The 56,226-nt window shown below is 71.7% G+C and carries 52 protein-coding genes (1 of these 52 only partly in view); 25 read left to right on the forward strand and 27 right to left on the reverse strand.

Annotated elements, in window-relative coordinates; genetic code table 11:
* Together FDA94_RS21975 and FDA94_RS21980 are read right to left on the reverse strand one after the other, a co-directional pair.
* Positions 1-1,173 (reverse strand): AAA family ATPase (locus tag FDA94_RS21975; RefSeq protein ID WP_170991076.1); only part of this gene is annotated, 1,173 nt, incomplete at its 3' end.
* Positions 1,174-1,247: 74 nt separating this feature from the next.
* Positions 1,248-3,947, reverse strand: a complete 2,700-nt coding sequence (locus FDA94_RS21980) for an ATP-binding protein (protein WP_137248970.1) — start codon at positions 3,945-3,947, stop codon at positions 1,248-1,250.
* A 95-nt stretch (positions 3,948-4,042) separates the two neighbouring features.
* Between FDA94_RS21980 and FDA94_RS21985 the strand changes: the two genes are divergently transcribed.
* Both FDA94_RS21985 and FDA94_RS21990 read left to right on the forward strand, forming a co-directional pair.
* Positions 4,043-4,960 (forward strand): alpha/beta hydrolase, encoded by a 918-nt coding sequence (locus FDA94_RS21985; RefSeq protein ID WP_137248971.1) that lies wholly within the window; start codon positions 4,043-4,045, stop codon positions 4,958-4,960.
* A gap of 2 nt (positions 4,961-4,962) precedes the next feature.
* Positions 4,963-6,273: an MFS transporter gene (locus tag FDA94_RS21990; protein WP_137248972.1), complete on the forward strand. Its 1,311-nt coding sequence runs from the start codon at positions 4,963-4,965 to the stop codon at positions 6,271-6,273.
* A gap of 16 nt (positions 6,274-6,289) precedes the next feature.
* On the opposite strand, the gene FDA94_RS21995 is transcribed toward FDA94_RS21990, so the two are convergent.
* From FDA94_RS21995 to FDA94_RS22010, 4 genes are all read right to left on the reverse strand, one after another.
* Positions 6,290-7,210, reverse strand: coding sequence for an SMP-30/gluconolactonase/LRE family protein (locus FDA94_RS21995; protein WP_137248973.1), 921 nt, complete (start codon positions 7,208-7,210; stop codon positions 6,290-6,292).
* A gap of 73 nt (positions 7,211-7,283) precedes the next feature.
* On the reverse strand, positions 7,284-8,138 hold the full coding sequence (locus tag FDA94_RS22000; RefSeq protein ID WP_137248974.1) for a helix-turn-helix domain-containing protein: 855 nt from the start codon (positions 8,136-8,138) through the stop codon (positions 7,284-7,286).
* A 76-nt stretch (positions 8,139-8,214) separates the two neighbouring features.
* Positions 8,215-8,730 carry an RICIN domain-containing protein gene (locus FDA94_RS22005; RefSeq protein WP_137248975.1) on the reverse strand — a complete coding sequence of 172 codons (516 nt, stop codon included), beginning with the start codon at positions 8,728-8,730 and terminating at the stop codon, positions 8,215-8,217.
* 97 nt (positions 8,731-8,827) lie between these two features.
* The gene (locus FDA94_RS22010; protein ID WP_137248976.1) at positions 8,828-9,823 is read right to left on the reverse strand and encodes a helix-turn-helix transcriptional regulator; all 996 of its coding nucleotides are present in this window, start codon (positions 9,821-9,823) and stop codon (positions 8,828-8,830) included.
* Positions 9,824-9,909: 86 nt separating this feature from the next.
* Between FDA94_RS22010 and FDA94_RS22015 the strand changes: the two genes are divergently transcribed.
* The gene (locus FDA94_RS22015) at positions 9,910-10,491 is read left to right on the forward strand and encodes a TIGR03086 family metal-binding protein (RefSeq protein ID WP_137248977.1); all 582 of its coding nucleotides are present in this window, start codon (positions 9,910-9,912) and stop codon (positions 10,489-10,491) included.
* Between the two features lie 4 nt (positions 10,492-10,495).
* Here FDA94_RS22015 and FDA94_RS22020 read toward each other — a convergent pair whose 3' ends face one another.
* Positions 10,496-11,101 (reverse strand): flavodoxin family protein, encoded by a 606-nt coding sequence (locus FDA94_RS22020; RefSeq protein ID WP_137248978.1) that lies wholly within the window; start codon positions 11,099-11,101, stop codon positions 10,496-10,498.
* A gap of 50 nt (positions 11,102-11,151) precedes the next feature.
* Here FDA94_RS22020 and FDA94_RS22025 point away from each other — a divergent pair, with 50 nt between their 5' ends.
* From FDA94_RS22025 to FDA94_RS22035, 3 genes are read left to right on the forward strand one after another with little or no spacing between them, the layout of a single operon-like run.
* Entirely contained in the window at positions 11,152-11,541 is a 390-nt protein-coding gene (locus tag FDA94_RS22025; RefSeq protein WP_137248979.1) for a hypothetical protein, read from the forward strand.
* Entirely contained in the window at positions 11,538-12,470 is a 933-nt protein-coding gene (locus FDA94_RS22030; protein WP_137248980.1) for a YihY/virulence factor BrkB family protein, read from the forward strand. The genes FDA94_RS22025 and FDA94_RS22030 overlap by 4 nt, the downstream gene beginning before the upstream one ends.
* Positions 12,471-12,524: 54 nt before the next feature.
* Positions 12,525-12,941 (forward strand): CBS domain-containing protein, encoded by a 417-nt coding sequence (locus tag FDA94_RS22035; RefSeq protein ID WP_137248981.1) that lies wholly within the window; start codon positions 12,525-12,527, stop codon positions 12,939-12,941.
* Positions 12,942-12,973: 32 nt separating this feature from the next.
* On the opposite strand, the gene FDA94_RS22040 is transcribed toward FDA94_RS22035, so the two are convergent.
* Positions 12,974-13,606 carry a class I SAM-dependent methyltransferase gene (locus FDA94_RS22040; protein ID WP_137248982.1) on the reverse strand — a complete coding sequence of 211 codons (633 nt, stop codon included), beginning with the start codon at positions 13,604-13,606 and terminating at the stop codon, positions 12,974-12,976.
* Positions 13,607-13,683: 77 nt separating this feature from the next.
* Here FDA94_RS22040 and FDA94_RS39340 point away from each other — a divergent pair, with 77 nt between their 5' ends.
* Both FDA94_RS39340 and FDA94_RS22045 read left to right on the forward strand, forming a co-directional pair.
* Entirely contained in the window at positions 13,684-13,851 is a 168-nt protein-coding gene (locus tag FDA94_RS39340) for a hypothetical protein (RefSeq protein WP_170991059.1), read from the forward strand.
* A complete protein-coding gene (locus FDA94_RS22045; protein ID WP_137248983.1) occupies positions 13,851-14,375 on the forward strand; it encodes a CAP domain-containing protein in 525 nt (174 codons plus the stop codon). The genes FDA94_RS39340 and FDA94_RS22045 overlap by 1 nt, the downstream gene beginning before the upstream one ends.
* Here FDA94_RS22045 and FDA94_RS22050 read toward each other — a convergent pair.
* Together FDA94_RS22050 and FDA94_RS22055 are read right to left on the reverse strand one after the other, a co-directional pair.
* Positions 14,372-15,103, reverse strand: a complete 732-nt coding sequence (locus tag FDA94_RS22050) for a VOC family protein (RefSeq protein WP_137248984.1) — start codon at positions 15,101-15,103, stop codon at positions 14,372-14,374. The genes FDA94_RS22045 and FDA94_RS22050 overlap by 4 nt on opposite strands.
* Complete coding sequence (locus FDA94_RS22055; protein WP_137248985.1) at positions 15,103-15,987, reverse strand: NmrA family NAD(P)-binding protein; 885 nt, start codon at positions 15,985-15,987, stop codon at positions 15,103-15,105. The genes FDA94_RS22050 and FDA94_RS22055 overlap by 1 nt, the downstream gene beginning before the upstream one ends.
* A 636-nt stretch (positions 15,988-16,623) precedes the next feature.
* Here FDA94_RS22055 and FDA94_RS39345 point away from each other — a divergent pair.
* From FDA94_RS39345 to FDA94_RS22065, 3 genes are all read left to right on the forward strand, one after another.
* A complete protein-coding gene (locus FDA94_RS39345) occupies positions 16,624-16,794 on the forward strand; it encodes a hypothetical protein (protein ID WP_170991060.1) in 171 nt (56 codons plus the stop codon).
* 26 nt (positions 16,795-16,820) lie between these two features.
* Positions 16,821-17,429: a 2'-5' RNA ligase family protein gene (locus FDA94_RS22060; protein ID WP_212735443.1), complete on the forward strand. Its 609-nt coding sequence runs from the start codon at positions 16,821-16,823 to the stop codon at positions 17,427-17,429.
* A 65-nt stretch (positions 17,430-17,494) separates the two neighbouring features.
* Positions 17,495-17,728, forward strand: a complete 234-nt coding sequence (locus tag FDA94_RS22065; protein ID WP_170991061.1) for a DUF3040 domain-containing protein — start codon at positions 17,495-17,497, stop codon at positions 17,726-17,728.
* Positions 17,729-17,738: 10 nt separating this feature from the next.
* On the opposite strand, the gene FDA94_RS22070 is transcribed toward FDA94_RS22065, so the two are convergent.
* The 9 genes from FDA94_RS22070 to FDA94_RS22110 form a co-directional block, all read right to left on the reverse strand.
* Positions 17,739-18,431, reverse strand: a complete 693-nt coding sequence (locus FDA94_RS22070) for a siderophore-interacting protein (RefSeq protein WP_137248987.1) — start codon at positions 18,429-18,431, stop codon at positions 17,739-17,741.
* A 17-nt stretch (positions 18,432-18,448) separates the two neighbouring features.
* Positions 18,449-19,516, reverse strand: a complete 1,068-nt coding sequence (locus FDA94_RS22075; RefSeq protein ID WP_137248988.1) for a VWA domain-containing protein — start codon at positions 19,514-19,516, stop codon at positions 18,449-18,451.
* Entirely contained in the window at positions 19,516-20,478 is a 963-nt protein-coding gene (locus FDA94_RS22080; RefSeq protein ID WP_137248989.1) for a VWA domain-containing protein, read from the reverse strand. The genes FDA94_RS22075 and FDA94_RS22080 overlap by 1 nt, the downstream gene beginning before the upstream one ends.
* Complete coding sequence (locus FDA94_RS22085; protein WP_137248990.1) at positions 20,475-21,335, reverse strand: DUF58 domain-containing protein; 861 nt, start codon at positions 21,333-21,335, stop codon at positions 20,475-20,477. Before FDA94_RS22085 ends, FDA94_RS22080 begins: the two co-directional genes overlap by 4 nt.
* Positions 21,336-21,338: 3 nt before the next feature.
* Positions 21,339-22,331: an AAA family ATPase gene (locus FDA94_RS22090; RefSeq protein WP_137248991.1), complete on the reverse strand. Its 993-nt coding sequence runs from the start codon at positions 22,329-22,331 to the stop codon at positions 21,339-21,341.
* A gap of 16 nt (positions 22,332-22,347) precedes the next feature.
* The gene (locus FDA94_RS22095) at positions 22,348-23,094 is read right to left on the reverse strand and encodes a S1C family serine protease (RefSeq protein WP_137248992.1); all 747 of its coding nucleotides are present in this window, start codon (positions 23,092-23,094) and stop codon (positions 22,348-22,350) included.
* A 66-nt stretch (positions 23,095-23,160) separates the two neighbouring features.
* Positions 23,161-23,466 carry a winged helix-turn-helix domain-containing protein gene (locus FDA94_RS39995; protein WP_212735444.1) on the reverse strand — a complete coding sequence of 102 codons (306 nt, stop codon included), beginning with the start codon at positions 23,464-23,466 and terminating at the stop codon, positions 23,161-23,163.
* The gene (locus tag FDA94_RS40000; RefSeq protein ID WP_137248993.1) at positions 23,463-23,876 is read right to left on the reverse strand and encodes a hypothetical protein; all 414 of its coding nucleotides are present in this window, start codon (positions 23,874-23,876) and stop codon (positions 23,463-23,465) included. The genes FDA94_RS39995 and FDA94_RS40000 overlap by 4 nt, the downstream gene beginning before the upstream one ends.
* Positions 23,877-23,930: 54 nt before the next feature.
* On the reverse strand, positions 23,931-24,548 hold the full coding sequence (locus FDA94_RS22110; RefSeq protein WP_246060086.1) for an HNH endonuclease family protein: 618 nt from the start codon (positions 24,546-24,548) through the stop codon (positions 23,931-23,933).
* Positions 24,549-24,655: 107 nt separating this feature from the next.
* Here FDA94_RS22110 and FDA94_RS22115 point away from each other — a divergent pair, with 107 nt between their 5' ends.
* Together FDA94_RS22115 and FDA94_RS22120 are read left to right on the forward strand one after the other, a co-directional pair.
* On the forward strand, positions 24,656-25,348 hold the full coding sequence (locus FDA94_RS22115) for a DsbA family protein (RefSeq protein WP_137248995.1): 693 nt from the start codon (positions 24,656-24,658) through the stop codon (positions 25,346-25,348).
* Complete coding sequence (locus tag FDA94_RS22120) at positions 25,329-25,859, forward strand: vitamin K epoxide reductase family protein (RefSeq protein ID WP_137248996.1); 531 nt, start codon at positions 25,329-25,331, stop codon at positions 25,857-25,859. The genes FDA94_RS22115 and FDA94_RS22120 overlap by 20 nt, the downstream gene beginning before the upstream one ends.
* On the opposite strand, the gene FDA94_RS22125 is transcribed toward FDA94_RS22120, so the two are convergent.
* The 4 genes from FDA94_RS22125 to FDA94_RS22140 form a co-directional block, all read right to left on the reverse strand.
* Positions 25,831-26,781, reverse strand: coding sequence for a M56 family metallopeptidase (locus tag FDA94_RS22125; protein ID WP_137248997.1), 951 nt, complete (start codon positions 26,779-26,781; stop codon positions 25,831-25,833). The two genes, FDA94_RS22120 and FDA94_RS22125, sit on opposite strands and share 29 nt — an antisense overlap.
* Positions 26,778-27,131: a BlaI/MecI/CopY family transcriptional regulator gene (locus FDA94_RS22130; protein ID WP_137248998.1), complete on the reverse strand. Its 354-nt coding sequence runs from the start codon at positions 27,129-27,131 to the stop codon at positions 26,778-26,780. Before FDA94_RS22130 ends, FDA94_RS22125 begins: the two co-directional genes overlap by 4 nt.
* A gap of 54 nt (positions 27,132-27,185) precedes the next feature.
* Entirely contained in the window at positions 27,186-27,746 is a 561-nt protein-coding gene (locus FDA94_RS22135; RefSeq protein ID WP_137248999.1) for an RICIN domain-containing protein, read from the reverse strand.
* A 64-nt stretch (positions 27,747-27,810) separates the two neighbouring features.
* A complete protein-coding gene (locus FDA94_RS22140) occupies positions 27,811-28,419 on the reverse strand; it encodes a dihydrofolate reductase family protein (protein ID WP_137249000.1) in 609 nt (202 codons plus the stop codon).
* A gap of 176 nt (positions 28,420-28,595) precedes the next feature.
* Here FDA94_RS22140 and asnB point away from each other — a divergent pair, with 176 nt between their 5' ends.
* The gene (gene asnB / locus FDA94_RS22145; protein WP_425460167.1) at positions 28,596-30,413 is read left to right on the forward strand and encodes an asparagine synthase (glutamine-hydrolyzing); all 1,818 of its coding nucleotides are present in this window, start codon (positions 28,596-28,598) and stop codon (positions 30,411-30,413) included.
* Here asnB and FDA94_RS22150 read toward each other — a convergent pair.
* Positions 30,397-30,906 (reverse strand): hypothetical protein, encoded by a 510-nt coding sequence (locus FDA94_RS22150; RefSeq protein WP_137249002.1) that lies wholly within the window; start codon positions 30,904-30,906, stop codon positions 30,397-30,399. The genes asnB and FDA94_RS22150 overlap by 17 nt on opposite strands.
* 307 nt (positions 30,907-31,213) lie before the next feature.
* On the opposite strand from FDA94_RS22150, the gene FDA94_RS22155 reads away from it, so the two are divergent.
* The 4 genes from FDA94_RS22155 (at position 31,214) to FDA94_RS22170 (ending at position 42,071) form a co-directional block, all read left to right on the forward strand.
* Positions 31,214-32,020, forward strand: coding sequence for a COG1361 family protein (locus tag FDA94_RS22155; RefSeq protein ID WP_137249003.1), 807 nt, complete (start codon positions 31,214-31,216; stop codon positions 32,018-32,020).
* Entirely contained in the window at positions 32,013-40,889 is an 8,877-nt protein-coding gene (locus FDA94_RS22160) for a DUF7927 domain-containing protein (RefSeq protein WP_137249004.1), read from the forward strand. The genes FDA94_RS22155 and FDA94_RS22160 overlap by 8 nt, the downstream gene beginning before the upstream one ends.
* A 61-nt stretch (positions 40,890-40,950) precedes the next feature.
* The gene (locus FDA94_RS22165) at positions 40,951-41,460 is read left to right on the forward strand and encodes a hypothetical protein (RefSeq protein ID WP_212735445.1); all 510 of its coding nucleotides are present in this window, start codon (positions 40,951-40,953) and stop codon (positions 41,458-41,460) included.
* A gap of 86 nt (positions 41,461-41,546) precedes the next feature.
* The gene (locus FDA94_RS22170; protein WP_170991062.1) at positions 41,547-42,071 is read left to right on the forward strand and encodes a CARDB domain-containing protein; all 525 of its coding nucleotides are present in this window, start codon (positions 41,547-41,549) and stop codon (positions 42,069-42,071) included.
* On the opposite strand, the gene FDA94_RS22175 is transcribed toward FDA94_RS22170, so the two are convergent.
* Positions 42,061-42,660, reverse strand: coding sequence for a TetR/AcrR family transcriptional regulator (locus FDA94_RS22175; RefSeq protein ID WP_137249006.1), 600 nt, complete (start codon positions 42,658-42,660; stop codon positions 42,061-42,063). The two genes, FDA94_RS22170 and FDA94_RS22175, sit on opposite strands and share 11 nt — an antisense overlap.
* 91 nt (positions 42,661-42,751) lie before the next feature.
* Between FDA94_RS22175 and FDA94_RS22180 the strand changes: the two genes are divergently transcribed.
* From FDA94_RS22180 to FDA94_RS22195, 4 genes are all read left to right on the forward strand, one after another.
* Positions 42,752-44,785 carry an MMPL family transporter gene (locus FDA94_RS22180; RefSeq protein WP_137249007.1) on the forward strand — a complete coding sequence of 678 codons (2,034 nt, stop codon included), beginning with the start codon at positions 42,752-42,754 and terminating at the stop codon, positions 44,783-44,785.
* Complete coding sequence (locus tag FDA94_RS22185; protein WP_137249092.1) at positions 44,785-45,831, forward strand: LLM class flavin-dependent oxidoreductase; 1,047 nt, start codon at positions 44,785-44,787, stop codon at positions 45,829-45,831. Before FDA94_RS22180 ends, FDA94_RS22185 begins: the two co-directional genes overlap by 1 nt.
* A gap of 66 nt (positions 45,832-45,897) precedes the next feature.
* The gene (locus FDA94_RS22190) at positions 45,898-47,199 is read left to right on the forward strand and encodes an FAD/NAD(P)-binding protein (protein WP_170991063.1); all 1,302 of its coding nucleotides are present in this window, start codon (positions 45,898-45,900) and stop codon (positions 47,197-47,199) included.
* 110 nt (positions 47,200-47,309) lie between these two features.
* The gene (locus FDA94_RS22195) at positions 47,310-48,533 is read left to right on the forward strand and encodes a glycosyltransferase family 4 protein (RefSeq protein ID WP_246060087.1); all 1,224 of its coding nucleotides are present in this window, start codon (positions 47,310-47,312) and stop codon (positions 48,531-48,533) included.
* Here the strand turns inward: FDA94_RS22195 and FDA94_RS22200 are convergent.
* Positions 48,475-49,395, reverse strand: coding sequence for an RNA polymerase sigma-70 factor (locus FDA94_RS22200; RefSeq protein WP_137249009.1), 921 nt, complete (start codon positions 49,393-49,395; stop codon positions 48,475-48,477). The two genes, FDA94_RS22195 and FDA94_RS22200, sit on opposite strands and share 59 nt — an antisense overlap.
* A 59-nt stretch (positions 49,396-49,454) precedes the next feature.
* Here FDA94_RS22200 and FDA94_RS22205 point away from each other — a divergent pair, with 59 nt between their 5' ends.
* Positions 49,455-50,510 carry an NAD(P)/FAD-dependent oxidoreductase gene (locus FDA94_RS22205; RefSeq protein ID WP_137249010.1) on the forward strand — a complete coding sequence of 352 codons (1,056 nt, stop codon included), beginning with the start codon at positions 49,455-49,457 and terminating at the stop codon, positions 50,508-50,510.
* 166 nt (positions 50,511-50,676) lie between these two features.
* Positions 50,677-53,862 (forward strand): glycosyl hydrolase family 95 catalytic domain-containing protein, encoded by a 3,186-nt coding sequence (locus FDA94_RS22210; protein ID WP_212735446.1) that lies wholly within the window; start codon positions 50,677-50,679, stop codon positions 53,860-53,862.
* 42 nt (positions 53,863-53,904) lie between these two features.
* On the opposite strand, the gene FDA94_RS22215 is transcribed toward FDA94_RS22210, so the two are convergent.
* Positions 53,905-54,501, reverse strand: a complete 597-nt coding sequence (locus FDA94_RS22215) for a hypothetical protein (RefSeq protein ID WP_137249011.1) — start codon at positions 54,499-54,501, stop codon at positions 53,905-53,907.
* 149 nt (positions 54,502-54,650) lie between these two features.
* On the opposite strand from FDA94_RS22215, the gene FDA94_RS22220 reads away from it, so the two are divergent.
* On the forward strand, positions 54,651-56,226 hold the 5' portion of the coding sequence (locus FDA94_RS22220) for a sensor histidine kinase (RefSeq protein ID WP_137249012.1). The gene runs 422 nt beyond the window's last position; only the first 1,576 of its 1,998 coding nucleotides appear in the window; it begins with the start codon at positions 54,651-54,653; its stop codon lies beyond the right edge, outside the window.

The raw sequence follows: 56,226 nt of genomic DNA on the forward strand, positions 1-56,226 counted from the left end.
GAAGCCACCACGCGCGCCCGCCCGGTCGGCGGACCGTTCGAGCTCGGCCGCCACCTGCTCGTCGGGCAGCAGGCACGCGGCTGCCAGGTGCCAGGCCCGCCGGTCGACGTCGGCCGGACGCGTGGTCGCCTCGGCCAGCGCGCGGTGGGCGTGCCGGCGGGCCACGCTGGTCGCGCCGCCGTAGACGGCCGAGCGGATCAGCGGATGGCGGAACGCGGCGGTGGCCCCCACCGAGAGCAGCCGGGACGCCTCGGCCGGCGCGGTGGCTGCCAGCCTCAATCCAAGGGTGTCGGCCGCGGCGGAGATGTAGGCCAGGTCGCCGCCCGGTTCGGCGGCGGCCAGCAGCAGCCAGGCCTGCGTGTCGGGCGGCAGGTGGCGCACCTGCCGGAGGTAGAGCTCTTCCAGCCTGCTGCCGATCGGCAGCGGGTCGGGCAGCGAACGACCGCCCCGGAGCTGCTCCGACGACAACTCCCGGCCCAGGTCGGTGAGGGCGAGCGGGTTCCCCGACGTGGCCGCGACGATCCGGGCGGCGACCCGTTCGTCGAGGGTGCCGCCGACGGTGGCCCGCAGGAGTTCCAGCGCCTCCGGCTCGGGCAGCCCGGTCACCTCGGTCACCGGCAGCCCGGCCAGGCCCGGCAGTTCGGTACGCATGGCGAAGACCAGCCCGATGCCCTCGGCGTACGCCCGGCGGGCCACGAAAGCCAGCACCGCCAGCGACTCGCCGTCGAGCCACTGCGCGTCGTCGACGCACACGAGGATCGGCTGCTCGGCGGTCGCGTCGGCCAGCATGCTCAGCGTGGCCAGACCGACCAGGAACCGGTCCGGAGGCGGCCCCTCGGCCAGCCCGAACGCCACCCGCAGGGCCCCCGCCTGCGTGGGCATCAGCCGGTCGTGCCGGTGCAGGAACGGGATCAGCAGGCGGTGCAGCGCGGCGTACGCGAACGCCGCCTCCTCCTGCACTCCGGCGACCCGGGCGACCCTGGTCGTGGGGAGCGCCTTCGCCGAGACGTAGTCGAGCAGCGCGGTCTTGCCGATGCCTGCGTCACCGCGCAGCAGGACGACGCCGCTGAAGCCGTTGCGGAGGGTGGCCACGAAACGATCGAGCGCCGCACGCTCGTCAGCCCGTCCGATGATCACACTGCCCGACGATCTGGGCGTGCCGCCCGGCACCATGCTGAGCACCCTTCCCGAGGCGACGACTACCGGCGTGAGTGACGCTATGCGCCACCGTCGCCGGGCGGCATCCGTCAGCCGACGTACGCTGACTGACCCAGTGCGTCGCGCAGCTGCCCGCGCGCGGTGATGCCGAGCTTGCGGAACAGCCGGTAGAGGTGGGTGCTGACGGTGCGGTGCGACAGGTAGAGCTGCTGTCCGATCTCGCGGTTCGACAGCCCGGCCGCCGCCAGCCGGGCGATGTGCAGCTCCTGCGGCGTCAGCCGGTCGACCCCGCTCGACACGCGCAGGTCGCTGACCTCGCCCGCCGCCCGCAGCTCCTGCCGGGCCTTCTCGCCCCACGCCAGCAGGCCGAGCGCGTCGAAGGAGTCCCGCGCGGTGCGCAGCGGCACCCGCGCCTCCTGGATCCGGCGGCGGCGCCGCAGCCAGACCCCGTAGGCGAACGTCAGCCGGGCCCGGCCGATGGGCCACGGTTCGCCGTTGAGCGCCTCTTGGTAAAGGCGCTCGTCGTCGGCGAGGAGTGCCCGTGCGTACCGCAGGCCCTGGTGCAGGAGGGGGGCGGGGGTCTGGGCGCCGAGCTCCTCCGCCTCGGCCAGCAGGGGCCTGATCTCCTCCCGGCGGGCGGGCAGCGCGGCGTCGACCAGGTCGGTGATGGCCCACAGCCGGGTCACGGGGTGGAAGGCGACGTCGGCGGGGTCGAACAGGCGCCGCAGGTGGCCGTAGGCGTCCTCGTGCCGTCCGGCGCACAGCGCGATCACGCCCCGGGCGTGCTCGATGAGCGCTGTCGCGGAGCTGGTGGCGCGGGCGCCGAGCATGCGCTCGCTCTCGGCGGCCAGCGCCAGGCCGTGCGCCTCCTCGCCGCGGAACCCCGCGACCATCGCCTGCCCGGCGTACGCGGAGGACTGCCAGCGCGTCTGCCCGGTCTCACCGGCCAGCCGCTCGGCCTCCTCGGCGGCCAGCAGCGCGCCCGGAGCGTCGCCGCAGAACAGCAGGCTCCAGACCAGCGAGACCAGCGCCTGGGCCAGCAGCCCCAGCCGGCCCTGCGACCGCAGGTCGGCGATGGCCGCGTTGAGGAACGGCACCGCCAGGTCGTGGGCGCCCATCGCGCTGCCGGCCGTGCCGAGGATCCTGGCCATGGGCGCGTCGAAGCGCCGGCCGCGTAGCCCGGCCAGGCGTTCCATCACCAGGGCGCCGTTCTCGACGGGGCTGGCGGTGGCCACGATCTGCAGCAGCTCCGGGTCGTCCGGGCCGGTGGCCACGCGTTCGGCCATGGCGACCACCCGCTGCCGCAGGTCCCAGCCGGAGCCGGTCCACCAGCAGCGCAGCGCGGCGGCGCGCAGGAAGTTGAGCGCGAGCGTCCGGTCGGTGACGCTGTCGGCGGCGGCGAGGAGCCGCAGGATGCGGGGCGGTCCCTCGTTGCGGTTCTCCTCCAGCACCTCTTTCAGCCAGGCCAGCCGCGCCTGCTGGCGCTCGCCCTCCAGCTCGGGTTCGGCCAGCGCGATCAGTTCGGCGATCTGGCCCGTCTGGCCCAGTTCGAAGGACAGTTCGGCGGCGCGCAGCAGCCGTTCGACCCGGCTGTCGGGGTCTTCGCCGACCTCGGCGGCGCGGCGCAGCGCCGACACCGCCACGGTGATCGCGCCGCGCCGCCGGGCGCGGTCGGCGACCTGTTCCAGGTCGGCGGCGACCGAGTCGTCCCGGTGGGCGATGGCGGCGGCGCGGTGCCAGGTCCTGCGGTCGGGGTTGGCGGCGTGCACCTCGGCCAGCGCGGCGTGCACGGCCAGGCGGTCGGCCGGGCCGGCCTTCTGGTAGATGGCCGAGCGCACCAGGGGGTGGCGGAAGTGGATGCCGTCGGGGTCGGCCCTGACCAGCCCGGCCTCGGCGGCGGGGATCAGCACGTGGGCGGTGGTCGCGCCGCCCGCGACGAGGGAGGCGGCCTTCAGGGCGGCGGTCAGGTCGGGCTCGTCGTTGGCGGCGGCGGCCAGCAGCAGCAGCCGGGTGCTCGGCGGCAGCAGCGCCAGGCGGGCGGCGAAGGCGCGCTCCAAGCGGGCGGTCAGCGGAAGGAACTCCAGGTTGCCCGTGGTCGCCGCCCCCAGCGCCCGGGGCAGCTCGACCAGGGCCAGCGGGTTGCCCGCCGCCTCGGCCAGCACCCGCCAGCGCATGCCCACCGGCAGCGCGGGGGCCCGCGAGTCGAGCAGCGCCTCGGCGTCGTGCGGGCTCAGCCCGGTCAGCCGCAGCTCGGGCACGTCGCTGTCGTCGAGGCTGGTGGGGTGGTCGTCGCGGACGGCCAGCAGCAGCACGATCGGTTCCGACCGCACCCGCCGGGCCACGAAGCCGAGCACCTCGGTGGTGGGCCGGTCGAGCCACTGCACGTCGTCCACGATCATGAGCAGCGGCCGCTGGGCCGCGGCCTCGCCGAGCAGGTTGAGCACCGCGAGCGCGATGAGGAACGGTTCGGGGGAGCTCACGTCCACCATGCCGAAGGCGCCCAGCAGGGCGTCGCGCTGGCGGGCGGGCAGCTCCTCGGCCGATGCGAGCAGGGGCTGCACGAGCTGGTAGAGCCCCGCGAACGGCAGATGCGTCTCGCTCTGGACGCCGGAGGTGCTCGACACGGTCACCTCGCCGGCCCGCGCACGGGCCGCCGCGACCGCCAGCAGCGCCGACTTGCCGATCCCGGGTGCGCCGCGCACCACCAGGGAGTCGCCCTGTTCACGGATGCCGTCGACGAGCGCTTCGAGGCGCGCGGTCTCGGCTCCACGCCCGATCAAGGGGTTCACGGTCCGGCTCCTCCCATGATCGTCATCCGAATTGTCTCAGACATACGTCATGTGACGAATGTCCGTCGTGCTGACTCCTCTTAAGGTCAACCGTCATGCGCAGACCCGTGCTGGAGCCCGCCGCCAGAGCCCTGGCCGACGCCACCGCTCAGCCGCCCTTCCTGTACGGCATGCCGCCCCACGAGGCCCGCACCGCCATCCGCGACCTCCAGAGCCCCGAGATGCTGGTGCCGGGCGTCACCCGGGAACATCTCGACGACGCCAACGTGACGATCTTCCGCCCCGAACACGCCACCGGCCCGCTCGCCGTCGTGGTCTACCTGCACGGCGGCTGGGTCTTCGGCGGAGAGCACAGCCACGGCCGGCTGGCCCGCGAACTGGCCCGGGGCTCCGGGGCCGCCGTGGCGTTCGTCCACTACAGCCGCTCGCCCGAGGCACGCCACCCGGTGGCGCTGCACGAGACCCGGGCCGCGCTCGACTGGCTGCGCCTCCACGGCCGCGCCCACGGCCTGGACCCCACCCGGATCGCGGTCGCGGGAGACGCCGAAGGCGGCGCGCTGGCCGCCGCGCTGGCCCTGCTCGACCGGCGCGGCCTGGCCGGGCAACTGCTGCTCTGCCCGGCCACCGACGCCTCCTTCGACACCGGCTCCTACCGGGAGTTCGCCGAGGGCTACTTCCTGCGCGCCGCCGACATGCGCTGGGCCTGGGACCAGTACCTCGCCGACCCGGCGCACCGCGCGCAGATGACCGCCAGCCCGCTGCGGGCGCCGGCCCAGGACCTGGCCAGGCTCCCGGCGGCCCTGGTCATCACCGCCGAGGCCGACGTCCTGCGGGACGAGGGCGAGGCCTACGCGGCCCGGATGCGCTCCGCCGGCGCGATCGCCACCTCCGTACGCTACGACGGAGTGATCCACGGCTTCGTCGCACTCAACGCGCTGCGCGGCACCCACGCCGCCGCGATGGCCATCGACCAGTCCGGGCGCTTTCTGGCCCAGATACTGCAGAGGAAGTGATCATGACCGCGAAACGCGTCGTCAGCGCCGCGGTGGTGGGCAGCGTCGTGGAGTTCTACGACTTCGCCCTCTTCGGGCTGGCCGCCGCGCTCATCTTCAACGACCAGTTCTTCCCCGCCAGCAGCCCGGTCGCGGGCACGCTCGGCTCCATGGCCGCCTTCGCCGTGGGCTTCCTCGCCCGGCCGATCGGCGGCGCGGTGTTCAGCCACTTCGGCGACCGGGTGGGCCGCAAGCCGATGCTCGCCGCCACGTTGCTGCTGATGGGCATCTCCACGGCGGGCATGGGACTGCTGCCCACCTACGAGACGGCCGGCGTCCTCGCGCCGATCCTGCTCGTGGTGCTGCGGCTGGCGCAGGGCTTCGGCGCGGGCGCGGAGTACGCCGGTGCGCTGGTCGTGGCGGCCGAGGCCAGCGAGCCGAGGCGGCGCGGGCTGTGGGCCTCGCTGCCCGGGATGGGGGTGGCCATCGGCATGCTGCTGGCCACGCTTGTCTTCACGGCGGTGTCGGCGCTGCCCGACTTCCACACGTGGGCCTGGCGCCTCCCGTTCCTGCTCAGCCTCGTCGGCGTGGGCGTCGGCCTGTACGTCAGGTCGCGGCTGCCGGAGTCGGAGGTGTTCGAGCGCGAGCGCAGGCGCGGGCGGAGCCGCTTCCCCATGCTGGAGGTGCTGCGCCGGCAGCCGCGCAGCGTGCTCGTCGCCTTCTTCGCCAACGCGCCGTTCAGCGCGATGGGCTACATCATCCAGGTGTTCGTGCTGTCGTACGTCAGCCGGACGCTCGGCGTCTCCGCGACGGTGGCCCTGATCGCCAACCTCGCCTCGTCGGGCCTGTCGATCGTGACCGGCCCCCTGTTCGGCCTGCTCAGCGATCGGGTCGGCCGGCGCCCGGTGTACCTCGGCGGGGCGCTCTTCCTGCTGCTGTTCTCCTTCCCGATGTTCTGGCTGCTCGACACCGGCCACCCGGTGCTCATCGTGCTGTCGGTGGCCCTGGCGTACGGCGTGGGCATCTCCGCCCTGTTCGCCGCGCAGGCCGCCCTGTTCGCCGAGCTGTTCGACACCCGCTACCGCTACAGCGGCGTCGCCGTCGTGCGCGAGTGGGCGGCGGCGCTGGTCAGCGGCCCGGCTCCGCTGGTGGCCACGGCCCTGGCCGCGGCGGCGGGCGGCGCGTCGTGGCCGATCGCGATCCTGATGGCGGGCTGCGCGCTGGTCTGCTTCACCGCGGTCGCGCTGGCTCCGGAGACCCGCGACCGCGACCTGAACGAGCCCGCCGGCCCGGTGCTCCCGCCGCTGCAGAAGGAGCGCCTGAGCCGGCGGTGAGCCCGGATCCCGCCACTCAGTCTCGGGGCAGGGTGGCGTGGATCAGGTTGGGGTCGGTGGCGGTGAGGTAGGCGGCGCTCAGCACATAGAGGGTCCGGCCGCGTACGGCCACCGAGGTGGGGTTCTGCAGGCCGTCCGTGAGCAGCGTCGCGACCCGGCCCTTCGCGTCGATGCCGACGACCTTGTTCGGCGCGTTGAGCGTCGCGACGACCCGCCGGCCGGCGAAGGCGATGTCGTCGATGCCGGCCAGACCGGTGGCCCTGACCTCGACGGGGCCGGGGCGGCCGTGCGTGATCGGGATCCGGAGCAGGGTGCCCTGGTCGAGGTTGGTGGCCCAGACCGCGCCGTGCCGGACCTTGATCCCATTGGCCCCGAGGAATCCGGTCGCGGCGAGTTCGCGGGCCGACGACCAGGTCCGGGCGGGTCCGCCCTTGAGCGGCACGGTGGAGATGGTGCCGAGGGCCGAGTCGGTCACGTAGAAGGTCTTCGCCGGTACGTCGAGGGCCAGCCCGTTGGGTAGGCCGTTCGCCGGGAGGGCGGCGATGCGGCGCGGTTCGCGGCCGGGGTTCAGGCGGTAGAGGCCGGTGGTGGCGGGGTCGCCGCTGGCGTACAGGAAATAGAGCGTGCCGTCGGCGGTGCGGACGATGCCCGTGGTGAGGGCGAAACCGAGGGCCGGGACGTCGGCGCCGTCGTCGGCGGGGGCGGGCAGGGTCGCCAGGACTTTGATCACGCCCGACGGGCTGACGGCGGCGACCTGCCGGGCGGTGGCGAAGGTGACGTACGCCGTGCCGTCGGGGGCGAGGGCGAGGTTCTCCGGCTGCTGGCCCTTCTTCACGTCGAAGTGCACGGCGATCCGGGAGGTCGCGGCGTTCGACGGCGCGGCGGTCGCCAGGCCGAGTCCGGTGACGATCGCGAGGGCGAGCAATCTGGTGCGCATTCCTGGTCCTGTCTGTATGAGGGCGTGCGGCATCGGGCGCTCCGGCCGGAGCGCCTGGGCACAGAGGAGGGGTTCAGCCGGTCGGCTGCATGGACCGCGTGGCGGTGCCGTGGACGAGCAGCGTCATCGCGGCGTGTGAAGGTGACCCGGGCTCGGTGGTGGCGACGACGACCGCCTGGTCGTCGGCGGTCCGCAGCGTCTGCTGGGTCACGTGTATGGCGCCCACCAAGGGGTGGCGCATCTCGTACACCGCGTCGCCGCCGGTCTTGACGCGGTGGTCGGCCCACATGGCGGCGAACTCGGGGCTCTTCACGGAGAGCTCCCCGATCAGGGCGGCCAGCGGAGGGTCGTCAGGGTGTCGCCCGGCGGTCGTCCGCAGGGTGGCGACCACGCCCCGGGCCTTGGCGGGCCAGTCGGCGTAGAGGTCACGGGTGTGGGCGTCCAGGAACACCAGGCGGGCCATGTTGGTGAGTCGCCGGTCGGGGGCGAGATGACCCGCGTAGAGGGCGTGGCCCGGGGGGTTCCAGGCCAGCACGTCGCCGCGCCGGCCGAGCACCACCACGGGCACGTCGCCGAGCGCCGCGACGAGCTGACGCGTCGCGGGGGTGACACGTTCGGGTGCGGGCCGGGGGGAGGCGGTCCGGCGGCGGCCGCCGGCGGCCAGGTCGTGCAGGTGGCGGCGCTCGGCGTCGTCCAGGCGCAGCGCCGAGGCGAGCGCGTCGAGAACCTCGGGCGAGGCGTTGGCCGCCTGCCCCTGCTCCAGCCGTGAGTAGTACGACGAGCTCACCCCGGCCAGCAGCGCCAGTTCCTCCCTGCGCAACCCGGGGACGCGGCGGCGGTCACCGTAGGTGGCCACCCCCACGTCCTCGGGCCGCAGCCGGGAGCGCCGGATCTGGAGGAACTCCCCGAGCTGTCGTCTCGTGTTCACGCCTCAAAGTATTCGCGGCCCGGTCGAGACTCAGCCACACCCTGCCGGGGTGTGGTTCCACGTGAAACCAGGTGGGTCACAGGTAGACGTACCAGGCGCGCGAGGGGTGGCTGTCGCAGGTGAACTGCACGAGCGGCACGTTCGGGGCGGTGGATACGCCACCCGAGACGGTCAGGCACTTGCCCGTCTGCACGTTCTGGAGTTTGTACAGGCCCGGCGTCCCGGTGTAGTTGAGGTGCCAGGAGCGCGAGTTGTGGTTGTCGCAGTCGAACTGGACGATCGGCAGGTTGTTGTCGGTGGAGACGCCGCCGGCGGGGGTGAGGCACTTGCCGGTGTAGACGTTCTGGATCTTGACGCCGCCGCCGACGCCGGGGGCGAGGCTCCAGCGGCGGGAGCCGTGTCCGTCGCAGTAGTACTGGACGGCCGGCACGTTGTTGGCGGTGGAGACGCCGCCCGCGATGGTGGCGCACAGAGACGTCTGCTGGTTCTGGACGTAGTAGCCGACGGACGCCTGGGCGGCGGGCACGGTCGCCAGGGCGACGCCGGCCACGGCCGCGAACGCCACACCGGCACGAGCGAGGTTGCGGAGCATGGTTCTCTCCCTTTCTCGATGGGACTGGGTGAGACCAGGCTGCGGGCTTTTGGCACGGTCCACATGAGTAGCCCCGTACGCAACCGGCCGGGCGCTGTCAGGGGAGCTGACCGGGGTGAGCCTTCCCGTCCGACCCGTCGAGGGCCTCGGTGTAGCGGCGGGCGATGGTGCGGACGTGGTCGACCAGTTCGGGAGGCCCGTCGACGCGGAAGTCCATCATCAGCATGCTGAGGTAGATGGCGATGGTCTCCAGGGCGTCCGCGCCGGTGACCAAAACGCTGGTGCGGGCGTCGACGGCCTCGACGAAGCCGACCGCCGGGTTGATGCGGGCGACCACGGTCTCGGCGGGGGCCAGGACGGTGACCCGGGCCTGGACCTTCCAGCCCGTCTGCGCCACCTCGCGCAGGACGAACGCGACGAGGTCGTCGTCGGGCAGCGAGCGGGCGGCGAAGCGGCGGGAGGCCGACCGGACCGTCGACAGATCGGCCACGGGCAGCGCCCGCCAGGTGTGCGAGCCGAGGTCGTAGGCGACCAGGAACCAGCGCCGCCGCCAGCTGATCAGGCGGTAGGGCTCCACCTCGATCTCGGCGCCGGCGTGGGCCGCCAGCAGGGTCGCGCCGTCGCGGATCGCACTCGCGACGACGGTGAGCGTGGCGGCGGGCACGGGTGCGTCGGGCTCGCGGGAGCCGACCGTGGCGGGCCCGACCGCGGTGGCCGACCGCAGCGCCGACACCTTGCGCTGGAGGTGCTTCGGGAGGATCCGCTGGAGCTTGGCGAGCGCCCGGGTGAGGCTGGCGTCGATGTCGGCGATCCCGCTGGATCCGTCTTCGGCCAGGCCGACGGCGACCGCCACGGCCACCGCCTCGTCGTCGTCGAGCAGCAGCGGGGGCATCGTCGCGCCCTGCCCGAGCCGGTAGCCGCCCACCGCGCCGCGCGTGGCGTGCACCGGATAACCGAGTTCGCGCAGGCGCTGGATGTCCTGCCGCAGGGTGCGCTCGGTGACGCCGAGACGTTCGGCCAGTTCACGGCCGGTGTACGACCGGTCTTGCAGCAGCGACAGCAGGCGGAGCACGCGGGTCGTCGTGGGAGCCATCTGATCCTCGGGACTATTAGGAAGGAATCTAGCCTAATGGGCCCATAGCCTTTTCTTATCAGCGCGAACGACGAAAGGCGTACACGATGAACGCTCGTGAGGTTCTGGCCACCTCCTACCAGGCTCTTGAGAACGCCGTCGCCGGTGTGCGCGACGGTCAGTGGGACGCCGCCACCCCGTGCTCTGAGTGGACGGTCACCCAGGTCGTCCAGCACGCCGCGGCCGACCAGCTCGTGTGGGCCGGGGCGCTCGGCGTCGGGCCCGGCCCGGCCTACGACCCCTTCTCGCCTTCCGGGTCGATCGAGGGCAGCCCGGCGGAGCTGGTGAAGAACGCCGTCGAGGTGGGGCGGGCGGCGTGGGCCACGGTGTCCGACGACACCGCGACCGTGCCGACGCCGCTGCCGCACGGCGAGCTGTCCACGCCGGTGGCCATGGTGATGTGCGCGCTCGACGCCGCCGTGCACGCCTGGGACGTCGCGATCGCCACCGGTCAGCCGTCGCCGATCGACGACGAGCTCGGCGGCCACCTGCTCGCCGCCGCGCGGCAGATCGTCGAACCGCTGCGCCAGTGGGGCGCCTACGCCGCCGTCGTCGAGGCCACCGGCGACCCCTCCGCCACCCCCGTCGCCGACGAGCTGCTCCGCTACCTCGGCCGCACCCCCGCGTAACCGATCACTCCGGCGGAGTGCCGATCGGCTCGGCGGCCAGGGCCGCCGCGACGGAGACGAGGTTGGCGGCCATGGCGCGGCCGGTCTTGTCGGACCAGTCGTGGCCGCGCTGGTCGTCGAGGTAGTCGGGGCCCGCGCCGGGGCCCAGGTGCCAGTACGTCCAGGCCTGGCCGGGGATCGTGAAGCCGATGTCGATCAGGGCCCCGCAGATCTCGCTGATGACGTGGTGGGCGCCGTCCTCGTTGCCGGTGTTGACCACGCCGGCCACCCGGTTGTACGCCACCGGCCGCCCCTCGTCGTCGGTCTCGGCGATCATGGCGTCCATCCGCTCGATCACCCGCTGGGCGACCGACGACGGGTGGCCCACCCACGTGGGGGTGGCGATGACGAGGATCTCCGATTCGAGCAGTTTGGCGTGGACCGCGGGCCAGTCGTCGCCCGGTCCCATGTCGGTCTCGACACCGGGCAGCAGGTTCAGGTCGACCGCGCGTACCGTCTCGACCTCCACACCCCTCTGGCCGAGCTCGGCGATGACGACGTCGGCCAGGGCCTGCGTGTTGGACGGCGCGGGCGACGGCTTGAGCGTGCAGTTGATGACCAGTGCCTTCATGATTTCCCCCTGCCCGGCGATCCGTCCCTGATCCCGGGTAGGGCACATTCATGACCAACGACGTGTTCGAGTTCGAGTTCGACGACCGGTACCGGCGGCTCCTGGGGTTCATCGGCGTCCGGCCCGACACGTGCCGGGTGGTGGTGGGGGACGCCGGCGTCCGGGTGACGTTCGGGCCCTGGAAGGCGGCGACCGACCTCGGCAACATCGCCGGGGTCGAGCTCAGCGGGCCCTACTCGGCGATCAAGGCCATCGGGCCCCGGCTCTCGCTCGCCGACCGGGGGCTGACCTTCGGCACCACCACGCGGCAGGGCCTCTGCCTCAGGTTCCGCCGCCCGATCGGGCCGCTGCGCCATCCGGGGCTCACGCTGACGGTCGCCGATCCGAAGGCGCTGATGGAACGACTGTTGGTGGGGAGCCCGGGTAGCGGAGGTCCATGACCCATCCCCAGGTCCCCGACCGTCCCACGCAGGTGCTCAAACGGTCCTGGTGGCAGGTGCTCCGGCGGACGGTCGCGGAGTTCCAGGAAGACAAGATCACCGACTGGGCGGCGGCGCTGACCTACTACGCGATCCTGTCGATCTTCCCGGCCCTGCTTGCCGTGGTGTCGCTCCTGGGCCTGTTCGGGCAGTCGGCCACGCGGCCGATCTCCGAGAACCTCAGCGCCATCGCGCCGGGCCCGGCCCGGCAGATCATCGACACGGTGCTCCAGTCGCTGCAGGGCAGCCAGGGAGCGGCCGGCATCGCCACCGTGATCGGGCTCGCCGTCGCGCTCTGGTCGGCGTCGGGCTACGTCGGCGCGTTCATGCGGGCCGCGAACATCATGTACGAGATGCCCGAGGGCCGCCCGATCTGGAAGACCCTGCCGCTCCGGCTGGGCATCACCGCGGTGCTGGTCGTCATGATGGCCGCGGGCGCCGTGGCCGTGGTGTTCACCGGCAGTCTGGCCGAGCAGGCCGGGAGGGCGCTGGGCATCGGCGACACCGGGCTGACGATCTGGAACATCGCCAAATGGCCGGTTCTGGTGGTCGTCTTCATCTTCGTCCTGGCGCTGCTCTACTGGTTCGCGCCCAACGTCGAGCACCCGGGCTTCCGGTGGATCACGCCCGGCAGCACCGTGGCGGTCATCGGGTGGATCGTGGCCTCGGGCCTGTTCGGCTTCTACGTGGCCAACTTCGGGTCGTACAGCAAGACGTACGCGACGCTGGCCGGGGTCGTGGTCTTCCTGATCTGGCTGTGGATCACCAACATCGCGATCCTGCTCGGGGTGGAGTTCGACGCGGAGATCGCGCGGGGCCGGGCCATCGCCGCCGGGCGGCCCGCCGACGAGGAGCCCTACGTCGAGCCCCGGGACACCCGCAATCTCTAGGGCTTTTCAACCGCTGTGAGAGGGGCAGCGGGGGTGCTGACGGAAGGAGAGGCCATGACCACCGCACGTGAGATCATGACCCCGAACGCGGAGTGCGTGAACTCCGATCAGACCATCGCCGAGGCGGCAGAGAAGATGCGCAGCCTCGATGTGGGCTCGCTGCCGATCTGCGGCGAGGACAACCGGCTCCAGGGCATGCTGACCGACCGCGACATCGTGGTGAAGGTCATCGCCCAGGGCCGCGACCCGAAGTCGTGCCTGGCCGGTGAGCTGGGCGGTGCCGAGGTCGTCACCATCGGAGCCGACGACGACGCCCGCGAGGTCCTGCGGACGATGGGCTCCCACAAGGTCCGCCGGCTGCCCGTGATCGACGGGCACACCCTGGTGGGCATGGTCGCCCTGGCCGACGTCGCCCGCGCCGTGCCCGACGCGACGGTGGGCGACCTGATGGACGCCCTCACCACCGACTGACCCTCCTCTCCTGGCCGCGCTGGGCGGGTGACTCAGCCTGCGGGCTTCTCCCAGGTCAGGAGGTAGCGCCAGAAGACGAGCCGCCGCACCCGCGCGCCCGGCAGCAGCGCGGCGGCTTCGCGGGCGACCTCCCGGGTGGTCAGCGGCGGGGTCAGCACCATGGGCATGGCGTCGTGCAGGGCGTCTTTGGCGAACGCGCCGCCGCCGTTCAGCCGCCGTTTCGCCAGGAACACCGCGCCCAGCGCGCGATGTCCGGCCGCCGCGGCCAGTTCGACGGGCAGCTCCCTGCGCAGGTCGAGCCGGGGCAGCGCGATCGCGGCGAGCACCCCGCCGGGCCGCAGGGCCGCCGCGAGGATCGGCAGCGCCTCCTGCAAGGGCATGTGGTGCAGGGCGCAGATCGAGAAGATCGCGTCGTAGTCCTTGCCCGGCAGCGGGTCGGTCAGGACGTCGCCGAGCGCCCAGCCGACATTGCCGAGGTCACGCCTCGCGGCCTCCTCGATCATCTCCGGGGAGCGGTCGAGGCCGTCGACCCACGCGGCGCGGCCGGCCAGCTCGGCGGCGAAGGCCCCGGAGCCGCAGCCGACGTCGAGCACCCGTCGGGGGTCCGGCGGCAGGTGGCTGAGCAGGAGCCGGTGGTAGTAGGCGTTGTGATCCCAGTCGAGCACAGTCAGAGGCTAGTCCAGCGGGGTTGAGTAAAGGCGTACTCAAGCCGTCGGCAAGCACCCCGGCGCACGCTCGGCACATGAGAAGCCTTGTCGTCCTCGGCGCGTCCGTTCTGATGGCAGCCGCGCTCGCCGTTCCCGCCTCCCCCGCGCTGGCGAACACCTCCGCCGCCTGCGCCGACGCCGACCTCGTCTACCGCGAGAAGTCGGCCTTCCCGACACCGCCAGGGGCCGCTACGACCACATGATGCAGACCAGCAAGATCGAGCAGTCGGTGCTCTGCCTGGTCAACGCCGAGCGCACCGCCCGCGGCCTGCAGCCGGTGAAGCGGTACGTCGGACTGGGCCGCGTCGTGGTGCCGCTGGGCAGCGCCACCTCCAAGCAGGTCGCCGACGCCGTGCGGATCCGCTGGTGGGGCACGGTCGCCCAGGTCGGCGACTGCACGCCGCTCAAGTCCGACCCGTCGCGCTGCGACGTCCACATCAACCCGGAGACCGGCACCGACCCGGCCGCACGTGCGAAGGCGGCAGGCTACTGCCGGAAGGGGACCTCGTGGGCGGTGGGCGAGAACGCCTACCTCGGCTGGGGCCGCGCCTCGGTCACGCCCCGCGCGGCCGTGACCTGGTGGATGGGCAGCCCGCCGCACCGCGCGACGATCCTCACGCCGGGCTACACCGAGATGTACACGCGGGCGGCCTACGGCAGCGCCGACCCGTCGGTGTCGGTCACCCCGGCCATGACCTACGTGCAGATGTTCGGCCGCTGCAGCTAAGGGCGCAGGACGCAGAACTCGTGCCCCTCGGGGTCGACCAGGCATGACCACTCGACCTCGCCCTGACCGAGGTCGAGGTCGGCGGCGCCCAAGGCGCGTAGCCGATCCACCTCCGCCGCCTTGCCGGCGCCGGGCGAGGGCAGCAGGTCGAGATGGACGCGGTCGGGCACGGTCTTCGGCCCGGCCGCGCGGTAGAAGTCGAGATAGGGCCCGCCGCCCGTGGCGGACCGCAGCACCGCGTGGTCGTCGGTGACCTGGTGGAGGGTCCAGTCGAGCGCCGCACCCCAGAACCGGGCCATGGCGCGCGGATCGGCGCAGTCGACCACGACGGCCGCGATCGGGCCGGTGTCCCGGTAGACCTCCCGTGGCTCCAGGACGCAGAACTCGTTGCCTTCGGGGTCGGCGAGAACCGTCCACGGCACCTCGCCCTGACCGACGTCGGCGAGCGTCGCCCCCCGCGCCCTCAGGCGGCTGACCAGCTCGGCCTGATGCTCGGCGGAAGTGGTGGCGAGATCGAGGTGCACCCGGTTCTTCGCCGCCGATTTGGCTTCCGGTACGGGCACGACGTCGACGCCGACGAACACCGGGTCGGGCCAGACGAGCCCGCCGTCGGGCCCGACGTAGGTGGTCACGCCGGGACTGTAGGCACTCCACCCGAGCGCCTCCGCCCAGAACCGGCCGACCGCCGAGGCGTCGACGGCCTTGATGTTCACCTGTACGGGTCGCATCAGGTGGGCGAGCCGAAGAACAGGTCGCGGTTGGTTCGCACGTACTGCTCCACGGTCTGGGGCTTTTGGCCGGTGATCTGCTCGATGATCTCGTCGGTGCCCGCCAGCAGGCCGTTGCGGTAGTCGATGGCCACCGAGGTCAGGTGCTGGATGAGGTGCTCCGGGCTGCCGGCCGTCCGGAGCGTGTCGGCGTAGGCCTCGGTGGTGATCGGCTCGTAGCGGACCGGGATGCCCAGGGTCTCCGACATGATCTGGGCGATCTCGTGGTGGTTCAGCTCGACCGGGCCGTAAAGCGGGTAGGAGTGGCCGATGTGGTCGGCGGGGTCTCTGAGGATGGCGGAGATCACGCGGGCCTGGTCGGCGGCGGCGATGGGGGCGTGGCGGCCGTCGCCGAAGGGGAGGCGCAGGACGCCGCTGCCGTCGATGAACTGCCAGTTGATCGGCAGCCATTCGGCGAAGAACGTCGGCCGCAGGTGGACGGCGCCCACCGGGGCCCAGTCGAGGACGCGCTCGCCTAGCCAGTGCTGGCGGGCGGCCGTGCTCGCGGAGTCTCGGCGGGCGGGGGTCTGCGACATGTTGACCACCACTTCGAGGCCGTTCTCCGCGCCGGCCTGGGCGAAGGTCGTGGTCGCCTCGACGAGGCCGGGGAGGATCGGGTAGACGAAGTAAGCCCGGCGGACGTCGTCGAGGGCGCGGGCGACGGCGTCGACGTCGAGCAGGTCGCCGGTGACGATCTCGGCGCCCTGTTTCGACAGCCAGGCCGAGCGGTCGTCTTCGCGGTGGACCAGGGCGCGGACGCGCAGGCCGTGGTCGAGCAGGTCGCCGACCACCTGGGCGCCTGTCTTGCCGGTCGCGCCGGTGACCAGGATCGGGTTGTCGCTCATCGATGCCTCCCACGTCGGAACGGGGTCATATCCACCCTAAGCGGAAGCTCATTGTCACCACTTGATCGCGGAGGGTGCTTACTGTGGTCGGCAAGATCAATCTCTCCTGAAAGTGGGTCATGGTGGCTGCTGCGGCGCTGGCCGAGGCGTTGTTCGGGTTCCGGTTCGCGGACGTGCACGCGCCCTGGCGGCCCTGTTCGCCAGATTCGACCCGGCCGAGCTCACCGGGCTGGGCTACGAGGAGCGGATCGCGGCCACCTATGACCGGCTGAGGGTCGTCGACCAGGACGTACCGGACACGGCACGACCGACCAGGGGTGTTCCTGTTCGTCGTCCCGCTCGACGCCCCGGGTGTCCGCGTCGACCTGCTGCAGCCGAAGGCGCGCCCCGCGGTCGACCACTGTCTCACCACGTTCGACCAGGTCAGGCTCGGCCCGGACGCCCTCCTCCAGGGGCCGCACGGCGGCATCGGGCCGGACGGGGTGTTCGCCAGCGCGATGGGGAACCGGCGGCGGCGCATGCTGACGTCCATCGGGCGGGTCACGGCCGGGAAGCTGTGCATGAGCGCGTGCGCGGTCGGGGCGGCCCGGCAGGCGCTCGCGCCGGCGGTCCGGTACGCGCACATCCCCGGCGCAGGTGGACGCCCTTCCCGGGCTGCTCGACGAGACCCACGCCGAACTCGCGCCGCACGCGCTCACCCTGACCGACGCGTTCCTGATCCACGAGGACGTGCTGGCCCGCCACCCGATCGCCGCCCCGGACTCCGCCGCCCACGCGCGCCGCACGCTGACGTTGCTGGCACCTTGACGCGCTGACTTGACACACTGAACCGCGTGAGCGATGAAGAGCGGATGGCCGACCACTGGTGGTGGCGGCCCGGCTGGCGGGTGGGGCGGCGGGGGTACGCCTGGCACCTCACCTTCCGCGACGCCCCCGACGTGCACCGCCTCGCGGGCGTCTACCGGCAGGGGCTCGCCGGGGTGAAGGAGCTCGACCCGGTGCCCGACGCGTCGCTGCACCTGACCATGCAGCAGGTCGGGTTCGTCGACGAGGTCGCCGAGGAGCAGGTGAAGCTGATGGTCGAGGCCGCCACCAGGCGGCTGGCCGTGCTGCCCGCCTTCGAGATCGAGCTGGCCCGGCCGGTGATCACCCGCGAGGCGGTCCGCTGGGACCCGGTTCCGGCCGGGCCCGTCGTGGCGGTGCGGCTCGCGATCCGGCAGGCGATGGCGGAGGTGTGGCCGATGGCGCCGGGCCGCGAGGCGGGGTTCGTCCCGCACATCTCGATCGCCTACAGCAACGCGCCCGTGCCCTATTCCGCCGTCGCCGCCGCCCTCGCGGCGATCGACGCGCCCCCGGCCCGCGCCCGCGTCGAGAAGGCCGACCTGATCGTCATCCACCGTGACCAGCGCATGTACGAATGGACCGAGCACAGCGCGGTGTGACGGGTTCGGCGGCGGATTTCCCGGGTAGCACGGCATCCGGTTTCCCCACGAGAAGGATCACGCCCATGGGAATGTCGGCGGCTGAACAGCGCATCCTGACGGAGATCGAACACTCGTTGCGCACTCATGATCGGGCCTTCGCCACCCGCATCGACCGCATGAACGCCGCCTGCGCGCATGCGACCGGCCGCCGCCCCAAATGGCCCGCCTCGATCGGCAGGGTGACGCTGCTGGTGCTGGCCGGGGTCATGACGGGGGTCATGGCGGCGGTCGTGGTGTTAGCGGCCCTCAACACCTGACCCGAGACGCCTAGTCGAGGCCGGTGCGGCCCTCGGCCCAGTACGCCTTGCCGAAGACCTTCCCCGGCGCGGGCGTCCAGTCGCGGGCCGCGCGCCTGATCGGGCCCACGGTCGCGGCGTCGCCGGTGACGACGAGGTCGTAGGCGCCCGTTCCGGCGGCGTCGAGCAGGCCGCGCCGGTCGGCGGTCTTCGGCACGACCGTCGCGGTCACCCCGAGCGCGGCGAGGACCTCGGTGTACTCAGCCGGGCGGGTGGACTCCAGCACGTAGGTGACGCCGTCCGGCCGGGTCTGCCGGAGCACGGCGGCCAGGCCGACGCTGGTCTCGTCGCCGACGAAGACCAGCCGGGGCGCGGCGCCGCTCAGGTCGATCGAGCGGCGGGGGCCGAGCAGATCGCAGGGGTCGCCGGGCGTCACCCGGTCGAACCAGCGGGCGGCCGGGCCGGTGCCGTGCTCGTAGGCGACCAGCGAGACGGTGCCCTCGGCGGGGTCCCACCCGAACGGCGTGTAGGTGCGCATGGTCATGCCGCGGTCGGTGCGCAGCTGGACCTTGCAGCCGGGCGTCCACGAGGCGGTCCGGAAGCGGTCGGACCGGAGCTCGACGCGCACGAAGTGCTCCGACAGCGCCGTCTTCGCGGTGACGACCGCCTGCGTGAGGAAGGCGCCGCTGGCGAGGTCGGCGAGGCGTTCGGTGATCCGTACCATGGCGTCCGACTCTAGCGTCACCGTGTCATGAGTTGGCGCCCCCGGTTCCACCACAGCGACAGGCCCACTCCGGCGAACGTCAGCAGGGTGCCGAACAGGACGAACCAGACCGTCGTCTCGCGTTCGGCCTCGTGCAGGCCGATCTCGCTCGGCAGGTCGGTGAGCACGTCGGTGAGCTGGCCGGCGTCCTCGGCGCGGAAGTACTTGCCGCCGGTCGTGTCGGCGACCTGGGTGAGGGTCTCCTCGTCGATCTGCATGACCCGGCGCAGGCCGCTGTCGTCGCCCCAGCGGCCGAAGCCCCCGCCGCCGCCCCGCCAGTTGTCGCCGCTCACCTGGTCGGCGGTGCAGACCATCGCGGCCGGTTCGGTCGTGCCGAAGCCGATCGTGAAGACCCGCAGGCGGCGCGCGGCGGCCTGTTCGGCGGCGGTGATCGGGTCGACGCCGGTGGTGTTGGAGCCGTCGGTCAGCACCACGATGGTGTCGGGCTCGTAGCCGTCCTGACCCGTCGGGGCGCTCAGGTCGACGCCGGTCTCGGTGACGTCGGAGTTGTACTCGGCGATCGTGTCGATCGAGGTGAGGATCGCCTGGCCGATCGCGGTGCCCCGGGAGGTGCGCAGGCCTTCGATGGCGTCGAGCAACTGGTCTTTCTCGGTGGTCGGCGGGACGAGCAGGCCGGCGATGCCGGCGAACGCGACCAGGCCGATCCGGGTGCCGTCGTCGCTCTGCTCGATGAACGCGCGGGCGGCCTCGGTGGCCGCCGTCAGGCGGTTGGGCTCGACGTCGGTCGAGCACATCGAGCCCGAGGCGTCCATGGCCAGGATGATCGAGGTGTTGTCGGCCGGCACCGAGACGGTGGCCTGCGGGCGGGTGAGGCTGAAGCCGATGAGCAGCAGGCCGACCAGGAACAGCGCGACCGGGACCCGGCGCCGCCACGCGCTGCGGCCGGGGATGGCCGCTCGGATCAGCCCGACGCTGGAGACGACGATCGCGGAGCGCTTGCGGCGGCGGTTGAACCACCAGCGCGCCAGCAGCAGTAACGGCACGACCAGCAGCGCGAGCAGGGCCAGCGGCCAGCTGAGCGACATCAGACGATCCTTCCGTGCCAGCGGGTGCCGAGCAGGCCGCCCAGGGTGAGCAGCAGCAGCCCGGCCCCGGCGAACGGAGCGGTCAGTTCCAGGGGCTCTTTCTTGAAGGTGAGCCGCAGGTCGATGGCGTCGGTCGAGGCGGCCAGCGCCTGCGCGTCGGCGGCCTCGTGGTACTTCCCGCCGGTGATCTGGGCGACCGAGGAGAGCAGGTCCGCGTCGAGGGCGGTGGCCAGCCGGAAGCCGTCGACCTCGACGGTCGAGCCCCTGGCCGTGCCGACGCCGACGGTCTGGACGCGCACTCCCGACGCCGCCGCGAGTTCGGCCGCCAGCGCGACGTCGGGTCCGCCCGTCTCCTGGCCGTCGGAGAAGACGACGATCGTCGCCTCGGGGAAGTAGCCGAGGCTCTGCGGCTGCTGCCCCTCTTCCGGCAGGACGACCGGCTTCCCGGTGATGGTGCCGAGCCCGACGAGGATGGCCCGGCCGAGCGAGGTGCCGCCGCTCGCCCCGGCCCGGCCGATCGCGGCCAGCACCGCGCCGCGGTCGTCGGTCGGGGCCTGGGTGAGCAGCGCCTGGTCGCCGAAGAGGATGACCCCGACGTCCACCGTGGAGGGCTGCCTGTCGACGAAGCCCTTGGCGGCGGCCTGCGCGGCGGCCAGCCGGGAGGGCCGCACGTCGTCGGCCTTCATGCTGTTGGAGATGTCGAAGGCCAGCAGCACGATGCCCGAGACGCGCGGCACGCTGACCTCGGCCTGCGGGCGGGCCAGCCCGGTCAGCAGGATCGGCAGGGCGGCGAGGAGGAGGGCGTACGGGAGATGCCTGCGCAGGCCGCCGCCGGCCAGGCCGGCGAAACCGGCCGCCGCGAGGGTGGCGTTGCGCCGCCTCTGGACCGCGACGTACGCCGCCACCGCGCCGATCGTGAGCAGCACGGCGAGCGCCAGCACGAGGGGTTGGTCGAAGGTCACCGGGCCCTCCGTCCGTTGACCAGGCCGAGCAGGGTGGCCACCAGGTCATGGTCTGTCGTGACGCGGTGGGCGTCGACCCCTGCCTTCCGCATGCTGTCGGCCAGCTGGGCCTCCCGCGCCGCGACCTGCTCCGCCAGCCGTCCGCGCAGCAGCGGATCGCTGGAGTCGACGAGCAGCTGCTCGCCGGTCTCGGCGTCCTCGACCACGATGAGGCCGAGGACGGGCAGTTCGAGCTCCGACGGTTCGACGACGCGGACGACCACGACCTCGTGCCGGTGGGTGAGCATCCCGAGCGGCTTCTCCCAGCCGGGGTCGCCGATGAAGTCGGACATGACGACGACCAGGCTGCGCTGCCGGATGGTCGCGGCGGCCAGCTTGAGCATCCCGGCCAGGTCGGTGGTCGCCTTGGCGTACGCCGACTCGCGCATCAGGTCTCTGGCCAGGCGGAGCACCTGGTCGCGACCGGTGCGCGGCGGGATCAGGCGGTGGTCGGTGTTGTCGTACAGGATGGCGCCGACCTTGTTGCCGCCCCGGGAGACGATCCGGGCGATGCTGACCGCCAGTTCGGTGGCGGCCTCGGTCTTGCCGGCCCGCATCGAAGCCGACCGGTCGATGACCAGCCAGGCGGTCATCTCGCGGTCTTCGGTGTAGAGCCGTACGAAGGGCTCGTCGAGCCGCGCGGTGACGTTCCAGTCGATGTGCCGCACGTCGTCTTCGGGCAGGTAGGCGCGCAGGTCGGTGAAGTCGATGCCGGCGCCGCGCCACACCGTGCGGTAGGCGCCCTGCAGCCGGCCGTCGAGCCGTCTGCTCAGCCGCCACTCCAGGCGGCGCAGCAGCCGGTCGGGCGGGGAGGCCATCGGTCAGCGTCCCCGGCCGGCCGGCCTCGGCACCGGCAGGTTCGCCAGGATCTTCGACAGGATCAGGTCGGCCGTCACGTCGTCGGACAGGGCCTCGTACGACAGGACCAGCCGGTGCCGGAAGACGTCGAGGGCGAGGTCGAGCAGGTCCTCGGGTACGACGTACTCCCGCCCCCGGATGTAGGCCAGCGCGCGGCCCGCGAGCACCAGGTTGATCGACGCGCGGGGGCTGGCGCCGTAGGTGACGTATCTGGCCAGGTCGTGCTGGCCGACGCGGGCGGGGTCGCGGCTGGCGTGGGCGAGCTGGACGGAGTATTCGATCAGCGACGGGTCGACGTAGACCTGGTCGGCCTCCTGCTGGAGGTTCTTCAGGTTCTCCGGCTCGATGATCTTCTGGATGGCGGCCGTGCGGGTGAGGGCCCGCTCGACGACCACGAACTCCTCGGTCGTGCTCGGGTAGCCGACCAGGACCTTCATCATGAACCGGTCGACCTGCGCCTCGGGCAGCGGATAGACGCCCTCGTTCTCGATCGGGTTCTGGGTGGCCATGACCAGGAACGGGTTCGGCACCCGGTGGGTCTCGCGGCCGATGGTGACCTGGCGTTCCTGCATGACCTCCAGCAGGGCGCTCTGCACCTTCGCCGGGGCCCGGTTGATCTCGTCGGCCAGCAGCAGGTTGGTGAACACCGGCCCGAGCTGGACCTGGAACTCGCCGCTCGGCTGGTGGTAGACGCGGGTGCCGACGATGTCGGCGGGCACCAGGTCGGGGGTGAACTGCACCCGCCGGAAGTCGCCGCCCATCGCCTCGGCCAGCGACTTCACAGCCAGCGTCTTGGCGAGGCCGGGCACGCCCTCGACGAGGATGTGCCCGCGCGCCAGCAGGGCGACGAGCATGCGCTCCAGGAGGGCGTCCTGGCCGACGATGGTCTTCTTGACCTCGTACAGGAGCTTCTCGATCGGGCCCGACGGGACGTTCTCGGGGTCGTTCCAACTCACGGGGGAGGGTCCTTCCTCACAGGGGCGGGGCCGGGCCGTCGCCGATCGCGGTGCCGATGGGCATGGCGAAGCCGATCCCGATGAACGTGCCGGCGTCGGTGGGGTTCGCGAGGGAGACGACGATGCCGATCACCTGGCCTCGGTCGTTGATGAGCGGGCCGCCGGAACTGCCCGGGTTGACCGTCGCGTCGAACTGGATGTGCCCTTCGGTGCCCGCGACCTCGCGGTCGAGGCCGGAGACCACACCGGAGCTGGTGCTGAAGGTGAGCCCGAGCGGGTTGCCGATCGCGACCACGTCGTCGCCGACCTCGGCCCCGCCCCCGAGCGTGGCGGGCACGAGCGTGCCGGGCAGCTTGTCCGGCATGAGGGTCGCGATGTCCTTCTTCGCATCGCTGGCCGCGACCTTGGCCGAGGTGCGGCTGCCGTCGGTGTAGGCGACCTCGATGGACGAGGCCCCGGCCACCACGTGGGCGGCGGTGAGGATGGTGCCGTCGGCGTTGGCGATGACGCCGGTGCCGATGGCCGAGGTGGTCATGCTGGAGTGGTCGGACTCGTCACGCTTGGTCTCGATGCGGACGACCGACGGGAGGAGCGTCTGGTAGACCTCGGCGGCGGATAACGGGGTGTCGGAGGGAGACGGTGACGGGCTGGGAGCGGCGGCTTCGGGTGGGTCGCCTCCGCGGACCAGGACCATCGCGGTGATCGCCACGGCCCAGACCACGGCGGCCGCGATGAGCAACCATGACTTCGGCCCTTTGGTCATGAACCGACGGTACGTGCGAGTCCTGAAAACTTCCTTAAAGGGCGCCCTTGGGGTGTCTGATCGTTTTCACGCCATCCCGGCGCCGTCGGCGATCGCCTTCAGCGCGGCCAGGTGACGGGTGAACGCCGCGCGCCCCTCGGGGGTCAGCTTGAGCCAGGTGCGCGGACGCTTGCCCAGGTAGCCCTTGACGACCTCGACGTATCCGGCCTTCTCGAGCGTGGTGACCTGCTTCGACAGGGTGGGGTCGGTGACCTCGACGGCGTCGCGCACGAACTGGAACTCGACCTGGTCGGCCGCCGCCAGCACGGCGACGATGGACATCCGGACGGGCGAGTGGATGACCTCGTCGAGATCGTGGCGGGGATGACTCACGCGGCTCGGCTCTCCACATACGCACCGATGAGGAACGGGGCCGCCACGACCGCCGCGCCGACGAGCGCGACCACGGGGTCGCCGTGCCAGCCGGCCAGCGTGACGGCGAGCACGAAGGCGACGTGCAGCATCATCCCAGCTCCCAGCGAGAAGGAGTAGCGGCGGACGTAGCCGCGCGGCTTGACGCTCTGCCGGTTGGCGTACCAGCCCACCCACACCGCGCAGAGCGCGGCCCAGGAGGCGGGGACGAACGTCCACGGACCGGACACGAACACCGTCGTGAACTCGGTCGCGAACAGCACGCCGCCCAGCGCGAGCAGGATGGTCACGGGCCACCTGCTCACCGCGCGCACCGCTTCGCGGTGTGACTCGGCCGCCCGCAGGGCGGCGGCCGCCTCGTCTCGATCCATGGCTCGATGATGGCAAGTACTTTCCAAGTTGGCAAGTACTTGCCATCACGGTGGTCAGCAGGTGTGCAGCATGACGCGCAGGGCCGCCTTCTCCCTCCGGGTGACCGACAGGTCGTAGTGGTGCTTCACGGTGATCCAGTCGCGGGCGTACGCGCACCAGTACCCGCGCGCCGGCGGTCGCCAGTTGGCCGGGCTGCGGCCGCCCTTGGCGAGGTTGACCGACTCGCTCACCACGACCAGCTCGGGCCGGGTGAGGTCGTGGGCGAAGGCGTGGCGGCGGGCCGGGCTCCACCGCCAGGCCCCGGAGATCCAGGCGTTGGCCAGCGGGACGACGTGGTCGACGTCGATCTCGGCGGAGTTCGTCAGGGTGCGGTCGTCGTAGGGGCTGTGCCAGAGGCCGGTCGCGTCGCCGCAGCCGCCCGAGCCGGGCGACCGGTCGTCGCGTATCAGGACGGTCTGGCGGGTGTCGCAGCCCTCGGTGCCCTCGCGCCTCCAGCCGGTCATGAACTTCGCGCGGTCGTAGCGGGCCAGGATCCGGGCGCTGGCGGGCTGCACGGTGAGCTGCTCCAGCGCCGAGCGGGCGGAGGCCCCGGCGGCGGGCGCGGGCCCGGTCGTCAGCCAGGTCGTCAGCAGGGCCGTCGCGAGAGCCGTACATGGCCGGAGGGTCTTCATGACCCGAGCGATACCCATCGGCTACTCAGGGTAGTCGGGCCGCCTTTTATGGTGCCCTCACAAGCTATCTTCTACATTGGGTAAAAGTTCAGTGAAGGGAGCGGGCCATGGGGAGTGTCCGTACCAAGGTCGCGGCGATGCGGGAGAAGGACCGGCGGGCCGCCGCCCAACGCCGGGCGCGGCTGGTCTCCATAGGCGTGGTCGGGCTGTTCGTCGTGGTCGTCGCCGCGTTCCTGGTGTTCGACCGGGCCCAGACCGCCTCCGCCGACGGCCGTTACGTCAGGGAGGACAGCCACGTGCTGTCGAAGGCGGCCGACGGCAAGGTCACGTTGGTCGAGTTCCTCGACTTCGAGTGCGAGGCCTGCCGCGCCTACTTCCCGGTGGTGGAGGAGCTGCGGAAGAAGTACGAGGGCCGGGTCACGTTCGTGGCGCGCTACTTCCCGATCCCGAGCCACTTCAACGCCGAACGCGCCGCCCGCGCGGTCGAGGCCGCCGCCCAGCAGGGGCGGTTCGAGGACATGTACAAGCGCATGTTCGAGACCCAGCAGCAGTGGGGCGAGCAGCGGGTGCCCGCCGATCCGCTGTTCCGGACCTTCGCCGAGGAGCTCAAGCTCGACCTGGCCGCCTGGGACAAGGCCTACGCCGACCCGGCCACGCTTGAGCGCATCCGCAAGGACCAGGCCGACGGCGAGGCCGTGGGCGTGACCGGCACGCCGACCTTCTTCCTCAACGAGAAGAAGATCCAGCCGGAGTCGGCCGAGGCGTTCGAGGCGGCGCTCGATGCGGCCCTGGCCGGTTGACCGGGCCACCGCGAGGTGGCTACTGGCCGGCGGCCTGATCGGGCTGGTCGCCGCGTTCGTCCTGGCGGTCGAGAAGATCGCGCTGCTCAAAGACCCGTCCTACGTCCCGACGTGCAGCATCAACCCGCTGCTGTCGTGCGGGTCGATCATGAAGACGGCCCAGGCGGAGGTGTTCGGGTTCCCGAACCCGCTGCTCGGCATCGCCGGGTTCGCCGTCGTGGCGTGCGTCGGTGCGGTGCTGCTGACGGGCGCGGAGCTGCCGTCGTGGTTCGGCTGGTCGGTGCGCGGCGGGCTGCTGCTCGGGGTGCTGTTCGTGCACTGGCTGATCTACCAGAGCCTGTACGTCATCGGCGCGCTCTGCCCCTACTGCATGGTGGTCTGGGCGGTCATGATCCCGATGGCCGTGTACGGCTGGTCGCGCAGCCCCTACCGGATCCTGATGGTGACCGGGTGGTACCTGCTGATCGTCGCCCTGATCCTGATCAGGTTCCCGAGTCTGGTACGCATGTGAGCAGGTCGGCCGACGGGTGGCAGTCCCACACCAGCCACGGCGCGACCAGCACGGCCACCGGCCCGCTCAGCACGAGCAGCGCCGACGAGTAGACCAGCACCGACACCCACCACACCGCCTGACGGCCCCGGGCCAGCAGGCGGCGGACCCGCTCGACCACCCCGGCGTCGGCGACGCCCAGCCCGCCGGCGGGGGCCGGGGCCGCCATCGCGACCAGGGCGTGGGCCAGCGGGATCGGGTCGCGGGCGTGGTCGTCGGCGATCATCTCCAGCAGCACCGCCACGGCCTGCCGGGCGGTGCGGGCGAACGGCAGCCAGGCGAACGCCTTCGCGAGCGCCACGAACGGCAGCAGCACCAGGTCGTGGCGGCCCCTGGCGTGGGCCCGTTCGTGCTTCAGGACGGCCTGGAGCTCGGCCGCCGACAGCGAGTCGATGGCCCCCTGGCTCAGCACCACCCGGCCGCCCGCTCCCGGCACGCAGTAGGCGAGGCGGCGGGCGCTCGGGAGGACGTACACGTCGAAATCGGGAAGGTGCTCCGCCGCCACGTCGACCAGCAGCCGCTGGCGGCGGCGTTCGGTCAGCGCGACCACGGCCGCCCTGACCGTGTGGGCCACCAGCCAGACCAGCACCCCGGCCGACCAGGCCAGCGCGGCGAACTCAAGCCAGCCGAGGCCGTGGAGGCCGTGCCCCCACGCCAGCTGGCGGACGAACGTGTGCATGCCGTGGGGGAACACGGCGTCGAGCGGGGCGACCGCCGCGACCAGCCCGGCGGTGATCGCGCCCAGCCCGGCCGACAGGGCGATGGCCTGCCAGAGCGCCAGCGCCGCCTTGGGGTGCCGCCACGTCCATTCGGCCCTCGCGAGCCGCGCCGCGACGCTCATCGGCAGCAGCGCGACCAGCGCCGACAGTAACCACGGGGTCATCGGGAGTCTCTCGCGTCGAGGGCCTCACGGAGGGCGGCGGCGACCTCGGGTGAGACCGTGCCGACGAACCGCTGCACGGCCCCTTCGAGGTCGCCGGCCTCGTCGAGGGCGGCCCGCATCGCCTCGGCGACGACGGCGTCCTTCTCGACGGCGGCCCGGTAGAGGTGGGCCCGGCCGACCCGCTCGCGGGAGACCAGGCCCTTGTGGGTCAGCCGCACCAGCACGGTCAGGACCGTGGTGGTGGCCGGTTGCGACGGCAGCTTCGCCGCCAGGTCGTGGGCGAAGACCCCGTCGGGGTGTTCCCACAGGGCGTCCATGATCGAGCGCTCGAGAGTGCCCAGCCGTGCCATGCCCTACAGCGTATGCAAAAGGGCCCGGACCGCGCTCGGTCCGGGCCCTCAGGGTCACGCGTTGTCGAAGAACGGCATCGAGAAGTAGATCTCCGCGTCGGAGCCGGTGAACTGCTGGGTCAGGTACCGGTTCTCCGCCGGGGACTTCGCGGCCGCGTAGTAGCCGCTCCACTTGTTCTGCATGGCCCACTTGCCGTTCTTGTAGGGGGTGAACCACATCTGGCTCTGGGTGCCGTCGCACTGGCGGACCGCGAGTTCCGCGCCCACCGAGGTGCTGATGCCGTCGATGATGTCCAGGCATCCGGCGTTGTGGTTCTCCACGAAGTACGCCCCCGGCGTCGACGGCACCGGTGTGAAGTGCCACAGGGCGCCGACGTAGATCGGGTTGATGGTGGACGGGATCGTCCACAGCTTGACCTTGACCGCGGTCGTGGTGACCTGGGAGACCGCCGAGAACTGGCCGGTCTTGATCCACCACATGCCCGGGTCCCTCGGCGGCAGCACCGCCGAGGCGTTCGGGTCCCCGTCGTTCCCCGGTCCCGCGCTGGCGGGACCGGTGACCCCGAGGCCGATCGCCGTGACGGCGGTGGCCGCGAGCAGGATCTTCTTGAGCATTGCTCCCCCTGATTAAGGTGCTTGCGCTTCTGAGGGAGAGTGAAGCCCGGCCCGGCGTCGCGTTCTAGGCAGAAGTACCGTCAGTGGAACTGTGCACGCGGTAGCGCAGGTGCGTGACGCCGGTGCCCTCGACCACCCTGATCGGGCCTTCGAACTGGACCGGCGCGATGCCGAGGTCGGCGAACAGCGAGGTGCCCCCGCCGAGCAGCACCGGGACGAGTTCCACGCCGATCTCGTCGATCAGGCCGGCCTCCAGCGCCTGGCGGGCCATCTGGCCGCCGTTGACCACGACGTCCTTGTCGCCGGCGATCTCCTTCGCCTTCGCCACGGCCGCCTCGATGCCCTCGTCGACGAACACGAAGTTCGGCCGCTCCTCCGGGACGCGGTGCGTCAGGACGACCACCGGGATGCCCATCGGGTGCATGCCGCCCCACGCGTTCGTCATGTCGTAGAGGTGGCGGCCGACGACCAGGGCGCCCGCGTTGCCCCACTCGTCCTTCAGCAGGTCGGCGCTGGCCCGCGACAGCCGCAGCGGCGGGACGTTCGGGCTCGCGCCGACGATCTCGACGTCGCCGTTGCCGTACCACTGGAACAGCAGGTCGAAGCCGCTCTCGCCGGGGCCGGCGATGAAGCCGTCGAGGGACATCGTGCCGCCGGTGATGACCTTGCCCATCTTTGGTGTCTCCTTCGGATTCTTGGTCTTCCGTCAACGCGTCGTCCGGGTTGCCGTGGTTTCGACATCGGGTCTCCAAAAAATTTTTATCCGGGCATATCGGCCCCCCGGTCGTGGGTTGCCACAGGTGTGCAAGCGATTGGGGGATCGGGAGCATGTGTGGAATCACCGGCTGGGTGGATTACGAGCGCGACCTGACAGGGGCCAGGGAGATCGCGCAGGCCATGACCGACACGATGAGCTGCCGGGGGCCCGACGACGAGGGACTCTGGCTCTCTCCGCACGCCGCGATCGGGCACCGGCGCCTGGCCATCATCGACCTCGCCGGAGGACGGCAGCCGATGATCGCCGAGGCCGACGGGCGCGAACTGGCGGTGCTCACCTACAGCGGTGAGGTCTACAACTTTCAGGAACTGCGCGACGAACTGGTATCGCGGGGGCACGCCTTCCGGACGTACAGCGACACCGAAGTGCTCCTCCACGCCTACCTGGAGTGGGGCGAGGACCTCGCCGACCACCTGAACGGCATGTTCGCGTTCGCCGTCTGGGACACCCGGACGGAACAGCTGATCCTGGTCCGCGACCGGATGGGGATCAAGCCGCTCTACTACTACCCGACGCATGACGGGGTGCTGTTCGGATCGGAGCCGAAGGCGATCCTGGCCAACCCGATGGCCGAGCGGGTGGTCGACGCCGACGGGCTGCGCGAGATGCTCGCGTTCGTGAAGACGCCCGAGGTGGCGATCTTCAAGGGCATGTACGAGGTCCGCCCAGGCCAGATCGTCAAGATCCGGCGCGAGGGCATCAGCAAGCGGCGCTACTGGCAGCTGACGGCGTACGAGCACACCGACGACATCCCGGCCACGGTGCTGAACGTGCGGGGGCTGCTCGACGACATCATCTCCCGCCAGCTCATCAGCGACGTGCCGCTGTGCACGCTGCTGTCGGGCGGGCTCGACTCCAGCGCCGTGACCGCGCTGGCCGCGCACGACCTGAAGGCGCAGGGGCTCGGCACGGTCCGGTCGTTCTCCGTCGACTTCCGCGGCTACACCGAGAACTTCAAGCCCGATGCCGCCCGCGCGACGCCCGACGGGCCCTACGCGCACGACCTGGTCAGGCACGTCGGGTCGGAGCACACCGACATCGTGCTCGACTCGGCCGACCTGATCGACCCCGCCGTCAGGGCGGCGGTGCTGCGCGCCCGGGACCTGCCGGTCGGCATGGGTGACATGGACACCTCGCTCTACCTGCTGTTCCGCGCGATCCGCAGCCACTCCACGGTGGCCCTGTCGGGCGAGTCGGCCGATGAGGTGTTCGGCGGCTACCAGTGGTTCCACGACCCGGTGGCCGTGCACGCGGACACCTTCCCGTGGCTGGCCGTCGGCGACATCGTGGGCCACATGAACCTGGACCTGCTCGACCAGGACCTGCTGCGGATGCTCGACATCCCCGGCTACCAGGCCGACAGCTACCACGACTCGATGGCCGAGGTGCCCCGCCTGCCCGGCGAGAACGGGCTGGAGGCGCGGATGCGGGAGGTCAGCTACTTCAACCTGACCCGGTTCGTGCAGATGCTGCTCGACCGCAAGGACCGCATGAGCATGGCCGTCGGGCTGGAGGTCCGGGTGCCGTTCTGCGACCACCGTCTGGTCAACTACGTCTTCAACGCGCCATGGGCGATGAAGACGTTCGACGGCCGGGAGAAGAGCCTGCTGCGCGCGGCCTGCGCCGACATCCTGCCCGACTCGATCCTGCGCCGGGTCAAGTCGCCCTACCCCTCGACCCAGGACCCGTCGTACGGTGTCGCGCTCCGCGACGCCGCCCGCGAGCTGCTGCGCGGCGACTACCTGCCGAGCCAGGAGATCATGGACCTCGTCGACGCCCGCAAGATGGTGAGCCGGGCCGACGGCGAGCCGCTGCCGAGGCCGCCGCTGGAGCGGCTGCTCCAGCTCGACGCCTGGCTGAAGGACTACGAAGTCAAGGTGAGCGTCTGAACCGGCGACGGGTCAGCACGATCAGGGCGGCGCCCTCCAGCGACGCGACCGCGCCCGCGAGGGCGAGGACCAGGAGGGCGTCGCCGCTCATTCCGGTGAAGGGCAGCTCCTCGGGACGCGCGCCATTGACGCCGGAATCACCCTGTACGTCAGAATTGCCCTGAACACCGGAATCACGCTGCACGTCGGAATCGCGATGCGTGCTGGAATCGCGGTGAATTCCGGAATCTCGGTTCGCGCCCGAATCGCCGTCGAAGTTCAGGCCGTCCACATTGCCGTGAATGCTGTCGATGCCGCCCCGATGGTCGTCGTCGGCGTGATGCGTGACCGGCTTTCCGTGGTGCCCGTCCGGCTCCTCCCCGGCGGGCGGGTCCTCCGGGGGCAGCACCCTGATCGAGACCCCCGTCGAGCCCGGATCGTCCGCCGCCAGCGCGGCTGCCGGTGTGACGGTCGCGAACAACAGTCCCGCCGCCGCGGCGATGCCTTTTCTCATTTCTCCCCCGTATATCCCTGCCCTCCGGCCCATATACCCAATTGAGGGAAGTAAGGCGCATCGGGGGAAGCTTTACGGAATATGACCCCGCTGAAAACCATGGATGGAGACTGGGAATCCACGGACGATCCTGAGCAGTCCTCTTGGCGGTCCATTGAATACCTTCTCGAATTGATCGCTATGGGGGGCATTGCGGATGGTCAATTCGGTTCGGGGCGGCACGGCGGGATTCCTCGTCGTGTTGTGTCTTTTCTTGACCCAAGGCACACCGGTTCGGGCGGCCGGACCGGAGGAGCCCGCCTTCTCGATGCAGGTCACGCCGACCCGGCTGGTCGTTCCGGCCGGGACCTCCGAGCACCGGTTCGAGGTGACCAACAAGGGCCGGGAGGCGTTCCAGGTCACCGTCGAGAGATCCGACTTCGTCGCCGGTGAGTCAGGGGCGATGCGCTTCCAGCCCGGCGCCCCCTACGCGGCGGCGGCCTGGGCCGTGGTCGAACCGGCCCAGCTGACGGTGCCGCCGGGGGAGACCCGGCCGGTGACGCTACGCGTGGTCGTGCCGGAGACCCCGGAACCCGGCGACCACCAGTTCGCCGTGATCTTCAAGGTTCCGGCGGCGAAGACCACGGCGAACATCCGGATCAACCGGGGGATCGCCGCGCCGGTGTTCGTCACCGTGCCCGGGGCGATCGACCTGTCGGCGGAGATCGCCGACCTGCAAGCGCCCGGGTTCGTGCTCGGCGGGCCGGTCCCGATCACCGCGCGGATCCGCAGCACCGGGACGGTCCACCGGGACTTCCGGGGGCCGGAGCGGCTCAAGGTCCGGGCCGGCGGAACGGATCTGCCGTTCCCCGACTTCACCGTCGTGCGCGGGGCCACCCGTGAGGTGGCCGCCACCTGGGACCCGCCGCTCGTCTGCTTCTGCGACGTGACCGTGGCGGTCCCCGGCGGAAACACCCGGACGGTTCAGGTGGTCGTCTTCCCGCTGCACCTGCTCGTCGTCTTCATCGCCGTCGTGATGGGCGGCGCGCTGATCTGGGTCGTCGCCCGGCACCGGTACCGTCGCCGGGTCGAGTCGGCCGCCCGCGAACTGGCGGGGAGCGGCAGCCGTGCTTAAGCGGGTTCTCGCCGTCGCCCTCGTCGCCACGGCCGTGCACGTCCCCGCGTCGGTGTCGCACGCCGCCGGGTCGACGCTGTTCGTGCAGTCGTTCAAGAACAACACGATCGACCCCGCCTATCCGGTGACGATCCCGGCGCTGCCCGCCGGGTCGACCGGCAGCAACGTCGCCTGCCTGTCGGCCGCCGGGAACACCACCGGGACGGGGCTGAAGAGCTGCACCACCTCGACCGAGGTCAACGGCTCGGGCGCGCTGCGGCTGACGAGCGCGGTCACCAGCCAGCAGGGCGGGGTCTTCGGCGCCACGTCGGTGCCGACCTCGCAGGGCCTCGACGTGACGTTCAACATGTACCAGTACGGCGGCGGCGGCGCCGACGGCATGGCGTTCGTCGTCGCGGCCGTCGATCCGGCCAACCCGGTGCCGCCCGCCACCATCGGGCGGCCCGGCGGTTCGCTGGGGTACTCGCCGTTCGCGGCAGGGGACGGGCTGGCCCACGCCTATCTCGGGTTCGGGTTCGACGCCTACGGCAACTTCAGCAACTCCTCCTACCAGGGCGCCGGGTGCACGAACCCGCCCTACATCTCGACCACCGGGACCGTCCCCGGCCAGGTCGTGGTGCGCGGGCCGGGTGCGGGCACCGTCGGCTACTGCGCCCTGAACAGCACGGCCACCTCGACGAACTCGGCGGCCCTGCGGCTGCGGGGCACCACCCGGGCGGCGTCGGTGGTCCCGGTCGCGATCGCGATCAACCCGACGTCGAGCACGCTGACCACGGCCGCCGGACTGTCGGTCGCGGCGGGCACCTACGTGGTCCAGTTCACCCCGGTCAACGGATCCCCCCGCACGCTGACGGGCGCGCTCCCCACGGTGTCGTCGGGCCTCTACCCGTCGTCCACGTGGACGACGGCGGCCGGCATTCCTCGCCAGCTCGCGTTCGGCTGGGTGGCCTCGACGGGCGGCGTCACCGACTTCCACGAGATCGACAACGTCGTGGTCAACAGTCTCAACCCGGTGCCCGACCTGACCGTGACGCAGACGAGCTACAACGGCTCGGCGCCGAAGCCGGGCGATCCGGTGACCTACACGGTCAGGCCCGTGGTGTCGACGACGGGCGCCAACGAGACGCTGCCGATCGCCGTGACCGAGACGCTCCCGGCGGGCGTGGTGCCCGTGGGCGCGTTCGGCAACGGCTGGGTCTGCGGGACGCCGTCGGGACAGAAGATCACCTGTACGAACTCCAGCACCCCGTTCCCCAGCGGCACGACCCTGCCGACGATCACCGTCGTCGGCATCGTCACCGGAAACGCGGTGACGCCGTCGACCGTCCAGACCGGTACGACGGTGACGGTCTCCTCCAACGACGGCAACCCGGGCATCGCGACCACCACCACGGCGGGCACGATCCCGGCCGCGCCGTCGGGCATCAGTCTGTCGACCACCAGCGGCACCATCGCGGGCGGCGGGACCGTGACCGTCAGCGGGTCGAACCTGAGCGGCGCGACCGCCATCGAGATCGGCACCACGGCCGAGCAGCAGGCCGGCACGCCGGTCGTGCTGCTGCCGTGCTCCAGCGTGATCACCACGAACTGCTTCGTCGCCAACGCCAACGGCACGCTGACGATCCCGTCGATGCCGTCGCGTCCCTCGGCGGCGGCCGTGTCCGTGACGGTGGTTACCCAGGGTGTTGCCGGGGCCGCCGCCTACATCTACACCTCTGCCCCCGGCACGCCGACCGCGCCCACCGCGACGGCGGGCGCCACCAGCGCGACCGTGACATGGACGGCGCCCTCGCCGAACGGCAGCCCGATCACGGGCTACGTCGTCACCCCCTACCTGAACGGCGTCGCGCAGCCGCCGATCTCCTATCCGTCCACCGCGACGACGCGGACGCTCACCGGCCTGACGGCCGGGGCCTCCTACACCTTCACCGTCGCGGCCGTGAACGCCGTCGGGACCGGAACGGCGAGCCCGCAGTCGAACACGGTCGTGCCCTACACGGTGCCGGGGCGGCCGACGATCACCTCCGCCACCGCCGGGGACCTGTCGGCCACGCTGACCTGGTCGCCTCCGGCGTCGAACGGCGGCAGCGCGATCACGGGCTACGTCGTCACGCCCTATCTCAACGGCGTCGCGCAGCCGCCGATCTCCTACTCGTCCACCGCGACGACGCAGACGGTGACCGGGCTGACGGCGGGGGCGTCGTACACCTTCACGGTCGCGGCGGTGAACGCGGCGGGCACGGGGTTGCCGTCGACGGTGTCCACGACCGTGACGCCGAACGCCAACCCGCAGCTCACCTTCGGGCCGCCGCCGGGCGGGCAGGTGAACGTCGCCTACAACGTGCCGCTGACGATGACGGGCGGCACCGCGCCGATCACCTGGTCGGTCAGCGCCGGGTCGTTGCCTCCGGGGGTGACGCTCAACCCGTCCACCGGCCTGCTGTCGGGGACGCCGACGTCGGCGGGCACCTACACCTTCACCGTCCGGATCGTCGACGCGAGCGGGCAGAGCGACACCCGGGCGGCGACGGTGACGATCGTGCCGCCCCCCGTGCTGACCGTTCCGCCACCACCGGCCGCGCAGGTGGCCGTGGCCTACAACCTGCCGCTGTCGGTGTCGGGCGGCACCGCCCCCTACGCCTACTCGCTCGCCTCGGGGGCACTGCCGCCGGGGCTGACGCTGAACGCCACGACCGGCCTGATCTCGGGAACCCCGACCACACAAGGTGCCTACGCCTTCACGGTGAAGGTGACCGACGCGAACGGGCAGAGCGACACCAGGTCGGCGTCGATCACGGTGGGGGCCGGGCCGCTGGTCATCACCAAGTCGGCCGACCAGTCGGCAGCGGTGCCGGGATCGACGGTCTCGTACACGATCACCGTGGCGAACACCGGCCCGTCGGCCTTCACCGGGGTCACCCTGAGCGACCCGCTGGCCGACGTGCTCGACGACGCCACCTACAACGGCGACCTCGCCGCGTCGCTGGGCAGCGCCTCGCTGAGCGGGCAGGACGTGACCTGGACCGGCAACCTGGCCGCCGGGGCGACCGCGACGATCACCTACTCGGTGACCGTGAAGACGGGCGGGAACGGCACCCTGACCGACACGGTCGTGTCGCCGATCTCGGGCACCAACTGCGCCGCCTCCAGCGGTGACAGCCGCTGCCGGTCGACGGTCCTGCTGCAGGCGCTCGTCATCGGCAAGACCGCCGACACGGCCAACCCCACGCCGGGGGCGACCGTGACCTACACGATCACGGTCACCAACACCGGGAAGACGGCGTACTCCCCGGCCACGTTCTCCGACGCGCTCGCCGGAGTGCTCGACGACGCGACGTACAACGACGACGCGACGGCGACCTCGGGCACCGTGACCTACGGTGCCCCGACGTTGTCGTGGTCGGGCAACCTGTCCGCGGGCGCGTCGGCCACCATCACCTACTCGGTGACGGTCCGCGACCCCGACCCCGGTGACCGCGCGCTGACCAACACGGTGACCTCGGCCAGCCCGGGTAACAACTGCCCGTGCACGGTCAGCGTCACGACGCTGGTGCCGCAGCTCACCGTCACCACCGCCACCGACGTGTCGAGCACGACGCCCACCGGCGTGGTGCGCCACACGGTGACCGCCACCAACACCGGGCAGACGAGCTACCCGGCGGCCGACTTCACGCTCGCGCCGGCGGGGGACGCGACCTACGACAACAACGCCAACGCCACCTCGGGCAACCTGACGCTGAACCCGGACGGGACGATCACCTGGACCGGCCCGCTCGCGCCCGGCCAGTCGGTGACCGCCACCGCGTCGGTCACCGTGAACAACCCGGCCACGGGCACGCTGACCAGCAACGTCACCTCGACGACGGCCGGCCTGAACTGCGTGTCGTGTACGACCTCCGTCCCGATCCTGCAACCGCAGCTGACCCTGACGAAGACCGCGAGCTCCCCGACCGTCACACCCGGCGGCACGGTCACCTACACGATCACCGCAGCCAACACCGGCCAGGTCCCTTACCAGGGGGCGACCTTCACCGACCCGCTGACGGGCGTGCTCGCCGACGCCGTCTACAACGGCGACGCCTCGGCCACCTCCGGCACGGTCGTCTACGACGCGCCCGTGTTGTCGTGGACGGGCGACCTCGCGGTGGGCGCCACGGCGACGATCACGTACACGGTGACTGTGAGGAACCCCGACCCGGGCGACCGGCTCATGTCCAACACGGTGGTGTCCCCGGTCCTGGGCAGCACCTGCCCGCAGGGGTCGCCGAACCCGGACTGCACCGCCGTGGTGAACGTGCTCGTGCCCGGCCTGTCGATCACCCGGCAGGCCGACCGGACCAGCGCCGCCCAGGGCGACGTGATCCGCTACACGATCACGGCCGAGAACACCGGCCAGACGCCCTACACCGGGGCGAGCCTGACCGACCAGCTCGCCCAGCTCCTCGACGACGCCGTCTTCAACGGGGACGCCGTCGCCACGTCGGGAACGGTGTCGTACACCGCGCCGAACCTGACCTGGACGGGCGACCTCGCGGTCGGCGCGACCGCGACGATCACCTATTCGGTGACGGTCCGCGACCCCGACCCCGGCGACGGGCTGATCACGGGCACGGTCGTCTCGACCGATGCCGGGTCGACCTGCCCGACCGGCTGCTCCTCGACGGTACGCCTGTCCCGCCTCGCCCTGAGCCAGGCCTACACCGAGACGAGCACCACGCCCGGCTCGGTCATCCACCTGAGCGCGACGTTCGCCAACACGGGCCAGACGCCCTACACGGGCCTCACCGTGTCGGCCTCCAGTCTCGACGTCATCGACGACGCGGTCCCGAACGGCGACCAGGTCGCCACCTCGGGGAACCTCGTCCTCGGTCCGACCGGCATCAACTGGACGGGTGACATCCCCGTCGGCGGCACGGTGACCGTCACCGGGACGCTCACCGTGAAGAACCCCGACACCGGCAACAAGATCATTCGGGGCACGCTCGTCTCCGACGTGCCGGGCAGCTCCTGCCCGACCGGCGGCACGAATCCGGCCTGCACCGCGCGGATCGACGTGCTGATCCCGGCCCTGACGATCACCACCACGCCCGACACCACCACCCAGGAGCCCGGAGGCGTCGTCCGGTACACGACGACGATCACCAACAGCGGCCAGACGCCCTACACCGCGATCACCGTCAGCGACGACCTGACCGGCCTGCTCGACGACGCCGTCTACAACGACGACGCGTCGGCCACCGCGGGCACGGCCGTCTTCGTCACGCCGCAACTGCACTGGACGGGCGACCTCGCCGTCGGCGCCACCGCGATCGTGACCTACAGCGTGACCGTCCGCGACCCCGACCCGGGTGACAAGCAGCTCATCAACGCGGTGACCTCGGCCGAGCCGGGCAGCGCGTGCGTCTCGGCCTGCACGTCGCGGGTGGTCGTGCTGACTCCGGCGCTGACCGTGGCGACCTCGGCCGACCGGCAGACCGCCGTCCCCGGCGACACCGTCACCTTCACCACGACGATCACCAACACCGGCCAGACGTCGTACACGGGCACCACCGCCCTCACCGACCTGGCGGGGCTGCTCGACGACGCCGCGTACGGCGGCGACGCCGTCGCCACGTCGGGGTCGGTCGCCTATACGGCGCCCACGCTCACCTGGACCGGGGACCTCGCGGTGGGCGCCAGTACGACGATCACCTTCACGGCGGTCGTCGACAACCCCGACCTGGGCGACAAGCGGCTGACCGCGGTGACCACCTCGGCCGCGAAGGGCGCCAACTGCCCGGCGGGATCGGCCGACACGCCCTGCGCGGTCACCGTGGTGGTCACCGACGCCACCGATCTCACCTTCACCAAGACGGCCGACCCGTCGTCGGTGGTGCGGGGCGGGGTCGTGACGTACACGATCACCGTGGCCAACACCGCCGCCACGCCCTATGTGGGGGCGACCTTCACCGACCCGCTGACGGGGGTGCTGGACGACGCCTCGTACAACGGCGACCTGGCCGCGACGTCGGGCACCGCCGCCTTCAGCTCGCCGAACGTGACCTGGACGGGGAACGTCCCGGCCGGGGGCACGGTGACCGTCACCTACTCGGTGACGGTGAATCCGGCGGGCGGCTCCGGCGACGACCTGCTCACTGGTACGCTCACCTCCCCCCCGCCGGGGGGCAACTGCCCGGCCGGGGGCGCCGACCCGCGCTGCTCGGCCACGGTCACGGTGTCGGAGCTGGAGATCGCCGCGTCGTCCAGCGCCGCCAGCGTCAAGCCGGGGCAGACGGTGCAGCTCACCACCGTGTTCACCAACACCGGGCAGACGCCCTACTACGGGATCAGTGTGGCGATCCCCGTCGGCGGCTTCGTCGGCGACATCACGCCGACCGGCGAGCAGACGGTCACCTCGGGGACGTTGTGGGTCGACGGTCTCGACCTCATGTGGACGGGCGACATCCCCGTGGGCGGCAGCGTCACGGTGTCGGCGACGTTCACCGTCGACTCGCCGCCGAGCGGGGACCGGCGCATCGTCACCCGGCTGGTGTCCGCCGCGCCGGGCTCGAACTGCCCGGTCGGCGGCACCGACCCGGCGTGCGCGATCGACGTGCCGGTGCTGCTGCCGCAGCTCACCCTCGCCAAGACGGCCGACCGCGCGGTGGCCCAGCCGGGCGACGTGGTGGCGTACACGATCACGATCGCGAACACCGGCGAGACGCCCTACACGGGGATCGGCGTCACCGACCCGCTGGCGGGCGCGCTCGACGACGCCGTGTACGGCGCGGACGCCGCCGCCACGACCGGATCGGTGGACTTCGCCGACTCGGCGCTGACCTGGACCGGGGACCTGGCGGTCGGGGCGTCGGCGACGGTGACCTACACGATGACCGTGCGGTCGCCCGACCCGGGCGACAAGATCATGGCCAACACGGTGACGTCGGACGCCGAAGGGGTGTCGTGCGGGGCGTGCAGCAGCAACGTCCAGGTCCTCACCCCGGCGCTGACGATCGTGAAGTCGGCGAGCCCGGAGTCGACGGCGCCGGGCGGGACGGTGACCTACACGGTCACGGTCACCAACACCGGGCAGACGAACTACCCGGCGGCCACGTTCACCGACCCGCTGGCGGGGGTGCTCGACGACGCCGTCTACAACAACGACGGCGGCGCCACGCGGGGGACCGTCGACTTCTCGGCCGGCGAACTCGTCTGGACGGGGGCGCTGGCCATCGGCCAGTCGGCGACGGTCACCTACTCGGTCACCGTCCGCAACCCCGACCCGGGTGACCGGATGTTGTCGAGCCGGATCACCTCGCCGACGGTCGGCGGCAACTGCGGGACGGACCCGCGCTGCGAGACCGACGTGCCGGTGGCGGTGTTCACCGTCGTCTCCGCCACCGACCGGACGGTCGCGATGCCGGGAGACGTCGTGCGCTACACGGTGACCGCGACCAACAACGGCCGCACCACCTTCACGCCGGCCGACTTCACGCTGTCGCTGGCCGGCGCGCTGGCGAACGCCCAGTACAACAACGACGCGCAGGTCAGCAGCGGCGGCCTGACCTTCAACGTCGACGGCTCGGTCACCTGGAACGGCGCCCTGGCCCCCGGCGAGTCGGTCACCGCGACGTCCTCGATCACCGTGGTCGATCCGGGCGGCGACGGTGGCACGCTGACCAGCGACGTCACCTCGACCACCCCGGGCCTCGACTGCCAGGCCTGCACGACCGCGGTTCAGGTCCTCATCCCGGAACTGACCCTGACCACGGTCGCCGACCGGGAGACCGCGACCCCGGGCGACGTCGTGACCTACACGATCACCGCCAGGAACACCGGCGAGGCGCCCTACCAGGACGCGACCTGGAGCACGTCCCTGATCGGTGTGCTCGGCGACGCGGACTACAACGGCGACGCCACGGCGACCTCGGGCGTGGTGGACTACGCCGAGCCGACGTTGTCGTGGACCGGCGACCTGGCCCTGGGCGCGGTCGCCACGGTCACCTTCTCGGTGCGCATCAAGGACCCGGATCCGGGCGACGGCCGGCTCACCCAGCAGGTGGTGTCGTCGACCAGGGGCGCGACCTGTCCGGGCGGCCCGTCGTGCTCGACGACCGTGCGGGTGCTGACGCCGGAGCTCACGATCACCAAGCAGGCCGACGTGGCGAGCATCGTCGCCGGTGGCATCGTGAACTACACCGTGACGGTGGCCAACACGGGGCAGACGCCGTACACGGGGGCGACCTACACCGACCCGATCGGCGGGGCGATCTACGGCGGCGACGCCTGGGCCTCCTCGGGCTTCGTCTCGCCGATCAACGGCGAGCTGATCTGGACGGGCGACCTGACGGAGGGCGCCACCGCGACCGTCACCTATTCGGTGCGGATCGACCCGGCCGCCGGCGACGGCGCCCTGGCCACCACGATCACGTCGCCCACCCGGGGCTCCAACTGTGCGGTGGGCTCGACCGACCAGCGCTGCTCGACGACCATCGCCGTGATCGCCCAGAGCATCGCCGTGGCCGACCTGACCAGGAACTTCACCCTGACCGGCCCGCCCGACACCACCCGGCGCGGCGACGGCATCGTGACGATGAACGTCATCACCAACAGCCCGACCGGCTACACGGTGACCGTGCGGTCGTCGGCGCCCGCGCTGACCTCGCCGGTGACCGGCGCCTCGATCCCGATCTCCGCGCTGAAGGTGCGGTCGCCCGAGACGTCTGGATTCGAGCCGCTGTCGGCGACGACGCCGATCGTCGTGCACCGCCGGTCGGGGCCGTCGGCGCAAATCGGGGATTCTCTCTCGAATGATTATGAGGTTGATATTCCATTTGTCCCCTCGGGTAGCTATTCGGTGACCCTCGACTATATTGCCAGCACATCATGAGTTTAACTACGGGAAATCGCGGTGATCATGGCGTCGAGGTTAATTGAAAGGGATGACACAAATGCCTTACATCAGAATCGCGTGCGCGGCTTTCGCCTGCCTGGCGAGCGTATTGAGCGCCGTGCCCGCCGCCGCCGACACGGCGACCGGCAACACCGAGGCGATCGTCGAGGTCACCGACCAGATCACGCTCACCGAGCTGACCTCGTCGTTCACGCTGACGGGCGTGCCACGCGACGTCGTGACCACCGCAGCCCCGGTGACCATGCGCGTGACCACGAACAACTTCGCCGGTTACACCGTGACGGTGCAGCCGACAACACCCAACCTGCTGCCGTCGATCGCCGGCAGCACCGACGTCATCCCGGCTTCGCTGCTCGAGGTCAGCGGCCCGGCCCAGGTGGGCACGTTCACCCCGCTGAACCCGGGCACGCCGGTCGTCGTCGACACCAAGCCGTCGGCTTCGGCGTCCACGGGCGACGTCATCGCGAACAACTACCGCATCACCATTCCGTTCGTCCGCCCCGACATCTACCGGGGCACGCTGAATTACATCGCCACCACGCTCTAATGCCGGAGAATGGCCGGCGGAATATCCGTCCGCCGGCCTCTGGGGGGACCATGGCGTTTTGGGGAAAAATCGCGGGAATAACAGCTGTGCTGTTGGCCGTCGCACCGGCTGCGCACGCGAAACCGAAGGCTCAGCTGACCATCGCGGTCGAAGGCCGCGGCGACTCGGTCAAGCAAGGACAGCGGCTGACGTACACGACGACGGTGACCAACACGGGCGCCGGTGACGCCAGGTCCCTCGACATCAGCCAGACGGTCGATCCCGGGCTGACGCTGGTCTCGTCGTCGCCGTCGGGGAAGGCGGCCGACGGCCGGGTGCGCTGGACGCACCCGCTGAGGGCGGGCGAGACCGTGACGTTCAGCGTGACCATGGACGTGAAACGGCTGGCCCCCGGACTGAAGCGGCTGGCGGTGGTCTCCTGCGCGGCCCGCGCGGGTGAGGCGAGGCCGCTGGTGTGCGCGACCGACTCGGCCCCCGTGGCCGCCCCGGCGCCGGTGGCGATGAAGACCCAGGGGTCGTCGGCGCCGGTGGCGTGGAGCGCGGGCGCCGCCCTGCTGGCCGTGCTGCTGGTGCTCGTGTGGCGGCGCCGGACGGGCGCGTCTATGCGCTGAGCGAGGTCAGATATCCCCCCAGCACCCGCTTGAGCTCGGCGATCTCGGCCGGGCGCTCCTCCTCCGGCGCCGCCGTCACCAGCGGCGTCATGGCCTGGAAGATCCTGACCAGCACCCGCGCGCTGCGCGCCCTGCCGTCCGGGGAGAGCCCCGGCACCCGGGCGCCGAGGATCGACTCGACCTGCCCGAGCATCGCCGCCTGGATCGGCTGCGACGACTCGGCGAGCGCGGCCGGCATGTCGGGCCGGGCGAACAGCGCCTTGAACCCCGGGTTGGCCAGGTTGAACGCCACCAGCGGGTCGACCACCCGGTCGAGCAGCTCGCCGAGGTCCATCGCGGCGACGTCGGCCCCGCCGAACGCCGAGGCGTGGGCGGTCCGCATGTCGGCGACGAACCGGTCGGCCAGCGCGCGGGCCACCGCCTCCTTGCTCGGGAAGAACTGGTAGAGCGAGCCGGGGGAGATCCCGGCCCGCGCGGCGATGGCGTTCGTGGACGCCTTCTCGTAGCCCAGTTCGGCGAAGGCGTCGGCCGCCGCGTCGAGGATCTCGGCCATCCGCCGCTCACCGCGCGCCTGCCGGCGTCGCTCCATCACGATCTCCCTTGAAAATGCGAGCGACCGCTCGTATTGTTCAAACGCGAGCGTTTGCTCGCAAAAATCCTATCAAGGGGATCGATTCGTCGTGCGCGGAGCCAGCTGGGTGCTCGTCCTGGGCCTCCTGATCACGCTCGCCGCCGGGGCCGTCGCCGCCGGAACGCTCAACGCCCTCTCGCTCAGCCGCTTCGAGGCCCCCGGCTCGGAGTCGATGCGGGCCAAGGAGACTCTCGCCGCGCAGTTCGGCACCGGCAGCCCCAACCTCGCCCTCCTCGTCACGGCCAAAGAGGGCACCGTCGACGACCCCGAGGTCGCCGAGGCGGGCCGCGAGCTGACCCGCGAACTCGCCGCCCGCAGCGGGGACGCCTGGTCGTACTGGACACGTGGTTCGGCCACCCTGCGCAGCCAGGACGCCCGGCAGGCCCTCGTGCTGGCCTGGATCCCGGGCGACGCCGACGCGGTCAGACGGACCGTCCTGCCGGCGCTCACACCGGAGTTCACCCGCGACGGCCCGCTGGTCAGGGTCGAGGTCGGCGGCGGCGACGAGGTGTTCCGGCAGGTCATGGAGCAGGCCAGGACCGACTTCCTGCGCGCGGAGCTGGTCGTGCTGCCGATGGTCCTGCTGCTGCTCTGGCTGGTCTACCGCCGGTTCGCCGCCGCCCTGGTCACCCTCGCCGTCGGCGTCGCCGCCGTGGCCGGTTCGCTCGCGCTGATCCGCGCGGTGACCCTCTTCACCGACGTCTCCACGTTCGCCGCCAACCTCGCCCTCGTCATGGGCGTCGGCCTCGGCGTCGACTACGGCCTGTTCGTCGTCTTCCGCTTCCGCGAGGAACTCGGCCGGGGCGCGGCGGTCGACGAGGCGGTCGCCCGGACCGTCCGGACCGCCGGGCGGACCGTGGTGTTCAGCGGCGTCACCGTCGCCGCCGCGCTCGCGGTCCTGCTCGCCTTCCCGTTCCCGTTCCTCCGGTCGTTCGGGTACGCCGGCCTCGCGGTCGTCGTCGCCGCCGTGCCCAGTGCGACGGTGCTGCTGCCCGCCGCCCTGCGGCTGCTGGGCCACCGGGTCACCCGGCGTCGTCCGGCCCCGGCCCCGGTCTTCTGGGGAGAGGTGGCCACCCGGGTCATGCGCCGGCCGCTGCTGCTGGGCGGGGCGGCGCTGGCGCTCGTGTTGCTGCTCGGCTCGCCGTTCCTCGGCATCAGGTTCGGCCTCCCCGACGACCGCGTGCTGCCCGAATCGGCTCCCGCCCGTCAGCTCTACGACCAGGTCAGAGCCGGGTTCCCGGTGGAGGAGGCGGACGCCGTCCAGGTCGTGGCGGCCAGGGAAAACCTCCCGGCGTCCTACGCGGCGGAGCTGTCCCGGATCGACGGCGTCGCGCGGGTCGACTCGGCGGCCGGGTCGTTCGCCGACGGCCGGCCGGTCGGGCCCCCTGCGGGCACCCGGTTCGCGGCCGGGGGCGGGACGTGGCTCTCGGTCGTGGCCTCCGGCGACCGGCTCGACCTGGTCGCCGACGTCAGGGCGCTGCCCGCGCCGGTCGGCGTAGTGGTCGGCGGCTACCCGGCCGAGCTGGCCGACTACCGCGACGGCGTCGTGGGCCGCCTGCCGCTGGTCGCCGGGCTGATCGTGCTGGTCACGTGCGTGGTGCTGTTCGTGATGAGCGGCAGCGTCGTGGCCCCGCTGAAGGCGGCGGTGCTGAACCTGCTCAGCCTGTCGGTCATGTTCGGCGCGCTGGTCTTCCTCTTCCAGGACAGAACGGGCAGCATCGAGCCCAGCATCCCGATCCTGATGTTCTGCGTCGCCTACGCCCTGTCCATGGACTACGAGGTCTTCCTGCTCTCCCGCATCAAGGAGGAGTACGACCGCACCGGTGACGTCGTGAGCTCCGTACCGAACGGAATCGCGCGGAGCGCGCCGCTCGTCACCGCGGCGGCCGCGATCCTGGCGGCCTCCTTCGCCGTGTACGCCACCTCCGGCGTCGTCTTCCTGCAGATGCTCGGCGTGGGCATGGCCCTCGCGGTAGTGGTCGACGCGACGATCATCAGAGGGGTGCTGCTGCCCGCCGCGATGGCCCTGGCCGGGCAGGCGAACTGGTGGGCGCCGCGACTACTGACAAGGAGACGCCGCTGATCCGCATCGGGATCTTCCTGGTCGGCGCGCTGTTCCCCGGCCAGACCTCCGGCGAGGTGCTGCGGAACACCGTCGAGACCGTCGTCGCCGCCGAACGGGCCGGCTTCGACGACGCCTGGCTCGCCGAACACCACTTCATGTCCTATGGCGTGATTCCCTCAGCCGTCACGCTGGCGGGGGTGGCCCTGGGCCGCACGTCGCGGATCCGCGTCGGGACGGCCGTGAGCGTGCTGTCCACCCGCCACCCGGTCGCCCTCGCCGAGGAGGCCGCGATCCTGCACCACGCCTCGGGCGGCCGCTTCGAACTCGGCGTGGGCCGCGGCGGCCCCTGGGTCGACCTGGAGGTCTTCGGCACCGGCCTGCCCCGCTTCGAGCGCGGCTTCGCCGAGTCCCTCGACCTGCTCTGCGCGGCGCTGACCAGGGAAAGCGTGTCGGCCGACGGGGAGTTCTTCCGCTTCCGCGAGGTCCCCGTGACGCCGTCGCCGCCGGGCCTGCGCCCGGTCGTCGCCTGCACCTCGGCGCAGACCGCCGACCTGGCCGCCGCACGCGGCCTGCCGATGCTGCTGGGCCTGCACGTCGGCGACGAGGAGAAGGCCGCGATGCTCGCCCGCCACTCCGCCGCCGGGGAGAAGGCCGCGACGCTCACCCTGCACTCCGCCGCCGAGGGGGTTTCGCCGTCGACCGCCACCGGAGTCCCGGCCGACCACATCGGAGCCGCCGTCGGGTTCGTGGCCGACACGACCGACGAGGCCGTCGCCGAGCTCAAGCGGGCGATGCCGCGCTGGCTGCGCCCCGGTCTGGCCGGTTACGTCCCGGTCGACGGCCGCCCACGACCCGCCCGCGACGTCGACGCCTATGTCGACCTGCTCTGCCGTATCCACCCGGTCGGATCGCCGGAGCACTGCGTCGGAGTGCTGCGCGAGACGATCCGGCGTACCGGTCTGACCAGGTTGATCCTCCTGGTGGAAGGCGCGGGCGACCATCGCAGGACCCTGGAGAACGTGGCCCGGCTCGGCCGGGAGGTGCTGCCGCTGATGAGAACGTGATTCGTCCACGGCATGAACACGAGATTGCCTATAAAAGAGGTAGGTAAAGTTGCCTATCCTGAGGGCATGACTCCCGTCATCGTGGTCGTGGGCGGTGGGGCCAGTGGCACCCTGGCCGCCGTTCACCTGCTGCACAACGCACGAGCCCGTCGTCTCCCCCTGCGGGTCGTGCTGATCGACCGGTACGCCCGTCACGGCCTCGGTCAGGCCTACTCCACCACCGATCCCGCGCATCTCCTCAACGCCGCCGCGGCGAAGATGAGCGCTCTCCAGCACGACCCGGACGACTTCGTCCGCTGGGCCAGGGCGCCGGAGTGCGCCTTCCTGCCCCGGCAGACCTACGGCCACTACCTGCGCGACGTTTTGGAGCGTGCCCAGGACGGGCCCGAGCGCACCGTCCAGCGGGTCACCGGCGACGTCGCGGCGGTCTCGCGGCGGCCCTACCGGGTGACGCTCACCGACGGGAGGGGCTACGACGCCGACGCGATCGTGCTGGCCACCGGCAACGCCGCGCCCGGACTGCGGCTGCCCGAGGAGCGATGTACCAACGACCCCTGGGCGGTGGGCGCGCTCAACGGGGTCGCCGACGGCGACGTCCTCGTCGTCGGGACCGGCCTGACCATGGTCGACATGGCCGTCACGCTCACCCGCGCGCCCGGCCGGACGGTCTACGCGGTGTCGCGGCACGGGCTGCTGCCCCGCGTGCACACAGAAGGGCCCGTGACCCCCCACCCGGTCACGCTGCCCGAAGGGCCGCTGACGCTGCGGGTGCTCTTCCGGGCCGTGCGCGAGGCGGCCGCACGCGACGACTGGCGGGGTGTGGTCGACGGGCTGCGGCCCCGGGTGCCGGAGCTGTGGTCGCGGCTCCCGCTGAGGGAGCAGCGCCGGTTCCTGGCGCTGGCGGCGCGCTACTGGGAGATCCACCGGCACCGGATCCCGCCCGTCACCGCCGCGAAGATCGAGAGCCTGCGGTCGTCCGGCCGGCTGAAACTGCTGAGCGGCTGCGTGGACGGGGTCACGCCCCGCGCCGACGGCGTGACGGTGCACCTGAAAGACCGCGACCTGCCCGTCTCGTGGGTGGTCAACGCCACCGGGCCCGGCTCGGTCTGCGCCCGCGATCCGCTGCTGACCCGGCTCATGGGCGACGGCCTGGTGCGGGCCGACCGGCTCGGGCTCGGCGTGGACGCCGACGCGCGCGGACGTCTCGTCGACGCCACCGGCCGGGCCGACGACCGGCTCGTCACCCTCGGGCCGGTGCTGAGAGGCAGCCGCTACGAGACCACGGCCATCCCCGAGATCCGCGGCCAGGCCGCGGCGCTCGCCCCGCACGTCATCGACGAGATCGCGCGGTGGCCGAGTGTGATCTAGATCACATAAGCGAATTGTGTGTTCACCGCGTCTTAATACCGGGGAAATCACACATTTCAAAGGGGAAAATGTTGACCATCTCGGGAGCTTTACGACGAACGGTCATCCGATTGCTGGAGAAACGCGACCAGCGCCGGGCCAGAAAAGCTCCACCGCCCGACACGCGCGAGATCCGCATTCTCCTGCTTCACGCCTACGGATTGGGCGGCACCATCAGAACCGTCTTCAACCTGGCCGCCCACCTGGCCGAACGCCATGACGTCGAGATCGTCAGCGTCGTCCGCGAACTCCCGGATTTCTTCTTCGAACCGCCGCCCGGCGTGCGGATCACCTATCTCGATGATCGCGTGAACGGCAGAAAAGGACTCCTCAACCGCTTCCGCAGCCGCCTGACGCCGCCCGACGAGGCCGCCGCCCACTGGTACACCCTGAAAACCGACCTCGCGCTGGCGCGCTACATCCGCAAGCGGCGCGGTGGCGTCCTCATCGGCACCCGCCCGGCCCTGAACCTGCTGATCGCCCGGTTCGCCGGACCCGAGGTGATCACCATCGGCCAGGAGCACGCGAACCTCCCGTCGCACGGGGAGGAGACCCAGAAGCAGATCGCCCGCCGCTACGGCCGCCTGACCGCCGTGGCCACGCTCACCGAGACCGACCTGCGGTCGTACGAGAAGGCACTGAAGAAGAAGCGCCCGGCCCACCTGGTCAGGATCCCGAACGCGGTCCCGAAGCTGAACGGCGCGACGGCGCACCGCACCGCGCCCGTCGTGGTGGCGATCGGCCGGCTCGCCCACGTGAAGGGCTACGACCTGCTGATCCGCGCCTGGGCCCACGTCCACCGCGTCCACCCCGACTGGGAGCTGCGCATCTACGGCTCGGGCGCCCGCCACGACAAGCTCCAGGCGTCGATCGAGAAGAAGGAGCTGACCGGCTGCGTGCGCCTCATGGGCCCGGCCACCGACGTCGGCGCGGTGCTGGCCGAGGCGTCGATCAACGTGCTCAGCAGCCGCCGCGAGGGCATGCCGATGACCATCCTGGAGGCCATGAGCGTCGGCGTCCCGGTCGTCGCCTACGACTGCCCGACGGGCCCGGCCGAGATCATCACCGACGGGCACAACGGCCTGCTCGTCCCGGCCGGCAAGATCCACGCGATGGCCGACGCCATCGGCCGCCTCATCGCCGACCCCGACCTGCGCACCCACCTGGCCGAGAACGGCCTGGTCACGGCCAAGGAATACGACATGAGCGCGATCGGCCCCCAGTGGGAGGAACTGCTCACCGCGTGCTCAGCGGCGTCTCCTCGGTCAGGCGGGACAGCTTCTCCGGGTTCCTGACGTAGTAGACCTCGGTGATCAGGCCGTCTTCGACGCGCATCGTCATCAGGCCGTCGAGGACGCCGTCGAGGTAGGCGAGGAAGGCCGGGCAGCCGTTGGCCTCGGTCGTCTCCAGCGTCATGACCGCGCCGAACGCGCGCAGGATGCCCTCGTAGAAGCGGACCATCTTCTCGGCCCCCACGAGGGGCCGGTGCATGGCCTGGACGTTGCCGCCGCCGTCGGCGAGCAGCACCACGTCGGGGGCCAGCAGGTCGAGCAGGCCCTGCGGGTTCCCGGTCTCGATCGCGTGCCGGAAGGCGGCCATCGCGTCTCTGGTCTGCTGCTGCGAGGGGGTGCCGCGCGGGCGGCGGGCGGCCACGTGGCCCCGGGCGCGGTGGGCGATCTGCCGCACCGCCGCCTGGGACTTGCCGACGGCCTCGGCGACCTCGGCGTACTCGAAATCGAAGACCTCGCGGAGGACGAAGACGGCCCGCTCCGTCGGGGTGAGGGTCTCCAGGACCAGCAGCATCGCCGTCGACAGGCTGTCGGCCAGTTCGACGTCCTCCGCGACGTCGGGGGCGGTCAGCAGGGGCTCGGGCAGCCACGGGCCGAAATAGGTCTCCTTGCGGCGGCCCAGGACGCGCAGCCGCCCGAGCGCCTGCCGGGTGGCGATGGTGACCAGGTAGGCGCGCTGGTCGCGGACCGCCGAGAGGTCCACGCCGGTCCACTTGAGCCACGTCTCCTGGACGACGTCCTCGGCGTCGGCGGCCGAGCCGAGCAGCTCGTAGGCGACGGTGAAGAGCAGGGTGCGGTGGGCGACGAAGGTCTCCGTCGCGGGATCGGTCATATCCATCAGATGCCGGAGCCGGTCGTTTCGTGACATGTCACAAGGAAGTCCTGCGGAGCATCTCCTGTCTGACGCAACCAGACAAGGAGACGGCAATGCAGATCGTGGTGATCGGAGCCGGATACGCGGGCACCTACGCGGCCAACCGGCTCGCCAAGAAGACCGACGCCGAGGTCACGGTGGTCAACCCGCGCGGCCACTTCGTGGAGCGGCCCCGGCTGCACCAGACGCTGTCGGGCACCGGCCGCGACGTCACCCCGCTCACGTCGATGATGCGGAAGGGCGTCACGGTGCGGGTCGGGGCCGTGGACAAGATCGGCGACGGGGTCGTCACGCTCGACGACGGCGACTCGCTCGGCTTCGACCACGCCGTGCTGGCCGTCGGCAGCTCGGTCACGCCGATGCCGGGCACGGTCGCGGTGGGCACCTGGGAGGGGGCCGAACAGGGGCGGGCCCGCCTCGCGGCGCTCGGCCCGGGGGCCTGGGTCACCGTCGTCGGCGGCGGCCCGACCGGCCTGGAGACGGCCTCGGAGGTCGCGGCGGCCCGCCCCGACCTGCGGGTCAGGCTCATCGGCGCGCGGATCGGAGAGGCCTTCGGCCCGCAGGTGCGGCGGCGGGTGCTCGCCGCGCTGGCCGGGCTGAAGGTGGAGGTCGTCGAGGACACCCTGACGGCGGCGGGCGACGGGTTCGTCCGGGTCGGCTCGGGCCGGGAGCTGGAGTCGGGTCTGACCCTGTGGGCGATCGTGTCGGGCACCAGCGACCTCGCGGCGCGCAGCGGCTTCACCGTCAACGAGGAGGGCCGGATCGCCGTCGACGACTACCTGCGCAGCGTCGACGATCCCCGGATCTTCGCCGCCGGCGACTGCGCGGACGTGCCCGGGGCGCGGTTCGCCTGCCAGACCGCCATCCCGCAGGGCGCCCGCGCGGCCGACAACCTGATCCGCCTCATCGAGGGCCGCCCGCTCCGGCCGCACGAGTTCCGCTACCTGGGCATCTGCATCAGCCTCGGCCGCAAGGACGCGCTGCTGCAGATCACCCACGCCGACGACAGCCCCGCCCGGACGTTCTTCGCCAAGGGCCCGGCCGTGCTGGCCAAGGAGACGGCGCTGCGGGGGATCAAGGTCGGCGTACGGATGGGCGTCGGGATGTGAGGCCATCCCAACTACTCGAAATACATCCGATCTGTTGATCGACTAAGGGGGGCAATACAGGGTTTTGGGGGGTTGTCGGCACGGAAACATCGGATGCCAACTCTTGTTTCGCGGGTATTTCGGTGCTATTTCCTTGACTACCCCCTCACCCTGACCGGAGGATTCCGTGCGCCGAAGATTATGCATCGCCGGATTGGCGGTGTTCGCCATGGTGGCCGGTATGACCGCGATCACCCAGACGCAGGCGTCCGCGCTGGCCCTGCCGCCCACCGACGACCTGACCCTCTGGTACAACTCCCCGGCCACCGACTGGGAGACCCAGGCCCTCCCGATCGGCAACGGCCCGCTGGGCGCCAAGCTGTTCGGCGGCGTCGCCTCCGAGCAGATCCAGTTCAACGAGAAGACGCTGTGGACCGGCGGCCCCGGCGCGCAGGGCGGCTACAACCACGGCAACTGGACCTCCCCCCGACCGGGGGCCATCGACAACATCCAGGCGCAGATCGACCAGCAGGGCCGGATCACCCCGCAGACCGTGGCCAACGCTCTCGGCCAGGGCAAGACGAACTTCGGCTCCTACCAGACCTTCGGCGACCTGTTCCTCGACTTCGCCAACCCGCCGACGAGCACCAGCGAATACCGCCGCGAGCTCAGCCTCCGCGAGGCCATCGCCCGGGTGGGCTACACGGCGGGCGGCGTCGAGTACACCCGCGAGTACTTCGCCAGCAACCCCGGCAACGTGATCGTGGCCCGCATCTCGGCCAACCAGACCGGCCGGGTGTCGTTCACGCTGCGGCACACCTCGCCGCGCAACGACAAGACGATCACCGCCTCGAACGGCCGGCTCACCATCAAGGGCGCGCTGGCCAACAACGGGCTCAAGTTCGAGGCCCAGGTCCAGGTCGTCAACCAGGGCGGCACCCGTACGGACGCCGGTGACCGTGTCACCGTCACCGGCGCCAACAGCGTGCTGCTGGTCCTGTCGGCCGGCACCAGCTACTCCGACGTCTACCCGACCTACCGGGGCGCCGACCCGGCCGCCGGGGTCACCTCGCGGGTGACGACCGCCGCCGCCAAGAGCTGGGACGAGCTGAAGGCCGCCCACCTGGCCGACTACAAGAACCTGTTCGACCGGGTGAAGCTGAACATCGGCCAGAGCAACCCGACCGTGCCGACGAACACGCTGCGGGCCAACTACACCGGCGGTTCGGCCGCGCAGGACCGGGCGCTGGAGGCGATGTTCTTCGCGTACGGCCGCTACCTGCTCATCTCCTCCTCGCGGGAGAACGACATCCTCCCGGCCAACCTGCAGGGCGTGTGGAACAACGTGGTGAACCCGCCATGGGACGCCGACTACCACGTCAACATCAACCTGCAGATGAACTACTGGCCCGCCGAGCAGACCAACCTCCGCGAGACCACCAGGCCCTACGACCGCTACGTGAACTCGATGGTCGCCCCCGGCCGGGTCACCGCCCAGAACATGTACGGCGCCCGGGGCTGGGTCGTCAACAACGAGACCAACCCCTACGGCTTCACCGGCGTGCACAACTACCCGCAGTCGTTCTGGTTCCCCGAGGCCGCCGCCTGGACGACCCAGCACCTCTACGACAGCTACCGCTTCAACGGCGACGTCACCTACCTGCGCGACACCGCCTACCCGGCGATCAAGGGCGCGGCCGAGTTCTGGCTCGACTTCCTGCACACCGACCCGCGCGACAACCGCCTGGTGGTCTCGCCGTCGTACTCGCCGGAGAACGGCGACTTCTCGGCCGGCGCGTCGATGTCGCAGCAGATCGTGCGCGAGGTCTTCACCAACGCCCTGGCCGCCGCCCGGACGCTGAACGTCGACGCCTCGCTCCAGAACGAGCTGACCACCGCGCTGTCGCGCCTCGACCCGGGCCTGCGCATCGGCCGCTGGGGCCAGCTCCAGGAGTGGAAGACCGACTGGGACTCCCAGACCGACACCCACCGCCACGTGTCCCACCTGTTCGCGCTGCACCCCGGCAATCAGATCCTCCCGGGCACGGCCGAGGCCAACGCCGCCCGCGTCTCGCTGAACGCGCGCGGCGACGGCGGCACCGGCTGGTCGAAGGCCTGGAAGATCAACTTCTGGGCGCGTCTCCTCGACGGCAACCGCGCCCACAAGCTCCTGTCGGAGCAGCTCAAGTCGTCCACCCTCGACAACCTGTGGGACACCCACCCGCCGTTCCAGATCGACGGCAACTTCGGCGCGACCTCCGGCGTCGCCGAGATGCTCGTGCAGAGCCAGCACGACACCGTCCACGTCCTGCCCGCCCTGCCCTCCACCTGGGCCAACGGCTCGGTGACGGGCCTCAAGGCGCGCGGCGACGTCACCGTCGACACGACGTGGAAGTCGGGCGCGGCCGAGACGATCACCCTGCGGACCGCCCGGACCGCCCCGATCAAGGTCCGCACCGCCGCCGCCACGGGGACCTACTCGGTCAAGGACGAGACCGGCGCGACCGTCGCCGCCACCCGGACCGGTGACACGCTGAGCTGGAACGCGACCGCCGGGAAGACGTACACGATCAGCTTCACCACCACCGGCGGCGGCACCAGCCAGACCGTCGAGGGCGAGGCGTTCACCTCGCAGTCGGGCGTCCAGCCCGCCGGGCACGCCACCGCCAGCGGCGGCCAGACCGTCGGCTACATCGACAACGGCGACTGGGCGGCCTACTCGCAGGTCAGCACCTCGGGCCTGCGCACCTTCAGCGCCCGGGTCTCCTCGGGCGGCCCCGGCGGGACGATCACGGTCAGGGCCGGGTCGCCGACCGGGACCGTGCTCGGGTCGGTGGCCGTCGCGCCCACCGGGAGCTGGGACACGTTCACGACGGTGTCGACGACGCTGACCGGATCGGGCTCCGGCCCGCTCCACCTGGTCTTCTCCGGCGGCTCCGGCAGCCTGCTCGACGTCGACACCATCACGGTCTCGACCACCGGAAGCGGCCCGCAGCCGCAGACCGTCCAGGGTGAGGCCTGGACGTCGATGAGCGGCGTGCAGCAGGCCGACCACCCGAACGCCCAGGGCGGCTACTCGGTCGGCTACATCGACAACGGCGACTGGACGGCCTACTCCGGGGTGAACACCTCGGGCCTGCGCAACTTCAGCGCCCGGGTGTCGTCGGCCGGGGCCGGCGGCACCATCCAGGTGCGGTCGGGCTCGCCGACCGGAACGCTGCTCGGGTCGGTCGCGGTCGCCCCGACGGGCGGCTGGGACACCCACGTGACGGTCTCCACGACGCTGACCGGATCGGCCTCCGGGCCGCTCCACCTGGTCTTCACGGGTGGCGCGGGCTCGCTGTTCGACGTGGACTCGTTCACGGTGTCATGACGCGAAAGGGCGCCCCCTGGTGGTGGGGCGCCCTTTCCTCTCTCACTTTCCGCTACGGACGAGCTCCGGCCGGAAGGCGATGATCAGGCCGAGGGTGGCGTAGCCGACGAGCAGGTGGGTCGCGCCGACGACGTCGCCGACCTCCGGGCCGAAAACGCCCATGGCGGGGATCGTCACGACGGCCCAGCTCTCGGCCACGACCGGCCAGACGCGGGCCAGGCCGCGCCACCGCCCGGCGAAGGCGACCTTGATCCCGATGACGAACATGCCGAGCATCGACAGCGGCCAGAAGACGTCGAGGACCGCCAGCCAGCCGGCGTCGCGCTGGTCGGGCAGGACGGCGTGCAGCAGGCTCCAGACCATGGCCGGGACCAGCAGCACCCGCTCGACCTGGAGCATGATCCGGGCCGGTCTGGAGGTGCCGGTCGCCTGGGTGCGGATCATGAGGGCCAGCAGGCACAGCAGGCCGATCTGGAAGACCAGCCCGCCCAGGTCGGTGAGCATCCAGCCCAGGTCGTTGGCCGGCTGGAAGCCGTAGAAGAGGCTGGCGGCGGCCCAGACCAGGGCGCCGGTCGACAGGCCGAGCGCGAGGTTGCGGTTGGTCGTGTCCGGCTGAACGGGGGTGGCGGTGAGCGTCATCGTCTCGGTCCTTCGTTTGTCGGGAACGGGGACGATCCTCCGGATCGGGCGGCCCGGGCCGGCAGGGCGTGGCGTCCTGTTCCGGTGCTCAGTACAAATGGGACACGAGTCCTAGGGACTTCGCTGACCTGCTGCGCCACACTTTGCTGGTGCGGAAGGTGCTCTTCGCGGTCGCGGTGGCCGCCCTGCCCGCCGCGGCCCTCGTCGACGTACGGGTCCCGGCGGCCCATCGCGTGCTGCTGCAGCTCCAGCCGGGCGCGGTCGACGCGCTGACCGGGGTCGCGCTCGCGGCGGCCGGGCTGGCCGTCCTCGGCCGGTTCCCGCGCCACGCCCTCGGGTGGCTGATGTCCGGCTTCGGCGCGTGGTGGGCGCTCGACGGGCTGGCCTCGTCGTGGCTGGCCTACTCGACCTCCGCCGGACTGCCCGGCGGTTCGGCCGCCTTCCTGATCTACCAGCGGCTCGGCGCGGGGCTCACGCTGCTGCTGCCGCTCGTCCTGCTGCTGTTCCCCGAGGGGAGGCTGCCGGCGGGCCGGTGGCGGGTGGTCTCGCTGGTCAGTCTCGGCCTGACGAGCCTGCTCCCGCTGACGCTGATCGCGGCGCCCTCGGAGATCGCCCAGGCCGCCTCGGAATCGGGGCCGATCCCCGCGCCGCTGCGGGCCATCGACCTCGACCTGGTCCACCTGCCGCTGCCCGACGAGGTGTGGACGGCCCTGCTCGGCGTGGCCCAGCTCTGCGTGCCGCTGAGCCTGGTCGCGCCGTTCGTCGTGGTCGTCCGGCGCTATCGCGGGTCGGCGGGGCTCGACCGGACGCGGCTGCGCTGGCTGGTCTGGGCGGGCGTGGTCGACCTCATGGTCATGCTGACCTTCCGGCTGCTGCCCGGCTCGTGGACGGCCGCCGGGCTGACCGTCGGGGTGGTCCTCACCGCCGCCGCGGTCGCGGTCGGCATCGTCCGGCCCGACCTGGTCGACGTCGACCGCCTGCTCGGCGGCACCGTCGTGTACGCCCTCCTGCTGGCCCTGACCTTCGTGCTCGACCTGGTGGTGCTGGGCAGCGCCGGGCAGTTCCTCGGCTCCCGACTGAACGACGGCGAACGCCTGGTCATCGCGGTGTTCGCGGTCGCCATCGCGTACGCGCAACTGCGCCACCGGCTGTGGCGGCTGGTCCGCCGCTGGGTCGTGGGCGACCGCGACGACCCCTACCACGTGGTCTCCGGCCTGGCCGAGAGGCTGGAGGCGACCGACGACTCCGAGGCGCAGCTCCTCACGCTGGCCCGCACGGTCCGGCGGGCGTTCCGGTCGTCGTACGTGGGCGTCGAGATCACCGACGCGCTCCTGGTCGAAGACGGCGAACGCCCGGCGGAGACCCGGGCGCTGCCCATCGCCTACCGGGGTGAACGCATCGGCCGGCTGGTGCTGCCCGCCCGGGTCACCCGCCCGACGCCGGGCGACGAGAGGCTGCTCGCCGACGTGATCCGCCAGGCCGCGGCGGCGGCGCGGGCCGTCCACCTGGCCGAGGAGCTGCAGCGCGGCCGGGAGAGGATCGTGTCGGCCGTCGAGGACGAACGCCGCCGCCTGCGCCGCGAACTCCACGACGGCCTCGGCCCCACCCTGGCGGCCGTCGCCGCCCGCATCGACATGGCCAGGATCACCGCCCGCCGCTCCGGCGACGACGCCGACCAGATCCTCGGCCAGGCCCGCCAGGAGCTCACCGGCCTGCTCGCCGAGG

It is taken from the genome of Herbidospora galbida (assembly GCF_005233835.1).
Lineage (GTDB): Bacteria > Actinomycetota > Actinomycetes > Streptosporangiales > Streptosporangiaceae > Herbidospora > Herbidospora galbida.

What these genes read in the sequence shown, in the direction of transcription:
- FDA94_RS22010 (WP_137248976.1), bottom strand. Translation starts at nt 9,823, where the DNA reads ATGGCTCCCACGACGACCCGCGTGCTCCGCCTGCTGTCGCTGCTGCAA.
- FDA94_RS22035 (WP_137248981.1), top strand. Translation starts at nt 12,525, where the DNA reads ATGACCACCGCACGTGAGATCATGACCCCGAACGCGGAGTGCGTGAAC.
- FDA94_RS22005 (WP_137248975.1), bottom strand. Translation starts at nt 8,730, where the DNA reads ATGCTCCGCAACCTCGCTCGTGCCGGTGTGGCGTTCGCGGCCGTGGCC.
- FDA94_RS22065 (WP_170991061.1), top strand. Translation starts at nt 17,495, where the DNA reads ATGGGAATGTCGGCGGCTGAACAGCGCATCCTGACGGAGATCGAACAC.
- FDA94_RS22110 (WP_246060086.1), bottom strand. Translation starts at nt 24,548, where the DNA reads ATGAAGACCCTCCGGCCATGTACGGCTCTCGCGACGGCCCTGCTGACG.
- FDA94_RS22045 (WP_137248983.1), top strand. Translation starts at nt 13,851, where the DNA reads ATGCAGACCAGCAAGATCGAGCAGTCGGTGCTCTGCCTGGTCAACGCC.
- FDA94_RS22025 (WP_137248979.1), top strand. Translation starts at nt 11,152, where the DNA reads ATGACCAACGACGTGTTCGAGTTCGAGTTCGACGACCGGTACCGGCGG.
- FDA94_RS22175 (WP_137249006.1), bottom strand. Translation starts at nt 42,660, where the DNA reads ATGGAGCGACGCCGGCAGGCGCGCGGTGAGCGGCGGATGGCCGAGATC.
- FDA94_RS21995 (WP_137248973.1), bottom strand. Translation starts at nt 7,210, where the DNA reads ATGCGCACCAGATTGCTCGCCCTCGCGATCGTCACCGGACTCGGCCTG.
- FDA94_RS22125 (WP_137248997.1), bottom strand. Translation starts at nt 26,781, where the DNA reads ATGACCCCGTGGTTACTGTCGGCGCTGGTCGCGCTGCTGCCGATGAGC.
- FDA94_RS21985 (WP_137248971.1), top strand. Translation starts at nt 4,043, where the DNA reads ATGCGCAGACCCGTGCTGGAGCCCGCCGCCAGAGCCCTGGCCGACGCC.
- FDA94_RS22120 (WP_137248996.1), top strand. Translation starts at nt 25,329, where the DNA reads ATGCGGCCCTGGCCGGTTGACCGGGCCACCGCGAGGTGGCTACTGGCC.
- FDA94_RS22030 (WP_137248980.1), top strand. Translation starts at nt 11,538, where the DNA reads ATGACCCATCCCCAGGTCCCCGACCGTCCCACGCAGGTGCTCAAACGG.
- FDA94_RS22095 (WP_137248992.1), bottom strand. Translation starts at nt 23,094, where the DNA reads ATGACCAAAGGGCCGAAGTCATGGTTGCTCATCGCGGCCGCCGTGGTC.
- FDA94_RS22165 (WP_212735445.1), top strand. Translation starts at nt 40,951, where the DNA reads ATGCCTTACATCAGAATCGCGTGCGCGGCTTTCGCCTGCCTGGCGAGC.
- FDA94_RS22050 (WP_137248984.1), bottom strand. Translation starts at nt 15,103, where the DNA reads ATGCGACCCGTACAGGTGAACATCAAGGCCGTCGACGCCTCGGCGGTC.
- FDA94_RS22070 (WP_137248987.1), bottom strand. Translation starts at nt 18,431, where the DNA reads ATGGTACGGATCACCGAACGCCTCGCCGACCTCGCCAGCGGCGCCTTC.
- FDA94_RS40000 (WP_137248993.1), bottom strand. Translation starts at nt 23,876, where the DNA reads ATGGATCGAGACGAGGCGGCCGCCGCCCTGCGGGCGGCCGAGTCACAC.
- FDA94_RS22205 (WP_137249010.1), top strand. Translation starts at nt 49,455, where the DNA reads ATGCAGATCGTGGTGATCGGAGCCGGATACGCGGGCACCTACGCGGCC.
- FDA94_RS22190 (WP_170991063.1), top strand. Translation starts at nt 45,898, where the DNA reads ATGACTCCCGTCATCGTGGTCGTGGGCGGTGGGGCCAGTGGCACCCTG.
- FDA94_RS22075 (WP_137248988.1), bottom strand. Translation starts at nt 19,516, where the DNA reads ATGTCGCTCAGCTGGCCGCTGGCCCTGCTCGCGCTGCTGGTCGTGCCG.
- FDA94_RS22015 (WP_137248977.1), top strand. Translation starts at nt 9,910, where the DNA reads ATGAACGCTCGTGAGGTTCTGGCCACCTCCTACCAGGCTCTTGAGAAC.
- FDA94_RS22135 (WP_137248999.1), bottom strand. Translation starts at nt 27,746, where the DNA reads ATGCTCAAGAAGATCCTGCTCGCGGCCACCGCCGTCACGGCGATCGGC.
- FDA94_RS39340 (WP_170991059.1), top strand. Translation starts at nt 13,684, where the DNA reads ATGAGAAGCCTTGTCGTCCTCGGCGCGTCCGTTCTGATGGCAGCCGCG.
- FDA94_RS22020 (WP_137248978.1), bottom strand. Translation starts at nt 11,101, where the DNA reads ATGAAGGCACTGGTCATCAACTGCACGCTCAAGCCGTCGCCCGCGCCG.
- FDA94_RS21990 (WP_137248972.1), top strand. Translation starts at nt 4,963, where the DNA reads ATGACCGCGAAACGCGTCGTCAGCGCCGCGGTGGTGGGCAGCGTCGTG.
- FDA94_RS22085 (WP_137248990.1), bottom strand. Translation starts at nt 21,335, where the DNA reads ATGGCCTCCCCGCCCGACCGGCTGCTGCGCCGCCTGGAGTGGCGGCTG.
- FDA94_RS22200 (WP_137249009.1), bottom strand. Translation starts at nt 49,395, where the DNA reads ATGTCACGAAACGACCGGCTCCGGCATCTGATGGATATGACCGATCCC.
- FDA94_RS22150 (WP_137249002.1), bottom strand. Translation starts at nt 30,906, where the DNA reads ATGAGAAAAGGCATCGCCGCGGCGGCGGGACTGTTGTTCGCGACCGTC.
- FDA94_RS22140 (WP_137249000.1), bottom strand. Translation starts at nt 28,419, where the DNA reads ATGGGCAAGGTCATCACCGGCGGCACGATGTCCCTCGACGGCTTCATC.
- FDA94_RS22155 (WP_137249003.1), top strand. Translation starts at nt 31,214, where the DNA reads ATGCAGGTCACGCCGACCCGGCTGGTCGTTCCGGCCGGGACCTCCGAG.
- FDA94_RS22115 (WP_137248995.1), top strand. Translation starts at nt 24,656, where the DNA reads ATGGGGAGTGTCCGTACCAAGGTCGCGGCGATGCGGGAGAAGGACCGG.
- FDA94_RS22055 (WP_137248985.1), bottom strand. Translation starts at nt 15,987, where the DNA reads ATGAGCGACAACCCGATCCTGGTCACCGGCGCGACCGGCAAGACAGGC.
- FDA94_RS22215 (WP_137249011.1), bottom strand. Translation starts at nt 54,501, where the DNA reads ATGACGCTCACCGCCACCCCCGTTCAGCCGGACACGACCAACCGCAAC.
- FDA94_RS22130 (WP_137248998.1), bottom strand. Translation starts at nt 27,131, where the DNA reads ATGGCACGGCTGGGCACTCTCGAGCGCTCGATCATGGACGCCCTGTGG.